The sequence below is a fragment of the Paraburkholderia sp. MM5384-R2 genome, assembly GCF_014201025.1.
Lineage (GTDB): Bacteria > Pseudomonadota > Gammaproteobacteria > Burkholderiales > Burkholderiaceae > Paraburkholderia > Paraburkholderia tuberum.
Map to the genome: position 1 here is coordinate 801,309 of NZ_JACHDI010000001.1, position 45,534 is coordinate 846,842.

At 64.0% G+C, this 45,534-nt stretch carries 43 protein-coding genes, 1 tRNA gene and 4 pseudogenes (1 of these 48 cut by a window edge); 26 read left to right on the top strand and 22 right to left on the bottom strand.

The window, feature by feature from the left end; genetic code table 11:
• Positions 1-881, bottom strand: the 5' portion of a protein-coding gene (locus HDG37_RS03700) for an asparaginase (protein WP_184044366.1). It extends 205 nt beyond the left edge of the window; 881 of the gene's 1,086 nt are visible here — the first part of the coding sequence; the start codon lies at positions 879-881; its stop codon lies beyond the left edge, outside the window.
• Positions 882-937: 56 nt separating this feature from the next.
• Positions 938-2,200 (bottom strand): annotated as a pseudogene (locus HDG37_RS03705) (MFS transporter).
• Between the two features lie 540 nt (positions 2,201-2,740).
• Between HDG37_RS03705 and HDG37_RS03710 the strand changes: the two are divergent.
• The 8 genes from HDG37_RS03710 (at position 2,741) to HDG37_RS03745 (ending at position 9,523) form a co-directional block, all read left to right on the top strand.
• Positions 2,741-5,551 (top strand): monovalent cation/H+ antiporter subunit A, encoded by a 2,811-nt coding sequence (locus HDG37_RS03710; protein WP_184044368.1) that lies wholly within the window; start codon positions 2,741-2,743, stop codon positions 5,549-5,551.
• Positions 5,551-5,883 (top strand): Na+/H+ antiporter subunit C, encoded by a 333-nt coding sequence (locus HDG37_RS03715; protein ID WP_184044370.1) that lies wholly within the window; start codon positions 5,551-5,553, stop codon positions 5,881-5,883. Before HDG37_RS03710 ends, HDG37_RS03715 begins: the two co-directional genes overlap by 1 nt.
• Entirely contained in the window at positions 5,880-7,670 is a 1,791-nt protein-coding gene (locus HDG37_RS03720) for a monovalent cation/H+ antiporter subunit D (RefSeq protein WP_184044372.1), read from the top strand. Before HDG37_RS03715 ends, HDG37_RS03720 begins: the two co-directional genes overlap by 4 nt.
• 2 nt (positions 7,671-7,672) lie before the next feature.
• Entirely contained in the window at positions 7,673-8,167 is a 495-nt protein-coding gene (locus tag HDG37_RS03725; protein ID WP_184044373.1) for a Na+/H+ antiporter subunit E, read from the top strand.
• Complete coding sequence (locus tag HDG37_RS03730; RefSeq protein ID WP_018418609.1) at positions 8,161-8,436, top strand: K+/H+ antiporter subunit F; 276 nt, start codon at positions 8,161-8,163, stop codon at positions 8,434-8,436. Before HDG37_RS03725 ends, HDG37_RS03730 begins: the two co-directional genes overlap by 7 nt.
• Positions 8,437-8,444: 8 nt before the next feature.
• Entirely contained in the window at positions 8,445-8,837 is a 393-nt protein-coding gene (locus HDG37_RS03735; protein ID WP_090803870.1) for a Na+/H+ antiporter subunit G, read from the top strand.
• Positions 8,838-8,942: 105 nt separating this feature from the next.
• Complete coding sequence (locus HDG37_RS03740; RefSeq protein WP_167368631.1) at positions 8,943-9,119, top strand: hypothetical protein; 177 nt, start codon at positions 8,943-8,945, stop codon at positions 9,117-9,119.
• The gene (locus HDG37_RS03745) at positions 9,116-9,523 is read left to right on the top strand and encodes a type II toxin-antitoxin system death-on-curing family toxin (protein ID WP_221311866.1); all 408 of its coding nucleotides are present in this window, start codon (positions 9,116-9,118) and stop codon (positions 9,521-9,523) included. The genes HDG37_RS03740 and HDG37_RS03745 overlap by 4 nt, the downstream gene beginning before the upstream one ends.
• 207 nt (positions 9,524-9,730) lie before the next feature.
• On the opposite strand, the gene HDG37_RS03750 is transcribed toward HDG37_RS03745, so the two are convergent.
• The 4 genes from HDG37_RS03750 to acs form a co-directional block, all read right to left on the bottom strand.
• Positions 9,731-9,821, bottom strand: a tRNA-Ser gene (locus HDG37_RS03750).
• Between the two features lie 70 nt (positions 9,822-9,891).
• Positions 9,892-11,910: a sodium:solute symporter family protein gene (locus HDG37_RS03755; protein ID WP_184044375.1), complete on the bottom strand. Its 2,019-nt coding sequence runs from the start codon at positions 11,908-11,910 to the stop codon at positions 9,892-9,894.
• 4 nt (positions 11,911-11,914) lie between these two features.
• Positions 11,915-12,343: a DUF4212 domain-containing protein gene (locus HDG37_RS03760; RefSeq protein ID WP_184044377.1), complete on the bottom strand. Its 429-nt coding sequence runs from the start codon at positions 12,341-12,343 to the stop codon at positions 11,915-11,917.
• Between the two features lie 157 nt (positions 12,344-12,500).
• Positions 12,501-14,483: an acetate--CoA ligase gene (gene acs, locus HDG37_RS03765; protein WP_184044379.1), complete on the bottom strand. Its 1,983-nt coding sequence runs from the start codon at positions 14,481-14,483 to the stop codon at positions 12,501-12,503.
• A gap of 406 nt (positions 14,484-14,889) precedes the next feature.
• Between acs and HDG37_RS03770 the strand changes: the two genes are divergently transcribed.
• The 9 genes from HDG37_RS03770 (at position 14,890) to HDG37_RS03810 (ending at position 22,313) form a co-directional block, all read left to right on the top strand.
• The gene (locus HDG37_RS03770) at positions 14,890-15,792 is read left to right on the top strand and encodes a DMT family transporter (RefSeq protein ID WP_184044381.1); all 903 of its coding nucleotides are present in this window, start codon (positions 14,890-14,892) and stop codon (positions 15,790-15,792) included.
• A 208-nt stretch (positions 15,793-16,000) separates the two neighbouring features.
• Positions 16,001-16,351: a YqhA family protein gene (locus HDG37_RS03775; protein ID WP_184044383.1), complete on the top strand. Its 351-nt coding sequence runs from the start codon at positions 16,001-16,003 to the stop codon at positions 16,349-16,351.
• A gap of 51 nt (positions 16,352-16,402) precedes the next feature.
• Complete coding sequence (locus HDG37_RS03780) at positions 16,403-17,926, top strand: fumarate hydratase (RefSeq protein ID WP_184044385.1); 1,524 nt, start codon at positions 16,403-16,405, stop codon at positions 17,924-17,926.
• Between the two features lie 202 nt (positions 17,927-18,128).
• Positions 18,129-18,608 carry a bacterioferritin gene (bfr, locus tag HDG37_RS03785; RefSeq protein ID WP_184044387.1) on the top strand — a complete coding sequence of 160 codons (480 nt, stop codon included), beginning with the start codon at positions 18,129-18,131 and terminating at the stop codon, positions 18,606-18,608.
• 164 nt (positions 18,609-18,772) lie between these two features.
• Positions 18,773-19,660, top strand: coding sequence for a glutamate racemase (murI, locus tag HDG37_RS03790; RefSeq protein ID WP_184044389.1), 888 nt, complete (start codon positions 18,773-18,775; stop codon positions 19,658-19,660).
• Positions 19,661-19,809: 149 nt separating this feature from the next.
• Positions 19,810-20,064 carry a bacterioferritin-associated ferredoxin gene (locus HDG37_RS03795; protein WP_090803857.1) on the top strand — a complete coding sequence of 85 codons (255 nt, stop codon included), beginning with the start codon at positions 19,810-19,812 and terminating at the stop codon, positions 20,062-20,064.
• 330 nt (positions 20,065-20,394) lie between these two features.
• On the top strand, positions 20,395-21,117 hold the full coding sequence (locus HDG37_RS03800; RefSeq protein WP_184044391.1) for an energy transducer TonB: 723 nt from the start codon (positions 20,395-20,397) through the stop codon (positions 21,115-21,117).
• Positions 21,118-21,145: 28 nt separating this feature from the next.
• Complete coding sequence (locus tag HDG37_RS03805; RefSeq protein ID WP_184044393.1) at positions 21,146-21,877, top strand: MotA/TolQ/ExbB proton channel family protein; 732 nt, start codon at positions 21,146-21,148, stop codon at positions 21,875-21,877.
• Positions 21,878-21,893: 16 nt separating this feature from the next.
• Positions 21,894-22,313 carry a biopolymer transporter ExbD gene (locus HDG37_RS03810; RefSeq protein WP_090803854.1) on the top strand — a complete coding sequence of 140 codons (420 nt, stop codon included), beginning with the start codon at positions 21,894-21,896 and terminating at the stop codon, positions 22,311-22,313.
• Positions 22,314-22,747: 434 nt separating this feature from the next.
• Here the strand turns inward: HDG37_RS03810 and HDG37_RS03815 are convergent, their stop codons facing one another.
• Positions 22,748-23,758, bottom strand: a complete 1,011-nt coding sequence (locus HDG37_RS03815; RefSeq protein ID WP_184044395.1) for a LysR family transcriptional regulator — start codon at positions 23,756-23,758, stop codon at positions 22,748-22,750.
• A gap of 122 nt (positions 23,759-23,880) precedes the next feature.
• On the opposite strand from HDG37_RS03815, the gene HDG37_RS03820 reads away from it, so the two are divergent.
• The 4 genes from HDG37_RS03820 (at position 23,881) to hemP (ending at position 26,375) form a co-directional block, all read left to right on the top strand.
• On the top strand, positions 23,881-24,759 hold the full coding sequence (locus HDG37_RS03820) for a pirin family protein (RefSeq protein WP_184044397.1): 879 nt from the start codon (positions 23,881-23,883) through the stop codon (positions 24,757-24,759).
• A 203-nt stretch (positions 24,760-24,962) separates the two neighbouring features.
• Entirely contained in the window at positions 24,963-25,361 is a 399-nt protein-coding gene (locus tag HDG37_RS03825; RefSeq protein ID WP_184044399.1) for an OsmC family protein, read from the top strand.
• Between the two features lie 85 nt (positions 25,362-25,446).
• Complete coding sequence (locus tag HDG37_RS03830; RefSeq protein WP_184044401.1) at positions 25,447-25,929, top strand: SRPBCC family protein; 483 nt, start codon at positions 25,447-25,449, stop codon at positions 25,927-25,929.
• A 185-nt stretch (positions 25,930-26,114) separates the two neighbouring features.
• Positions 26,115-26,375 carry a hemin uptake protein HemP gene (gene hemP, locus HDG37_RS03835; RefSeq protein ID WP_090803846.1) on the top strand — a complete coding sequence of 87 codons (261 nt, stop codon included), beginning with the start codon at positions 26,115-26,117 and terminating at the stop codon, positions 26,373-26,375.
• Positions 26,376-26,653: 278 nt separating this feature from the next.
• Here hemP and HDG37_RS03840 read toward each other — a convergent pair whose 3' ends face one another.
• The 5 genes from HDG37_RS03840 to uvrB all read right to left on the bottom strand — a co-directional run bounded on the left by HDG37_RS03840 (position 26,654) and on the right by uvrB (position 32,441).
• A complete protein-coding gene (locus HDG37_RS03840) occupies positions 26,654-28,063 on the bottom strand; it encodes a 4Fe-4S binding protein (protein ID WP_184044403.1) in 1,410 nt (469 codons plus the stop codon).
• Positions 28,060-28,905, bottom strand: a complete 846-nt coding sequence (locus HDG37_RS03845; protein ID WP_184044405.1) for an FTR1 family protein — start codon at positions 28,903-28,905, stop codon at positions 28,060-28,062. Before HDG37_RS03845 ends, HDG37_RS03840 begins: the two co-directional genes overlap by 4 nt.
• 108 nt (positions 28,906-29,013) lie before the next feature.
• On the bottom strand, positions 29,014-29,346 hold the full coding sequence (locus HDG37_RS03850) for a cupredoxin domain-containing protein (RefSeq protein WP_184044407.1): 333 nt from the start codon (positions 29,344-29,346) through the stop codon (positions 29,014-29,016).
• 112 nt (positions 29,347-29,458) lie between these two features.
• Positions 29,459-30,007: an iron transporter gene (locus HDG37_RS03855; protein WP_090803840.1), complete on the bottom strand. Its 549-nt coding sequence runs from the start codon at positions 30,005-30,007 to the stop codon at positions 29,459-29,461.
• A gap of 340 nt (positions 30,008-30,347) precedes the next feature.
• Positions 30,348-32,441 (bottom strand): excinuclease ABC subunit UvrB, encoded by a 2,094-nt coding sequence (uvrB, locus tag HDG37_RS03860; protein WP_184044409.1) that lies wholly within the window; start codon positions 32,439-32,441, stop codon positions 30,348-30,350.
• A 510-nt stretch (positions 32,442-32,951) separates the two neighbouring features.
• Between uvrB and HDG37_RS03865 the strand changes: the two genes are divergently transcribed.
• Positions 32,952-34,151 (top strand): amino acid aminotransferase, encoded by a 1,200-nt coding sequence (locus HDG37_RS03865; RefSeq protein ID WP_184044411.1) that lies wholly within the window; start codon positions 32,952-32,954, stop codon positions 34,149-34,151.
• Between the two features lie 155 nt (positions 34,152-34,306).
• Here HDG37_RS03865 and HDG37_RS03870 read toward each other — a convergent pair whose 3' ends face one another.
• On the bottom strand, positions 34,307-35,539 hold the full coding sequence (locus HDG37_RS03870) for a patatin-like phospholipase family protein (protein WP_184044413.1): 1,233 nt from the start codon (positions 35,537-35,539) through the stop codon (positions 34,307-34,309).
• A gap of 10 nt (positions 35,540-35,549) precedes the next feature.
• A complete protein-coding gene (locus HDG37_RS03875) occupies positions 35,550-36,347 on the bottom strand; it encodes a 3-hydroxybutyrate dehydrogenase (RefSeq protein ID WP_184044415.1) in 798 nt (265 codons plus the stop codon).
• 235 nt (positions 36,348-36,582) lie between these two features.
• Between HDG37_RS03875 and HDG37_RS03880 the strand changes: the two genes are divergently transcribed.
• Both HDG37_RS03880 and HDG37_RS03885 read left to right on the top strand, forming a co-directional pair.
• On the top strand, positions 36,583-37,554 hold the full coding sequence (locus HDG37_RS03880; protein WP_184044417.1) for an aldo/keto reductase: 972 nt from the start codon (positions 36,583-36,585) through the stop codon (positions 37,552-37,554).
• Positions 37,555-37,673: 119 nt separating this feature from the next.
• Complete coding sequence (locus HDG37_RS03885) at positions 37,674-38,519, top strand: 23S rRNA (adenine(2030)-N(6))-methyltransferase RlmJ (RefSeq protein WP_184032566.1); 846 nt, start codon at positions 37,674-37,676, stop codon at positions 38,517-38,519.
• Positions 38,520-38,596: 77 nt separating this feature from the next.
• Here the strand turns inward: HDG37_RS03885 and HDG37_RS03890 are convergent, their stop codons facing one another.
• From HDG37_RS03890 to cueR, 4 genes are all read right to left on the bottom strand, one after another.
• The gene (locus HDG37_RS03890) at positions 38,597-39,637 is read right to left on the bottom strand and encodes an ABC transporter substrate-binding protein (RefSeq protein ID WP_184044419.1); all 1,041 of its coding nucleotides are present in this window, start codon (positions 39,635-39,637) and stop codon (positions 38,597-38,599) included.
• 222 nt (positions 39,638-39,859) lie between these two features.
• Positions 39,860-40,210: a hypothetical protein gene (locus tag HDG37_RS03895; RefSeq protein WP_260332726.1), complete on the bottom strand. Its 351-nt coding sequence runs from the start codon at positions 40,208-40,210 to the stop codon at positions 39,860-39,862.
• A gap of 248 nt (positions 40,211-40,458) precedes the next feature.
• Positions 40,459-40,605: a DUF3563 family protein gene (locus HDG37_RS03900; RefSeq protein ID WP_075643732.1), complete on the bottom strand. Its 147-nt coding sequence runs from the start codon at positions 40,603-40,605 to the stop codon at positions 40,459-40,461.
• Between the two features lie 257 nt (positions 40,606-40,862).
• Positions 40,863-41,324 carry a Cu(I)-responsive transcriptional regulator gene (gene cueR, locus HDG37_RS03905; RefSeq protein ID WP_184044421.1) on the bottom strand — a complete coding sequence of 154 codons (462 nt, stop codon included), beginning with the start codon at positions 41,322-41,324 and terminating at the stop codon, positions 40,863-40,865.
• Positions 41,325-41,458: 134 nt separating this feature from the next.
• Between cueR and HDG37_RS03910 the strand changes: the two genes are divergently transcribed.
• Complete coding sequence (locus tag HDG37_RS03910; protein WP_184044423.1) at positions 41,459-41,662, top strand: heavy-metal-associated domain-containing protein; 204 nt, start codon at positions 41,459-41,461, stop codon at positions 41,660-41,662.
• An 11-nt stretch (positions 41,663-41,673) separates the two neighbouring features.
• Entirely contained in the window at positions 41,674-42,597 is a 924-nt protein-coding gene (locus tag HDG37_RS03915) for an SDR family oxidoreductase (RefSeq protein ID WP_184044425.1), read from the top strand.
• Between the two features lie 59 nt (positions 42,598-42,656).
• On the opposite strand, the pseudogene HDG37_RS03920 reads toward HDG37_RS03915, so the two are convergent.
• The 4 genes and pseudogenes from HDG37_RS03920 to HDG37_RS40240 form a co-directional block, all read right to left on the bottom strand.
• Positions 42,657-42,848: pseudogene (locus HDG37_RS03920) on the bottom strand (transposase domain-containing protein); the annotation flags it as partial.
• Between the two features lie 38 nt (positions 42,849-42,886).
• Positions 42,887-44,215 carry an IS110 family transposase gene (locus tag HDG37_RS03925; RefSeq protein WP_184044427.1) on the bottom strand — a complete coding sequence of 443 codons (1,329 nt, stop codon included), beginning with the start codon at positions 44,213-44,215 and terminating at the stop codon, positions 42,887-42,889.
• Positions 44,216-44,507: 292 nt separating this feature from the next.
• Positions 44,508-44,672, bottom strand: a pseudogene (locus HDG37_RS39005) (IS110 family transposase); the annotation flags it as partial.
• Between the two features lie 493 nt (positions 44,673-45,165).
• Positions 45,166-45,369, bottom strand: a pseudogene (locus tag HDG37_RS40240) (IS3 family transposase); the annotation flags it as partial.
• Between the last annotated feature and the right edge of the window lie 165 nt (positions 45,370-45,534).

Sequence of the window (45,534 nt, forward strand, 5' to 3'; positions counted from 1 at the left end):
CCCTTCGCGCCGAGCCGCGCGGTCTGCCGCGATGCCCGTACGCCGATCGCATAGCTGCCGTCCGCGCCGACCTTGCCGACCAGCGCGCCATCGAAAACCTGCATCAGCAGCGTACAGAAGCGCCCCTCCCCGCCGACCAGTTCCGGGTACGACGTCATCGCGCGATAGATGCGCGCGAGCGCGGCCGCGCGCGGCGTCGTCGCGGCGGCTTCGGTTTCCTGTTGATCCTGCGCCGCCGCGAGCTTCGCGAACAGACGTGCGAGCCGGTCGAGCGCAAACGCCGGCGTCGGCAGATTGCAGCCGTCGATCGCCCATTGCACGCCCTCGTCGGGCAGATCGCAGACGCTCGCGACCGTCTGCTTCACACGCACCTGCAACGGATGCCCGGGCAGCTCATAGCCGGCGAGCGCCGCGCCGATCGAACCCGCGCCGGCCAGCATGCCCGCGTGCTTGCCCGAACAGTTGCTGCATACGCCGGTGGGCGTAAAGCCGCGCCGGATCCAGTCGACGTACACCGCATCCGATAACGGCGGATGGCCGCCGCAACGCAGATCGGCCTCGCTCGCCTGCGCTTTCGCGAGCATGCCGCGCGTGCGTTCGATATGACGCGGCTCGCTGCTGTGCGATGCGCACATCAGCGCGAGATCGGCTTCGTCGAAACCGCAACGCTCGAGCGCGCCGGTTTCGAGCACCGCGAGCGCCTGGGCCGGCTTCGCGGCGGAACGCGCGAGCGTCATGCGCGCGGCGTCGCCGAACGAATACAGCAGACGACCGTCCGCATCGACGACCGCGACGTGCGCGAGATGCGTGTTCTCGACGGATTCACCACGATAGATCGTCGCCGCGACCGGCGCGGCGGGGTGCAGTTCGGACTGGCTCATGCGGTTCGTCTCCTCGTCGTGTCATGGATCGGGCGATGGCGCCCAGGCCCTTGCAATCAGGCGCTCGCCGCGAGCGCCTCTTCGCGCTCGAGCGTGCGCGTGTGCCGCAGTTCGGGAAAGAACCGCATCCACAACAGCGCGATCGCGATCGTCGCGACACCGCCGACCAGCACCGCCGGCTGCGCGCCCCACAATCCCGCGGTCAGGCCCGATTCGAACTCGCCCAATTGATTCGACGTCCCGATGAACAGCGAATTGACCGCGCTGACGCGGCCGAGCATTTCATCGGGCGTGCGCAATTGCACGAGCGACAGCCGCACCACCACGCTGATCGTGTCCGACGCGCCGAGCGCCATCAGCGCGAACAACGACACGAGGAACTGATGCGACAGCCCGAACACGATCGTCGCGATGCCGAACGCGATCACGCCGCCGAACATCGCCGCGCCGGGCCGGTTGCGCAATGGAAAATGCGCGAGCCAGATCGTGCCCGCGAGCGCGCCGATCGCCGTGCCCGAGCGCAACAGGCCGAGACCCAGCGGGCCCGCGTGCAGCACGTCGCGCGCGAAGATCGGCAGCAACGCGGTCGCGCCGCCGAACAGTACCGCGAACAGATCGAGCGACAGCGCGCCGAGAATCACCGGCTCGCGACGAATGAACGCGATGCCCGAAAAGATCGATTCGAGCGTGACGGGCGCGCGGCTCGCCGGCTTCACCTCCAACGGAATGCTCCACACCGACGCGGCCGCCGCCGCGAACGTCAGCGTGCACGCGAGATACGCGGCACCGGGACCGATGCCGTACAGCACACCACCGAGCGCGGGCCCGGCGATCTGCGCGGTCTGATTGGCGGACGTCGCCCACGCGGTCGCCTTCGGCAGATAGCCGCGCGGCACCACGGCCGGCAGCAGCGACGCCACGGCCGGCGATTCGAACGCGCGCGACGCGCCGACTCAGGCAGCCAGCACGTAGATGACCGGCGCGCTGATCCAGCCGCCGAAGGTGCCGATCGCGAACAGCAATGCAGCGACACTTTCGAGGCTCTGGCAGACGGCGGCGATGCGGCGGCGATCGTAACGATCGGCGACATGGCCGACGACGAGCGTCAGCAGGAACATCGGCAGAAACTGCGCGAGGCCGACGAGGCCAAGTGCGAACGCGCTATGCGTGAGCGCGTAGACATGCCAGCCCATCGCGACCGCGAGCATCTGGAACGACAGCGACGACAGGATGCGGGTGCACCAGAAACGCTGGAACGGCGGGTGTTTCGGCAGGCTGAAATGCGGGGAATCGGCGGGATCGATGGAGGCTGGGGGCATCGGTTGTTGCTCGTGACGGGGCGCATCGGGGCGTGGGTTGGGCGGGCGCTAGTTTAGAGCAAGACCGGAGGGCATGCACAAAGGAGGCTGATCTCGAACCAGTGGAGACGCCCATCGTCGAAATGGGGCGCCATACCTAAACCGTAGCCCGGCACATCGGACACCCATGTGCCATCGAAAAGATTGAAAGCCAAATTGTGGCCTGGCTCTTCAGTTGCAGACAGATCCAGTTCAGTTCCTTTCAATTTGGCGCCTCGATTGATCGTCAAGTTTGCCGATTACGGTGCATCAGCGCGCCGCATGTCACGCGACGGGTGTCAAATCGAACGCGCGTCCGCATCAATGGGCATGATTGGGCATCAGTCGGGCTCGCCGCGCGCTTCGCAGTGCGTATATTTATGCTTGATGTATCGATGTGAACTGCCGGCCTGTTTGCGGCTATGATTGTGCCCCGTGGGCAGCCGCCCGGCTGGCGGCACGCCGGCCCAGTCCCACCGGCCAGCCACACCGTCTAACACTCGAACTCCCGGAGGGCATCCAATGGTACTGGGGTGGCTCGTCCTACTTCCGTTCATGGCCGCGGCGCTCATTGCGCTCATTGCGCTCACGAGGCCGCGCGCCGCCGCGCTCTGCACCTGGATCGCGTTCGCGACGGCGCTGTTCGGCTGCGCGCTGCTGCTGAGCGAGCGCGTGGGCATGGGCGACCACGACGTGCTGCAATGGCGCCATGAGTGGATGCCCGACATCGGCCTCGCGCTGTCGCTGCGCCTCGATGGCCTCTCGTTCATGTTCGCGTTGCTCGTACTCGCGATCGGCCTGCTCGTCTTCATCTACGCACGCTACTACCTCGCCGGCAGCGATTCGTTGCCGCGTCTGTACCTGCTGCTACTGCTCTTCATGGGCGCGATGCTCGGCATCGTGCTGTCGAACAACCTGCTGCTGCTCGTCATCTTCTGGGAACTGACGAGCCTCGTCTCGTTCCTGCTGATCGGCTTCTGGCCATCGCGGCCCGACGCAAGGCGCGGCGCACGCATGGCGCTCACCATCACCGGCGCGGGCGGTCTCGCGCTGCTTGCGGCCGTGCTGTTGCTCGGCCACGTATGCGGCAGCTACGAGCTGAACGACGTGCTCGCCCAGCTTGACAAGGTGCAGCACGATCCTCTCTACCCGGCCATTCTGCTGCTCACGCTGTTCGCGGCGTTCACGAAGTCGGCGCAGTTTCCTTTTCACTTCTGGCTACCGCACGCGATGTCGGCGCCCACACCCGTGTCGGCCTATCTGCATTCGGCGACGATGGTGAAGGCCGGCGTGTTCCTGCTCGCGCGTCTCTATCCGCTCTTCGAAGGTACCCACCTGTGGGCTTACACGGCGACAGTGGCCGGGCTCGTCACGCTGGTGGGCGGCGCGGGGATGGCGTTGTTGCAGCGCGATCTGAAGGGCCTGCTCGCCTATTCGACCATCAGCCATCTCGGCCTGATCGTGCTGCTGTTCGGCCTCGACACGCAGCTCTCGACTGTCGCCGCGCTCTTTCACACGATCAACCACGCGGTGTTCAAGGCGTCGCTCTTCATGGCCGCGGGCATCGTCGATCACGAAACCGGCACGCGCGATCTGGGCCGTCTGCGCGGCCTGCGCAGGTACATGCCGCATACGGCCGTGCTCGCGAGCGTCGCGTCGCTGTCGATGGCCGGCGTGCCGCTGCTCAACGGTTTTCTCTCGAAGGAAATGTTCTTCGGCGAAACACTCGCGCAAAGCATGTTCGGGCCGCTGAACCTCGCCGTGCCGGTCATCGCGATCGTGGCGGCGGCGCTCTCCGTGGCGTACTCGCTACGTTTCGTCTGGGGCGTGTTTTTCGACGGCGAGACGCCGCGCGATCTGCCGCACTATCCGCCGCACGAGGCGCCGCGCTTCATGCGGCTGCCGGTCGAGATTCTCGTGGCGCTATGCCTGCTGATCGGCCTGTTCCCGCAGCAAATCATCGGCAGGCTGCTCGAGTCGGCCGCGTGGGTCACGCTCGGCGGCAAGCTGCCCGACTACAGCCTGAGCCTGTGGCACGGCGTCAATACGCCGCTCGTGATGAGCGCGGTGTCGTTCGCGGCGGGTGCGGCGCTCTTTTTCCTGCGCCGCAATGCGTTCCGCCACCGTCGCACGGCGCTCACCGAGTTGAACGCGAGCGAAATCTTCGACCGCTTCGTGCAGCGTCTCGAACAGTGCGCCGGCGTGATCGTGCGCTTGTTCGAGACGCGCTCGCTGCCGGCCTACCTCGCATGGATGATCGCGGCGATGCTGATCGTGCCGGGTGTGCCGCTCGTCGCGCTCGACACCTGGAGCGGCAGCCACACGCGCCTGCCGCCCGATCCGTTCACGCTGGGCGGCCTCGTGCTGATGGCGTTGCTCGCCGTCGGCGTGGTGTGCGTGCGTGCGCGCACCCTTTACGCGCTCGTGATGCTGAGCACCTGCGGCCTGCTCGTGTCGCTCGCCTTCGTGCGCTTCTCCGCGCCCGATCTCGCGCTCACGCAGATCTCCGTCGAACTGGTCACGATCCTGCTGCTCGTGCTGGCCGTCTATTTCCTGCCCGCGCTGCAACGCGCCGTCGAGCCGCTCCCCGTCCGGCTGCGCAACGGCGTGCTCGCGCTCGCGGGCGGCGCGCTGCTCGGCGCCGTGTCGTACAGGATCATGACGAGCGCGCCGCTGCCAGGCATCGCTCCGTACTTCCTCGCCAATGCGCTGCCCGGCAGCGGCGGCCACAACGTCGTCAACGTGATCCTCGTGGATTTCCGCGGCTTCGACACGATGGTCGAAATCAGCGTGCTCGTGGTCGCGGGGCTCGCCGTCAAGGCGCTGCTGCGCGGGCTGCGCCTGAAGTCGCCCGATGCGGGGCCGGATGGCCGGCCATGGTCGTCGCAATCGCATCCGCTGATGCTCGCGATCCTCGCGCGGCTGATGCTGCCGCTCACCGTGCTCGTCGCCGTGTTCGTGTTCCTGCGCGGCCACAACCTGCCGGGCGGCGGCTTCATCGCGTCGCTGATCCTCTCGATCGCGTTGTTGCTGCAGTACGTCGCGAGCGGGGTGCTGTGGACCGAGTCGCGCATCCACCTCAACTACCGCGCGCTCGCGGGCTTCGGCATTCTGATCGCCGCGGCCACGGGGCTCGGCAGTCTCGCGTTCGGCCAGCCGTTTTTGACCAGTGCGTTCGGGCACCTGCACGTGCCGCTGATCGGCGAGATCGAACTGTCCACGGCGATGCTGTTCGATCTCGGCGTAACGGGCGCGGTGGTCGGCACGACGCTCACGATCGTCTCGCACCTCGGCGTGCGCGACAAGGACATGCAGTCCGTGGAGAAAAGCTGATGGAAGCCGCCTTTGCCATCGCGATCGGCGTGCTTTGCGCGTGCGGCATCTACCTGCTGCTGTGCGCACGCGTGTTGCCGGTGATTCTCGGCATCACGCTGTTCTCGTATGCGATCAACCTGTTCCTGCTCGGCATGGGCCGGCTTGCGATCGGCAAGCCAGCGGTCATCGCGGCGGGGGCGCAATACGCCGATCCGGTGCCGCAAGCGCTCGTGCTGACGGCCATCGTGATCGGCTTCGCCATGACGGCCTTCACCGTGGTGCTCGCGCTGCGCTCGTTTTCGATCACGGGCAACGATCACGTCAATGGCGAGGAGGCGCGCGGCGAATGAACCACGTTCTCCTGCTCCCGATCCTGATTCCGCTCTTTGCCGCGGGCGTCATCGTCGCGCTGCCGCTGCGCGCGAAACGCCTGCAACGCGCGCTGAACGCGCTCGCCATCATCGCGCTGCTGCCCGTCGCGTGCCTGCTGATGGCGCGCGCCGCGCAAGGCGAGATCGCCAGCTACGCGCTCGGCGCATGGCCCGCGCCGTTCGGCATCGTGCTGGAACTCGACCGGCTCGGCGCGCTGATGCTGGTGCTCACCGCCGTGCTGGCGGTCTGCTGCCTGCTCGGCACCTCGAGCGAGGACGCGAGGCGCGGCCGCTATTTCCGTGCGCTGTTCCAGTTCGAGCTGATGGGCCTGAACGGCGCCTTCCTCGCGGGCGATCTCTTCAACCTGTTCGTGTTCTTCGAGCTGCTGCTGATCGCGTCGTACGCGCTGCTGCTGCATGGTGGCGGCGCGCGACGGGTGCGCAACGGGCTGCACTATCTGTTGATGAACCTCGTCGGTTCGTCTTTCTTTCTGGTCGCGATCGGCGTGCTCTACGGCGTCACGGGCACGCTCAACATGGCCGACATGGGCGAACGTCTGGCGCGTCTCGGTCCGGAGTCGCTGCCGCTCGCGCAGTTCGCGGGCGCGACGCTGATGCTCGTGTTCGGCCTCAAGGCCGCCGTGTTTCCGATGTCGTTCTGGTTGCCGCAGGCCTACCGCAGCGCCATCGGCCCGGTGGCCGCGCTGTTCGCGATCATGACCAAGGTCGGCATCTATGCGATGCTGCGCTGCGACGCGCTCGTGTTCGGCGCGGCGGGCGGCGTGCTCGATGCGTTCATGCATCAGTGGGCGTGGTGGCTCGCGATCGCGACGATCGTGTTCGGCGCGCTGGGCGCGTTGGCGGTGTCGAGTCTCAAGACCACGACGGGCTATCTCGTGCTGGTTTCGGTGGGTCTGCTGATCGCGGCGATCGCACTACAGACGCCGCTTGCATGGAGCGCGCTGCTCTACTACCTGATCAGCACGACGCTCTGCACAGGCGCGCTGTTCCTGCTCGCCGACACGCTCGAACCCGAGCAAGCCCCGACCCCGCACGCCGCCCATGCCGCCCATGCCGCCGTTTCCGCCGATGCCAATTCGATCGAGCCTGGTTCGCTCGAAGCGCTCGACGACGCAGGCGCGGCGGCCATCTCGCCCGCCCCGGACGGCGAAGCGGTGGCGACGCTGGCGCGGGTGCAGCCGCTGCAGGTCGAGACGGCCGGCGCGCTCGCCGTGCTGGTCGGGGAACCGGCTCGCACCGAAGCCGAAGCCACGGTCGAAGCGGTCCCGCGCACGCATGCACCGTGGCCGTCGAACCTCGCCGCGCTGCTCTATCTGATCGCCGCGGTGGGCGCCGCGGGCCTGCCGCCGCTGTCCGGGTTCCTCGGCAAGGCGATGGTGCTGGCCGCCACGCCGCTCGGCGCGGCAGTCGTGCTGTGGCCGGCCGTACTGCTGTCGAGCCTGCTCTCGATCGTCGCGCTGAGCCGCACGGGCACGCGCCTGATGTGGGCCGCGCCGGCCGCGCGCGCCGCCGCCGGCAAAGAGGAGCGCGCACCGCGTGGCAGTAATGCGAAGCTCGCCGCCTGCGCGGTCCTGCTCGGCTGCGTCGTGGCCATCACGCTCGGCGCGGGCGCGGTGCGGCACTATCTCACCGATACGGCGACACAGCTATTCGATCGCGCCGCCTACGTGCGCGCGATCCTGCCCGCGGCGCGCTCCTCGCCACCAGCGGCCGCCGCGACCACGGCCGACGCACAGGGGAACTGACGATGTTGAAAAGGCTCTTCCCCCACCCGTGGCTCGCGGTCTTGCTGATCATCTGCTGGGTGCTGCTGATGAACGACCTCTCGCCGGGCACCCTGCTGCTCGGCGCCGCGCTCGGCTACGTGATCTCTTTTCGCGTCGCCGAAGGCTTGTGGCTGCGACCGGTGCGCTTCGGCCGACCGTGGCTGCTCATGCTCCTCGCCTGGCATGTGTTGGTCGATATCATCGTGGCCAACGTCGAGGTCGCGCTGCTCGTGCTCGGCCCGACGCAGCGGATGCGCCCGGCGTTCATCGAAGTGCCGCTCGACAGCACCCACGAGATCGCGCTCACGGTGCTCATCAGCGTGGTCTCGCTGAGCCCGGGCACGCTGTGCGCCGAACTTAGCGACGACCGCACGCGCCTCTCCGTACACGTGCTCGATCTCGGCGACGAAGCCGCACTCATCGCGCGCATCAAGTCCCGTTATGAAGCCCCTTTGATGGAGATCTTCGCATGCTAGCCATCGTGATTCCGATCTCGCTCGCGATCCTCGGCATCGCGTTCCTGCTCGCGCTGTGGCGCCTCGTGCGCGGGCCGTCGCTGCCCGATCGCATCGTCGCGCTCGACACGCTCAACATCAATGCGATCGCGTTGATCGTCGTGTACGGCATCAGCTTGCGCTCGACGGTGCTCTTCGAGGTTGCGCTTCTGATTGCCGTGATGGGTTTCGTGGGTACCGTCGCGCTCACCAAGTACCTGCAGCGCGGCGACATCATCGAACTCAACTAGCGTGGGGTATGCCGATGGAAACTTTTGTCGAAGCGATCGTTTGTTTGCTGCTGCTGGCCGGCAGCCTGTTCACGCTGGTCGGGGCGGTCGGGCTCGCTCGGCTGCCCGACTTCTTCATGCGGCTGCACGGTCCGACCAAGTCGACCACGCTCGGTGTAGGCGGCATCGTGCTCGCGTCGGTGGTGTATTTCAGCGCGCATAACAACTTCGCGAGCCTGCATGAGTTGCTGATTCCGGCGTTTCTGTTTCTCACCGCGCCGATTAGCGCACATATGCTGGCGAAGGCTGGGATTCAGCAGGGAGTGACGCTGTCGGAGGCGACGCGGGGGCGGCCGCCTGTTACGGGCGCTTGCGCGGAACGGGGGAATACGGGGGAGTTGCGGGAGGGGGATGAGGGGTGATGTGGTAAACAGCACCGTTCAGGAAATTAAACTTGTGTGTAAAATCGCCATTAACAACGATGTGACAGCCCCTTAAAACCCAACCCCGAAGGAGATTCTATGGTCATGAAAGGAAAGACCGGGAACATCCACGGAGTCGAAGTCAAGGCCCGGGCAGGCGTACAGCTCCCGACAACAAAGGTCAATGCAAGCTCCGCGGATGGTCGTAAGCAGATCCTCAATGCAGCCAAACGCGTGTACGAACAGCATCATGCTGTCATTCAAGCGCTGGCAAAGAGATGATTCTTGATGCGGGTATGGTCGTGATCGTGCACGACTTTATTCTCTCCCGCGAACCAGGACTCGTTGGCACGACGAACAGGGGCACCTTGGAGGGTGCCCTTGGTCGTATTGAGAACCGCATTCACTATGGCGGACTGGAGGATGTCTTTGAGATCGCCGGGCTTTACGCAGAAGCGATCGCGCGCGGACACGCTTTTTCGGATGCCAACAAGAGGACGGCGCTGGTTTCGGCGTTAACCTATTTGCTTATTGAAGGGTACGCAGTCCGTCGTACTCAGGCGCTCGAAGAGATCATGGTTGACGTGGCTGAAGGCAGGCTTGACTACCAGGATCTCGCAAACATATTTTCTTCTCTTGCCACGCCGATCGAACTGCCAGCAAGCCTTAGGCATAGGCCTGAATGAGCCCCGCCCCGAGCGGGGCGTTTCATTTGTTCCCCGGTAAGTCTCTTTGTCGAGCCGAGCCCCGGAAAAACCCGACCTGTGTTGTTCGTAGACGACGCATCGAAATGGCCGCCGGCGGGTGGGAAATTGCACCGCGTGCATGCGTGTGGGTAGCGGTGTTGGTAGAAAAGAAAAACGGGCCGAAAGGCCCGTATTCATTGGATATCCTGGCGGAGAGAGGGGGATTCGAACCCCCGATAGGCTATTAACCTATACACGCTTTCCAGGCGTGCGACTTAAACCGCTCATCCATCTCTCCGGCGGGGAGCCGAATTATAGCAAACTTCGCGCCCTGCGCCACACCCTGGTCAAAGCCCCGCGCAAACCGCCTACGGATGCCGGATATAGTCGACCAGCGCGATCGTGTAAGCGTCCGCCTTTCGATCGAGCAAACTCACCCCGATCGCCACGAGAAAACCCGCCGGCACACCGAACACGCCCGAACTGATCGGCTCGATGCCAAACCAGCGCGCACCTGTGAATCCCGTCATCTGCGTGAAGAACGGATACGTCGACACGATGTAGTAGATGCACACGACGAGCCCCGCGACCATCCCCGCCACCGCGCCGAGCCGCGTCGTGCGTTTCCAGAACACGCCGAGCACGAGCGCCGGAAACAGACTCGACGCCGCCAGCGAAAATGCCGCCCCGACCAGAAACAGAATATTCCCCGTATTCAGCGACGCCACGTACGACGCGAACAATGCGACACCCAGCAGCAGAATCTTCGAGATCGTCACGCGCCGCTGGCTCGACGCGTTCGGATCGACCATGTGGTAGTACACGTCGTGCGATAGCGCGTTCGCGATCGTCAGCAGCAGACCATCCGCGGTCGATAGCGCCGCCGCGAGCGCCCCCGCCGCGATCAAGCCCGACATCACATACGGCAGCCCCGCGATCTCGGGCGCCGCGAGCACGACCATATCGGGCTGCATCTGGATCTCGCTCCAGCGCACGATACCGTCGCCGTTCGTATCGGCGAGGCTGATCAGGCTCGGTTCGACCTTGCGCCATTGCATCAGCCACTGCGGCAGATCGGCGAAATGATGGCCGACCAGATTCGACAGGATCTCGTACTTGATCAGCACCGCCAGCACCGGCACGGTCAGATAGAACAGCGCGACGAAAAAGAGCGTCCAGCCGACCGAGCGCCGCGCCGACGCCACCGAAGTCGTCGTGTTGTAGCGCGTCAGGATATGCGGCAGGCTCGCCGTGCCAAGCGACAGACACAGCAGCAGCGATAGAAAGTTACGCGCGTGCGTGCTCCGGTCTTCCTCACCGACAGCAGGAAACGGTTCCTGCATCGGCACCGGCGCGCTCGCCCGCATCAGCATGTCGTCGCGCTTCTGACTCCAGACGATCTGCGCGGCGGCGGCATCGCGCGGAAACTGTTCGAGCGCGCGCTCGCGCTCCTTGATCTCGCGCAACGGACCGTTACGGCGGCGCAGATCGCCGACCTCCTGCGTGAGCCGCTGCTTTTCCTCGATGAACGATTGCGGCAGCGTATCGAGCCGCAGTTGCATCAACGCGGCGCGGCGTCGATAATCGTCGCGCACGCGCTCCTCGAGCGGCGCGTCGCGCACCTGTTTCTCGAGCCCTTCCATGCGCTGCATCAGGCGCCCATAGCTGAATTGCGGCACCCAGCCGAGGCCGTCCTTGTGCGCGATCATCGATACCGGTATCAGCATCGCGAGGATCAGGATGACGTACTGCGCGACCTGGGTCCACGTAACGGCACGCATGCCGCCCAGAAACGAGCACACCAGAATGCCCGCGAGCCCGCAGAAAATGCCGACCGTGAAATCGACGCCGATAAAGCGCGTCGCGATCAGGCCGACGCCCTGGATCTGCGCGACCAGATAAACGAACGAGCACAGGATCGCGGCGAGCGCCGCAAGGCCGCGCACCGCGTTGCTCGAATAGCGCGTGCCGAGAAAATCGGGAATCGTGTAGCGCGCGAGCTTGCGCACATACGGCGCGAGCAGGAACGCGACGAGGCAATAGCCGCCGGTCCAGCCCATCAGGTACGCGAGGCCGTCGTAGCCGGTCGCGTAGATCGAGCCGGCCAGACCGATGAACGACGCGGCCGACAACCAGTCGGCCGCGGTCGCCATGCCGTTGAACGCCGACGGCACGCGCCGCCCCGCTACGTAGTATTCGACCAGGTCGGACGTGCGCGACAGCACGCCGATCACCGCATACACCGCGATCGGCACGAACAGGAACACATAGCCGATCCACACCCCGGGACCGGTGCTGCGCTCGATGCGCCACATCACGTAGACGAACAGCAGAAAGCCGAGCGTATAGAGCGCGTACGAGCGGATCAGCCGATGCGTGAGCTTCATCGGCTCAGCGCCCGCGCGTGGCCGGCGCGGCCTTGCCGATCGCGACGTCATCGTTCGCGCCGCTGGTGGAATCCGCGGCGGGACCGCTTGCCGCATCGCGCTGCGAATCCGCTTCGAACGCGTGCTGCAACTGACGATCGGCGCGCTGCATCAGCACGATATAGACGACGATCAACGCGAGGTAGATCAGGATCGCGCCTTGTGCGCCAAAGTAGAACGGCAGCCTGAAGCCGCCTGCGCGCACCTGCGCGAGCGCGGGCGCCAGCAATGGCACGACGAAGGAGACGAAGAAGCCAAGCGTCATCAGCACCGCGATCAGCGCGAGGTTGAAACGCCAGTACTTGCGATGCGCGAGCGCCATCGCCGCCGAGACCGGTGGCGGTTCGGGCGGGGGGTTCAACCTGGCGTGGGAGGATAGGTGCGGCGCGGCCATGCGCCTATGTATCAAAAAGGCATCGGCGAGGCAATCGGGATTGTCCGCGCAACGCCGTGGCGCAAACCGTCCGCTCGAACAACGGGTCTGCGCGGCGTGCCCGCAAGCGTGTCGATCGACACACCGCCGCCGGCCGCGCGGACCCGCTTACAACGCATTAAATCGACTCGCCGAGCTGATCGAGAATCGCCGGGTTTTCCAGCGTCGACACGTCCTGGGTGATTTCCTCGCCCTTCGCGAGCGAACGCAACAGGCGACGCATGATCTTGCCCGAACGCGTCTTCGGCAGGTTCTCGCCAAAGCGGATGTCCTTCGGCTTCGCGATCGGACCGATCTCCTTGCCGACCCAGTTGCGCAGGTCGTTTGCGAGCTTCACGGCCTCTTCGCCTTGCGGACGCGCACGCTTGAGCACCACGAACGCGCACACCGCCTCGCCGGTCGTCGCATCGGGACGGCCCACCACGGCGGCTTCCGCGACGAGCGGATTGGCCACCAGCGCCGACTCGATCTCCATGGTGCCGAGACGATGGCCCGACACGTTCAGCACGTCGTCGATGCGGCCCATGATCGTGAAGTAGCCGGTCTCCTTGTCGCGCACCGCGCCGTCGCCGGCGAGGTAGAGCCTGCCGCCGAGCTCGTCGGGGAAGTAGCTCTTCTTGTAGCGGTCCGGATCGCCCCACACGTTGCGCAGCATCGCCGGCCACGGGCGCTTGATCACCAGAATGCCGCCCTGCCCGTTCGGCACGTCCTGCCCGGTTTCGTCGACGACCGCGGCCATGATGCCCGGCAGCGGCAGCGTGCACGAACCCGGCACGAGCGGCGTCGCGCCCGGCATCGGCGCGATCATGTGGCCGCCGGTCTCGGTCTGCCACCACGTATCGACGATCGGACAGCGGCCGCCGCCGACGTTCTCGTAGTACCACACCCACGCTTCCGGATTGATCGGTTCGCCGACCGTGCCGATGATGCGCAACGTCGACAGGTCGTAGCTCTTCGGATGCACTTTAGCGTCGGCCTCGGCGGCCTTGATCAGCGAGCGGATCGCAGTAGGAGCCGTATAGAACAGCGTGACCCTGTGCTTCGCGATCATCTGCCAGAAGCGCCCGGCGTCCGGATAGGTCGGCACGCCCTCGAACACGACCTGGGTGCCGCCAAGCGTGAGCGGCCCGTACGTAATGTAGCTATGGCCGGTGATCCAGCCGATGTCGGCGGTACACCAGAACACGTCGGAGGGGCGCCAGTCGAAGGTCCATTTCAGCGTTTGCGCGGCCCACAGCAGATAGCCGCCGGTGCTGTGCTGCACGCCCTTCGGCTTGCCGGTCGAACCCGACGTATAGAGGATGAAGAGCGGATGCTCGGCGTCGACCCATTCGGGCGCGCACTGGTCCGACTCGCCCTGCGTGAGTTCGTGCAGCCACAGGTCGCGCCCTGCGTCCCACGCGACCTTGCCGCCGGTGCGCTGGTACACGATCACGCTCCCGACCTTCTCGCAGCCGCCGAGCGCGAGCGCTTCGTCGGCGATGTTCTTCAGCGGCAAAGCCTTGCCGCCGCGCATCTGTTCGTCGGACGTGATCAGCGCGACCGCGCCGACGTCGACGAGCCGCTCGTTGAGCGACTTCGACGAGAAGCCGCCGAACACGACCGAGTGCGTCGCGCCGATCCGCGCGCACGCCTGCATCGCGACGATGCCCTCGATCGACATCGGCATATAGATGACGACCGGGTCGCCTTTCTTCACGCCGCGTTTTTTCAGCGCATTCGCGAAGCGCGATACGCGTTGCAGCAGATCCTGATAGGTGACGTTGGTGACGCTACCGTCGTCGGCTTCGAACACGATCGCGACGCGCTCGCCGTTGCCGGCCTCGACGTGACGGTCGATGCTGTTATACGACGCGTTCAGCTGGCCGTCTTCGAACCACGTGTAGAACGGCGCCTTCGATTCGTCGAGCACCTTCGTAAACGGCTTGTGCCAACTCAGCGTCTCCTTCGCGAGACGCCCCCAGAAGCCTTCGTAGTCGCGCTCCGCTTCGGCGGCGAGCGCACGGTACGCGTCCATGCCGGAGATCGTGGCACCCTTCGCAGTGTCAGCGGAGGGGGGGAAAACGCGGCGTTCCTGAAGAACCGATTCAATCGCAGACATCGACAACCCCTTGGTGAAGATGAAACGTAAAACCTGTACCGGCGCGCGGCGCGCGCGGGCCTTATCCTTGTTCGAGCCGCCACGAGCGGCGCTGTCTCCCACCTCGCGATACCGTCGAACGCGCGTGCGTGCGGCATCGCAACATCCGTGCATGCGGGGGCCCTGCGCGATCCTATTCCGCGTCAAGGCATAACCATAAGCGCTGCAACTTACCGGCCACTTACGCGCATCGTGTTGATCTGCAAGCGAAAACCCTTAGATCGCGCCAGCCATCGACGCAGTTACGCGTTGATCAGACGAGATGCCGGTGATGCGAACGCACCGCCAGCGCGCCCGCTTTCGCACCCTTACGCTCTCTCGCACGGCCTTTTACAATGCTAACTGAACTAGCCGTCCGGATTCCAGCTTGAATCGCTACGCCCTGCTTCTCATTACCTCGATGCTGCTGGTCGGCAGCAACGTCGGAATCGGTAAATCGATCGTCGCCTTCGTCCCCGTCCCGCTGTTTGCGCTGCTGCGTTTCGTAATCGCGATGGCCGTGCTTTGGCCGCTGTTGCGCGTGACCAAACTGCGCCGCGTCAAACGCGATGAATGGATCAACCTGTTTTTGCAGGCTCTATTCGGCACCTTCGGCTTCACGCTGCTGATGCTCAACGGCGTCGCGCGTACCAGCGCGGTCGCGGCCGGCGTGATCACGAGCACGATTCCGGCGGTCGTCGCGCTGTTGTCGTGGCTGATCCTGAAGGAGCGGCCCGATGGCCGCGCGCTCGCGTCCATCGCGCTGGCGATCGTCGGCGTCGTCGTCATCAATGTCGCGCACGTCCAGGCGGGCGCGGATGCGACGGCCGGCACCGGCTCGCTCGCGGGCAACTTCATGGTGCTCGGTGCCGTGTGCTGCGAATCGCTGTACATCATTCTGTCCCGCCGCCTCACGCAAACGCTCGCGCCGATCGATATTTGCGCGTACACGCATCTGTTCGGCCTGCTACTGATGCTGCCGCTCGGCGCCGGCGCGCTCGTGCATTTCGACTATCGCGCGGTGCCGTCGAGCGTCTGGATGCTGGTGCTGTGGTACGGGCTGTCGGCCAGCATCTTCTCGTTCTGGCTGTGGATGAAAGGCATCCGTCACGTGCCAGGCAGTCTTGCCGGCGTGTTCAGCGCGGTGCTGCCGGTCGCCGCGGCACTGTACGGCATCGAGTTCCTCGGCGAGCGGCCCACGCTCGCGCACGGCATCGCGCTTGCCTGCGTGGTCGCCGGTATCGGCCTCGCGAGCCTGAAGGCGCGCAGCGTGCCGCCGATCGCATCGTAATTCCGGTGTGGCGGGCGCGCTGCCCGCCGCAAAGCAGCAGATTCGACCGACGCTGTACAATAGCGCGCCTGACGCGAGTCTCGCGCCCCTTCGATGGCCGCGCCCCGCACCGCCGTCTGCGCCTGGCCCCCTGTTCCGTCACCCGCGCTTCATCTGACCGTTGCCTATGTCCGCTTCGCGACCCGCCTGCGCCCGTCCGCGCCGCCCCATGCGCGCGCTGCCCCACCTCGTTGTCATGAGCCGCTGGCTGCAGGTGCCGCTGTACCTCGGGCTGATGCTGATCATGGTGATCATCGGCGGGTATGAAACGTTCGTATCGCGCCTCGGCCTCGACGGTCATCCGGACGAACCGGAATGGCTCGATCACGTGAACGCCGGCGTGCTGAAAGTGAAGCTGTCGATGGCGCTGATCAGCGTTTCGTCGATCCATCTGCTGAAGACCTTCATCAGCCCCGACCAGAACGCCACGCACACGCACCCCAAACATTTCGAAGGACCCGCGGCATTGCACGCCGTGGGCGGCCTCAAGGTTTCCACTCCCATGAAGGCGCAAGACTGACCGCACCGTGCTGCGATCCGACAACAAGCGCCACTCCCCACTGAGCTAGCCATGACCGTCATCAAACAGGAAGACCTGATTCAGAGCATCGCTGATTCGCTGCAGTACATCAGCTACTACCACCCGCTCGACTACATCGAAGCGCTCGGCCGCGCGTACGAGCTCGAACAGAGCCCCGCAGCGAAGGACGCGATCGCGCAGATCCTGACCAACAGCCGCATGTGCGCCGAAGGCAAGCGCCCGATCTGCCAGGACACCGGCATCGTCACGGTGTTCGTGAAGGTCGGTATGGACGTGCGTTGGGACGGCGCGACGATGAGCGTCACCGACATGATCAACGAAGGCGTGCGCCGCGGCTATCTGAATCCGGACAACGTGCTGCGCGCATCGATCGTGAGCCCGCCCGAAGGCGCGCGCAAGAACACCAGGGACAACACGCCGGCCGTGATCCACTACGAGATCGTGCCGGGTAACACCGTCGACGTGCAGGTCGCGGCCAAGGGCGGCGGCTCGGAGAACAAGTCGAAGTTCGCGATGCTGAACCCGTCGGATTCGATCGTCGACTGGATCCTGAAGACCGTGCCGACGATGGGCGCGGGCTGGTGCCCGCCGGGCATGCTCGGCATCGGCATCGGCGGCACCGCTGAGAAAGCGATGGTGATGGCGAAGGAATCGCTGATGGACCCGATCGACATTCAGGACGTGATCGCGCGCGGCCCGAAGGACTGGATCGAAGAGCTGCGCGTGGAGTTGCACGAGAAGGTCAACGCACTCGGTATCGGCGCGCAGGGCCTCGGCGGTCTGTCCACTGTTCTCGACGTGAAGATCATGGCCGCGCCGACGCACGCCGCATCCAAGCCGATCGCGATCATCCCGAACTGCGCGGCGACCCGCCACGCGCACTTCACGCTCGACGGTTCGGGCGTCGCCAAGCTCGAAGCGCCGTCGCTCGACGCATGGCCGAAGGTGCACTGGGAACCGAACACGGAAACCAGCAAGCGCGTCGACCTCAACACGCTGACGCCGGAAGAAGTGGCGGGCTGGAAGCCGGGCCAGACGCTGCTGCTGTCGGGCAAGATGTTGACGGGCCGCGACGCCGCGCACAAGCGCATCGCCGACATGCTCGCGAAGGGCGAGAAGCTGCCGGTCGATTTCACGAACCGCGTGATCTACTACGTCGGCCCGGTCGATCCGGTGCGCGACGAAGCGGTCGGCCCGGCGGGCCCGACCACTGCGACGCGGATGGACAAGTTCACCGAGACGATGCTCGCGCAAACGGGCCTCATTTCGATGATCGGCAAGGCCGAGCGCGGCCCGGTCGCGATCGAGGCGATCAAGAAGCACAAGGCCGCGTATCTGATGGCCGTCGGCGGTGCCGCGTACCTCGTGTCGAAGGCGATCCGCAGCGCGAAGGTGCTCGCGTTCGAAGACCTTGGCATGGAAGCGATCTACGAGTTCGACGTGCAGGACATGCCGGTCACGGTCGCCGTCGATTCGAACGGCACCTCCGTGCACCAGACCGGCCCGAAGGAATGGCAAGCCAAGATCGGCAAGATTCCGGTCGCCACGGCTTGATGAGTCGCGATTAACGCTACTCAGATCAGTCGAAAAGCCGGGGCCGCGATCCCGGCTTTTTCTTTCCGTGCGTCATGCACGCGCAAGGCGCCGCACGCACGAGGCCGCCAACGCCGCCAACAGTTGTATCGGATCTCTTGGCTTTTTTGGACATGGCGTTTATTGTTGTTGGAAATTCAAGGTTCCCGAAAAAGGAAATAACATGCAAGGCGACAAGAAGGTCATCGAATATCTGAACGCGCAGTTGAAGAACGAACTGACCGCGATCAATCAATATTTCCTGCATGCCCGAATGTACGGCCACTGGGGCCTCGACAAGCTCGGCAAGCACGAGTACGACGAGTCGATCGGCGAAATGAAGCATGCCGACATGCTGATCGAACGGATCTTCATGCTCGACGGTCTGCCGAATCTGCAGGACCTGCACAAGCTGCTGATCGGTGAGGAAACCAAAGAGATCCTCGAATGCGATCTGAAGATCGAACAGATTTCGCAAGGCACCTGCAAGGAGGCGATTGCCTACTGCGAATCGGTGCGCGATTTCATCTCGCGCGAAATCTTCACGAAGATTCTCGACGACACCGAAGAGCACATCGACTGGCTCGAAACCCAGCTCGATCTGATCGACAAGGTCGGTATCCAGAACTACCAGCAAAGCGCGATGGGCTCGGTCGAGTCCTGATCGAAGCACGCTGAAGCATCCCGCGCGGTAGCGGCACGACGCCTGCCCAGCAGGCATTCGCGCCGGACCGTGCCGCACGGGCGATATACTTGCGCGCTCGTTCGCGCCTCACCGTGGTTTCACCCTTTTCGCCGACCGCCACTTCACGCTCGTTTTCTTCGCCTATGCCCGCCCCTTCGCCGTCCCCGACTGTCCGCAGTGTTGCCGCAGGCGCCGCGTCGCAGGCGCCGATCGGCATTTTCGATTCGGGGCTCGGCGGCCTGTCCGTGCTGCGCGCGGTGCGCGCGCAACTGCCTGACGAGGCGTTGCTGTATGTCGCCGATTCGCTGTACGCGCCCTACGGCGAGCGCGACGACGACTTCATCACCGACCGCACGCTGGCCATCGGCGAATGGCTCGCCGCACAAGGCGCGAAGGCGCTCGTGGTCGCATGCAATACGGCGACCGCGCAGTCGATCGCGCTGGTGCGCGAAAAGCTGCCGATTCCGCTCGTCGGCGTCGAGCCGGGTGTCAAGCCCGCCGCGCTGCAATCGAAAAGCCGCGTCGCCGGCGTGCTCGCGACCCAGGCGACACTGCGCAGCGCCCGCTTCCAGGGGCTGCTCGAACGCTACGCCGCCGACTGCCGCTTTCTGTGCCAGCCCGGCCACGGGCTCGTGCAGGCGGTCGAGCGTTGCGATGTCGGCTCGGCCGAGTTGCAGGCACTGCTGCGCAGCTACCTGGAACCGATGCTCGACGCGGGCGCCGACACGCTGGTGCTCGGCTGCACCCATTACCCCTTTCTCGACGCGGCGATCCGCGACATCGTCGGCGAGCGGCTCGCGCTGATCGATACGAGCGTGGCGATCGCGCGTCAGCTAGAACGCGTGCTCGAGCAGCACGGCCTGCGCGCCGCGGCGTCGGCCGGGGGCACGCCGCTGCCGCGCTTCTATTCCACCGACGACGGCATCCATCAGCAGCAACTCGCCGCCACGCTGCTGCGGATCGAGGCCGCGGTCGAGCAGGTATCGATACCGTCGGGCCGCACGGCCGCATCGGATTCTCGCGCCGCCTAGCGCCGCCAACCGGCGCGCGCCCCACCCTTCCTGCCGACGAAATCCATTCCAAGAGTCTGGTTTTGTTACAAAAAATCGCATGGGACGCTTGCCAAACGAACCAAACAAAATGATAATAATTCGCATTAACGTTAGCTATGACACCTGCCATGATCGTCTGTGTCTGCAAATCCGTATCCGACCGCACAATCCGCTCCTCGATTGCGGACGGCATCGACTCGTTCGACGAGTTGCAGTTTGAACTCGGCGTCGCCTCGTGCTGCGGCAAATGCGAGGAATCCGTGCGTGACGTGATGCTGCAAAGCGGCGTGTGCGCGAGCCGTTGCGGCGTGGTCGAGCATCGGCAGGTGCAGAGCGTCGCCGAGGTCGTGCAAGTCGCGTTCTACGAGCGCAAGGCAGCCTGAGTTCAATTAGCAGGGCCCGGTCCAGGCCGTGTCGGTGCGTCTAAAAGCCCCTCTGCTTCACGCACGCTTTATGTAGCGCTCCGATGCGACGTTGAATGTGCCGCACGTCTGCAACACAACCGCAGTACTGTCCGCCGTACTGCGTTATCCCACTGCCGTCAGCAAGCCAGTACTCGTACCAGCCAGCTACCCCGCTCCCCCTTCGAAAGGAGTTCGAGATGGAATTGCTGATTGGTTTCGTGACTACTTTGTTCATTTCGCTGCTGATTTTCCGAACATGACGATGCCCTGTTTGACGCGCCGCCCGCACGGTGCGCTGCCACACTGACCATGCAGGCTCCGCATCCCGTTTCCGCCGGCGCCCCGCTGGCGTCGTCCACCCGACCGAATTCCCGCGCGCTGACGGCCACTGCCATAGTCGCCGCGGTTCACGTCGCTCTGCTCGCCGTGATCATGACGCTGCGTCACGAGCCTGCACCGGTCGCGCTCGAATCGCACGTGATGACCGCCGAACTGCTGCCGCCCGCGCCGGTCGCCGCGCCGGTCGCGCTGCAATCGATCGCTCCGCCGCCGTCCCGGCCAACGCCGCCCGTCCATACAAGGCCGAAAGCCCAGCCGAAGCCGGCTCCGACGCCCAAGCCGACGCCAACTCCGTTGCCACAGGCCGCTGCGCCATCGCCGACGCCGGTCGCGGCGCCCGATCCGACGCCGCCAGCGCCCGCCGCGCCGGCGGCAGCGCCCGCGATCGGCAAGCCGACGATGGAAATCAGCGCGCCGAAAAACGTGCCGCACCTCGATTGCAATATCACCCAGCCTGAATACCCGGCTCTATCGCGGCGCCGCGGCGAATCCGGCACCGCGTACGTGCACTTCGTCGTCGGTCTGACCGGCAAGCTCGAGAACATCGAGTTGAAGAAAAGCAGCGGCTTTAGCCGTCTCGACGACGCGGCCTTGGCCGCCGTACGCGCGAGCGCCTGCAAGCCGTATCTCGAGAACGGCGAACCCGTCAGGGCCGCGTACACCCAGCCTTTCAACTTCAATCTGACCGACTGAAGCAAGATTTCAAAAACAAGGAATTGCAATGCAAAACTACGGATTGGCACACGTGTGGGCGCAAGGGGATTTCGTGACGCGCGGTATCGCGCTCGCGCTATTGATCATGTCGGTGATGTCGTGGAGCGTGATCGTCGTCAAAGGCTGGAACGTGATGCGCCTGAAGCGCCTGACGAAGAACGCCGAGCAGGCGTTCTGGCATTCGGACGACCTCGCCGACGGCGTGAAGAAGCTCGGCGGCGGCGCCTCGACGCCGCATGACAACCCGTTCCTCGCGCTCGCGCTGTCGGGCCAGGAAGCGGCCGACCATCATCACCAGACGCAGCCGCATCTGCACGACCGCATGGACGTGTCCGACTGGATCACGCGCTGCCTGAAAGACACGATGGACGAAAGCGTCGCGCGCATGCAGAGCGGTCTCGCGATTCTTGCGTCGATCGGCAGCACCGCGCCGTTCGTCGGCCTGTTCGGGACCGTGTGGGGCATCTATCACGCGCTGCTCGCGATCGGCGCGAGCGGCCAGTCGTCGATTGACCAGGTCGCCGGCCCGGTCGGCGAAGCGCTGATCATGACCGCGTTTGGTCTGTTCGTCGCGATTCCGGCCGTGCTCGGCTACAACGCGCTGACGCGCGCCAACAAGGCGATCGTCGCGAAATTGAGCCGCTTCGCGCACGGGCTGCATGCGTTCTTCGTAACGGGTGCCCGTCTGTCGTCGACCAAGCGCGGCGACGGCCTGCGTCTCGCAACCCGCGCCAACTGATCGACGAGGCATTCCAATGGCAATGAGCCCTTTCGCCGGAGACGATGACGACGGCCTGATGAACGAGATCAACATGACGCCGCTCGTCGACGTGATGCTGGTTCTGCTGATCGTCTTCATGGTGACGATTCCGGTGATCCGTCACGCGGTCAAGATCGATCTGCCGCACGCGAGCAGTCAGAGGGAAGACACGAAGCCCGCGCAGGTGACGGTGTCGATCGACGCGGACGGCAACGTGCTGTGGGACAGCACCAAGGTCGACGATGCGGCGCTCGCCGCGAAGATCGCCGCGGCCGCGCAGGCGAGCCCGCAGCCGGAGTTGCATCTCGATGCGGACCGCAAGGTGCCGTACGAGAAGGTCGCTCAGGTGATGTCGGCCGCGCAGGCTGGCGGACTGACGAAGATCGGTTTCGTCACGCAGCCCAAAGCGAAGTAAACGGTAACGTGGCACGCGGAGCGGCAAGCGGAGTAGCGCGCTCGTCCACGGGAACACCCCTTTAAACAGGGCCAAAAAGTAAAAGGCCTTCATCGTCGGATGAAGGCCTTTTTTTGTGCGCACTCGGCGCCTTCGGGCGGCGGGATCATTTGCCATCGGCCGAAGACTGATAGCTTGTATCACCGCATGCGAGGGCCGTGGTCGACACGGACAACGCGGTCAGCCCTATCAGGCCCGCTATGATAGCGGCCATGAGTTTTCGCATAGGACACTCCTTAGCGAAAGGGATTTCACTATATGCCTGTGTGCGCGCGCATTCAAGCAAACGACCATTGAAAGTAATCATGACAGGCCGCGCTTAAATGCTAAAAACGATTTGCGAAGCGCGCTAGCGGCCCCCGGCGCACCGTGCCCCCTCAAGTTGCCACAGAGCCTCATGAAACCGCCGTCGACGCAGCGGAGGACGCACTCGCCACCGGTGCCTGCGCCGCCGCTTTTTCGGCGCGCTCAGGACACTCGCCGATGATGTGCTTGCCCTCATCCGGATCGAGCATCTCGACCAGATAATCGACAAACGCGCGCACGGCCGGCACCATCCCCTGACGCGACACGAACACCGCGTACAACTGCGGCGTCGGAAAACTCCAGCCCGGCATCACGGGCGACAGTTGCCCCGCTCTCAACGCGGCTCCATACATCATCTCCGGCAATGCGGCGATGCCGACGCCGGCGAGCACCGCCTCGCGAATCGTCATCAGATCGGCGGTCACGAGGCGCGGCTCGTGTTCGTGAGCATGGCGCGTGCCGTCGGGCGAGATCAGGTTGTACACGTGGCGGCCGTCGCTCGTCGGCACGTCGAGTGTTTCGAAGCGGTTCAGGTCGCCCGGCGTCAGCGGCGGCGCATTCTGCTGCAGCAGGCTCGGCGCGCCGACCAGCATCTGCTCGGTGCGCCACAGCGGCCGCACGACGATGTTCGCGTTTTCCGGCGGATCCGAACGCACGCGCAGTGCGACGTCGATCGAATCCTCGAACAGATCGACCACGCGATTCGTCACGCGCATCACGACGCGCACCTCCGGAAAGCGATGCATGAATTCCGGCAGGATCGTCGACAGAATCGTCTGCGAGATCGTAACCGGCACGCTGACGCGCACCGTGCCGCGCGGCGACGAGCGCAGCTGCTGCACGACATTGACCGCCGCCTGCGCTTCGCTGAGCATCGCCTGACAGTGCTGGTAGAACAGCTGCCCCGCTTCGGTCAGTGCGAGCTTGCGAGTGGAACGCTGCAACAGGCGCACGCCGAGCGACGCCTCCAGCTCCGTGAGCCGACGCGACAGGCGCGACTTCGAGATGCCCAGCACCCGCTCGGCGGCCGAAAATCCGCCATGTTCGACGACCTGCGAAAAGTACATGAGGTCGTTCAGATTGTGTGAATCGATCTTCATCTCATCGTTCCATGAATAGAACAATCCATTGCTGAGGGACGGCTGGCACCGCCAAAAACGGTCCCTATAATAGCTCCATGTTTCAGAAATCGCGCTATTCCCCATTTTTCGAGGTGATATTGATGACTACGTCACGCACGATCGAACGCACGTTCCCGTCGGTTCGCACAGTGGAGGGCGGCGGGTTTATCGTTTATCGACCGTTTCCGACGCGTCTGCTGATGGACTTCGATCCGTTCCTGCTGCTCGACGAAATGGGGCCGGTCGACTATGCGCCAGGCGAGGCCATCGGCGCGCCCGATCATCCGCATCGCGGCTTCGAGACGGTCACCTATGTGCTCGAGGGCCAGTTCGGCCACAAGGATTCGGCGGGCCATTCCGGCACGCTGCACGCCGGTGACGTGCAATGGATGACCGCGGGCGCGGGCGTCGTGCATAGCGAAATGCCGGACCCGGAGTTCACGCGCACCGGCGGTCGCGTGCACGGCCTGCAGCTATGGGTGAACCTGCCGCGTCGCGACAAGATGATCGCGCCGCGCTACCAGGAAATTCCGTCGACACGCATTCCGGCCGCGACGTCCGAAGACGGTCAGGTGCGCGTGAAGGTCATCGCGGGCGAAGCGCTCGGCGTCAAGGCCGCGATCGAAACGCGCACGCCGATCCTGTATCAGCATTTCTCGTTGCAGCCGGGCGCGACGATCCGCCAGCCGGTACCGGCCGACTATCGCGTGTTCGCGTATGGGCTGTCCGGCAAGGGCGTGTATGGCGAAGGCGACGCGCGCGCGGACATCGGCGCGCGCACGATGGTGGTGTTCGCCAACGACGGCGACGCGGTGACCATCACGGCCGGCGACGAACCGCTCGAAGTGCTGCTGCTCGGCGGCGTGCCACTGAAGGAACCGGTGGTGCGCTATGGCCCGTTCGTGATGAATACCGAAGACGAGATCCGTCAGGCGGTGATCGACTACCAGGCCGGGCGGATGGGCGCGATCACGCACTGACAGGCGAGCGCGTGCCGCGCGTTTGTCACGCCTGTCGGCGCGAGGCGAAGCTTGCCCCCAGCCACGCGCGCCGCCAAATCATCCGCCACGGGCCGCGAACGCCGGTAAATTCGTTCACAATAACGGCTCATGTCGCGCGGCCCGCGTTGATTTCGACAGTCCGCGGCGCGCGACGCTATTTGATCCCCATCAGAGGAGCGCGCATGGCAGAGCCCACCGTCACCGCCCACATCGGTTCGACGAATTTCCAGGTCGTGTTCGACGACGGCAAGCACACCTGGCTTGCCGACGAACCCGAATCGCTAGGCGGCGGCGACCGCGGCCCGACGCCGGTCTCGCTGCTGCTGTCGAGCCTCGGCGCTTGTACGTCGATCACGCTAAAGATGTACGCGCAGCGCAAAGGCTGGCCGCTCGCGGGCGTACGCGTCAAACTGTCGATGGAAACCGGCGACGCAGGCTCGACGATCGACCGTCAGATCATGCTCGATGGCGAACTCTCCGGCGAGCAGCGGGAACGGCTTTTGCAAATTGCCAATGCGTGCCCAGTGCACAAGATCCTCACGCACACGATCTCGATCCGCTCCGCGCTCGCGGTCGCTTAACAGTCGCAGCAAACGCGCATAGGACGGTCGGACGCCGTCCGTTCGGGTCACGGGTATTGCAATATTTTCATAGGACGCAGTCGTCTTGAATTTCGAACACCTTATTCAGATCAACGATCCGTTGAATCCCCTCGTCGAATCGATGACGCGCGAGCAGCTGTGGGAAGGGCTCGTGCTGCGCGCCGAGCAGCCGCAACTGTTCGTGATTGGTCTCGACAGCTGCACGATCCTGTCGCGCGACGGCAATGTGCTCGAGCGTGAGTTGCACTACGGCCAGGCCACCGTGCGCGATCGCGTCACGCTGCAGGAAAGCGAAAGCGTGCGCTACGACATCCTGCCGACCGCCGAGCACGTCGGCGGCTCACTGACGATGACGATCGAGCAGCCCGATGAGCTGCAGCTGTTCCTACGCTTCGAGTACGCGACCACGCTGCCCGTCTCGAGCGACCAGGACGCGGTGCAGACGCAGGAGATCGTCAAGTCCGCGTATCGCGAGAACGATATCGATACCGTGCGGCTGATCCGCCAGTACGTCGCGGCCGGGCAGGAACCGGGACCGTTGCACTGACATACCGCGCGGGCGCCCTGCCCGCGCTTTCGCGGGACCATGTCCAGGATGGCTTCCAGAGTCGCCGTCCAGACGCACTTTCATTCAGCTATCAAAAGTCGGATTCGATCAATTTCTCGATCTTGTAAATAGGAATAGTTATCATTTAGAATGATCACATCGAATCGACGAACAAGCTAAAACGAATGACCGATATGACTCGCTCCTCCACGCTCAGCCTGCGCCGCTCGGCGGCCGCGCTAACCAGCCGCCCGAAATCGTCGACGACGGCCGCGCCCGCGGCGAAACCCGGCGCGCAACGCACCGCCGGCCAGAGCGAGACGTCGGAACGGGTCGTGCGCAGCGACGCGCTGCTGCAAGGCCATAGTCACATCAGCATCGTGCACAACGGCGACACGTATCAACTGCGTGCGACGCGCCTCGGCAAGCTGATCCTGACGAAGTAGCAAGACACGAGGTAAGTACCGGGTATTGTGGGGACCACCTCCCAGAGAGGTGTTAGGCATTAGCCAGCCACGACGGTTTGCACGTGAGAACTAGACCCCTTCGTGCAGACACCAAGCCAGCCGTCGCAGCAAGCCAGGCCGCTTTTTTGGTTCTCTCTCGAAAGCCGATGCGCGCAACGGCGTACATCGCTGAAAATGATAAAGCCGTGGGGTGTCACCATCCCACGGCTTTTCGTTTGCGCTTGCGCCTGCGTTCGCACCGGACAGAGGCTGAAGACTTACTTCGAGGCCCAGCCCCAGAACATCAGCCACCACGCGCTATTGACGACCGCCAGCGCCGCGACGAACCACAGCATCGCCAGCGCGCGTTGCACGAAGCGCTCGCTGTAGCGGCGCGTGACGAGCCACGCGAGCCATGCGCTCCACGCGCTCGCAATCACGAGAATTGCGATGCGCAGATCCGACGCCCACCACAGCGACACGTGCTCGGCGCGCAGCAGCGACAGCGTCGTCGCCGACAAACCAAGGAATACGCCCGCGCCCGCGATCGGAATCAGCCCCTGCGTCAAGTGATGCAGACGCGTTGCGTCGAAGCGCCCGAGCATGCGCGTCGCGCCCGTCAGCAACAGCAGCAGCACGGTGCCGTAGACAAGCGCCGTCGACAGGATGTAGCCGATCAGCAGCGAGCCGTCGAGCCACGAGAACACGTCGTTCTGGTCGGGGTAATGCGTGAACAGGAACCACGGCGCGTTGGTGTCGAGCGGCCACGTGATGTCGCGATCGACGAGCCACGTCGCGGCGAACATCTTCAGGTCGATGAACCAGCGCGACGCGGTCCAGTGGAACGCGCCGATCGCGATGCCGAGCAGGCCGTACAGGATCAGTGCGGTGTCCCACGGGTTCGCGTTCTTGTCGCCCAACTGCACGACTTCGGTCGACGGCTTGCGCCACGTCAGCGCGATCGCATCGCGGTGTCCGCTGCAGCGGCCGCACATATGGCAGTCCGCCGCACCCTTCATGTTGCGCAACGGCACGAGCGGCGCGCAGTTGATCGGAATCACGCGATGCCCATGCTCGCCGTTCTTGTACGAGCGGCGCCAAGCGTCTTCGTCGACCTTGTAGTGAAACGGCGCGAGGCGTGACAGAAGCGAAAAAACCCCGTTGACCGGGCACAGGTATTTGCACCAGACGCGCTTCTCGCGTCCGTATAGCAGACCGATCACGATTGCCGCGAAGGTCGAGCCGCCGAGCACCAGCAACACCGCTTTCGGATACTGGTAGACGCTCACCATCTGCCCGTAGATCGTCGTGATGCCGAACGCGACGAACGGCCAGCCGCCCCAGCGCATCCAATGCGGAATCGCGCGGCCGCGGCCGAATTTGCTCGCGAATTCGGCGAGCGCGCCCTCCGGACACAGCACGCCGCACCAGACGCGGCCGAGCATCACCATCGACAGCAACACGAACGGCCACCAGATGCCCCAGAACACGAACTGCGCGGCGAGCGTCAGGTTGTTCCACAGATGCGCGGTGTCGTCCGGCAGCGGCATCAGCGCGGGCACGACGATCAGGAACGCATACACCGCGACCACGACCCACTGGATGCCGCGAATCACCGCGCCGTGGCGCTGCATCCACCGGCCGGCCGCCGCGAGGCGGCCCGGCCGGGAAGCCATCACGGCGCTCATGCCGCGCGCCCTGCCGTCTGCTGCGCGGGCTTGCGACTGGCGCGGCGCACGAGCAGATAAACGACCGCCCAATACACGGCATAGGCGAGCAGATTCATCAGCGCCGGATGCGCGCGGTAGCCGGTCAGCGTCGCGACGAGCGAACCGAAGGTGCTCGAGTCATCGAGAATCGCCGACGAATTCCACAGCTGGTCGACGAGCGTCGGCAGGATTTCCTTGTCGATCAGCTTGTCGACGCCGGTCTGGAACAGCCCCGCGCCGAGGAACAGCAGCATGATTTCGGTGACGCGAAAAAAGAGCCGCCACGAGATGATCCTGCCGCCGATCTGCAACACGTAGAAGGTCAGGAACGCAAGCGCGAGACCGATCACGACAGCGAGCATCTGACTGCCGTCGACATGACCCGACTGGCCAAAGCCGAGGCCGTATAGGAAGATCACGGTTTCGCTGCCTTCGCGCGCGATCGCCAGTGCGACCAGCAGCGCCACGCCCCACCAGTTCGAATCGCGCTGGCTCTTTTGCAGCGACTGTTCCATGTCGCGCTTCAGCGTGCGGCCGTGCTGCTTCATCCACAGCACCATCTGCACGATCAGCACGCAGGCGATCAGCACCATCGCGGTCTGGAAGTAATCCTGCGCGTCACCGGAGAGCACCTCGGTGAAGCCGACCAGCGCCGCGCCGAGCGCCACCGCCGCGATCACGCCGGCCACCACGCCGCCCCACAGGTACGGCAAGCCGCGGCGGGCGTCGTCGTCGCCATTTTTCAACCACGCGTACAGGATGCCGACGACCAGCAGCGCCTCGACGCTCTCCCGCCACACGATGAACAGAATCTGACCCATTCAAGCTCTCCCCTCGATCCTTCTACTGCCCGCTTCCGTTGCCTCGCGCGACCGACAGCGCCCGCTTGCCGTGGCGAGTTCGCGTTCGCATTCGATCGAGACCACTGCTTACTTCGCGACGATCACGCCCTGCGCCTGGTGGTGAAAGTCGTCGAAAAACTTGTATTCGCCCGGCTCCAGCGGAGCGATCACGACGAACGAATCGGCGCCCGGCGCCAGAACCTTCTCTTTACGCAACTGCACGCTTTCGAATTCGGCCGCGCCCTTGCCGGTGTTGCGTACTTCGATCTTGATACGCTGGCCTGCCGGCACTTCGATGCGGGCCGGGTTCAGTTTGCCGTCGTTCATTTCGAGCTTGAAGGTCGGCAGGTCGGCTGCATGAGCCGTGGCCGCCAGGCAAAACGTGGCGGCAAGCATCGCGATCTTTCGGTTGATTCTCATTGCCCTTTCCGGAAAACGCGACGCGCCAACGCTGGATATGATTCCGACTGTCCGCGCGCCGTCTGCTGCATTCACTGATATGTTGAGCGACCGCGTTGGCACCGCGCGCCGATCAGTAACCGCCCTTCTTGCCGATGCCAGCGAAGGTGAAGTCGTATTCGAGCGTGATTGGCTTGAACCACGGACCCACGCCGGTTTCCTTGTCGACGTGACGGCCGAACGCCATGTGGCCCATTTGCATCGGCGGTTCGACGATCAGCTTCAGGTGATACTTGCCCGGGCCTTGCAGCTTGACGTTGTCGCCGTAGTGCGGACCATCGTTCGCGACCATCGGCATCAGGTCGCCCTTCAACGGCTGGTTCGAGCCGGCCTTCGTCAGTTCGTAGTGCACCTGCAGATACGGCATCCAGTCGCCTTCGGCGAAACCGGTCGGATTGTTCTTGACCGCGTGGATGTCGGATTCGAGGTGAATGTCCGAATCCGACGCCTTGCGCATCATGCCTTCAGGTTCCATCGTGACCGGCTGCAGGTAGACCGCGCCGATTTCCATGCCGCCCTGGATCTGCTGCTTGCCGATCGGATATTCGGCGGCCGAGACCGACAGCGCCGCGACAGCAGCTACCGCCGCCGCGCCGCCGCGCACAAAGGAAGAAATCCGCATTGAAGCTCCTTGTTTTGATCAGACTGGGAATCGATTTCGTTGAAACACTGCGCTCGCAAGCCAGATGTAAATTTAAATGCGAACGATTCTCAATATTGAACGAGTTTATCATCGATCGCTGATGAGAACAAACCTGTCAGCACGCTCTGCCTGATGTCAGCAGGGTCTTAAGGCTCGCTTAAGAAACGTTCGTGCGGCGGGGAAACAAGGACGGAATTCGTCACGGCCAAGTTGGCCGCGCCGACGGCTGCAGCGGGACCTAAAGCGCCGGCCGATGTGAACAGGCGCGGCGAATGGCCGCGCCCTTTCGTGGTGGACAAAAGCGGTGGAGGGACGCTAGCTATTCGACGCCCGACACGTGGTCGCCGACGTTCGCGCCGAACACGCGCTGACGCAGCAGCGCTAGCTGGTCGCGGGTCTGCGCGGCCTTCTCGAATTCGAGATTCTTCGCGTGCTCCATCATCTGCTTTTCGAGGCGCTTGAGCTCCTTGGCGAGCTGCTTCTCGGACATGTCCTCGAACTTCGCGCGAGTCTGCTGCTCCTTCAACTCGGCACGCGCTTCGTCGATGTTGTACACGCCATCGATGATGTCGCGAATCCGTTTCACGACGCCGCGCGGCGTAATGCCGTGCGCGGCGTTGAACGCGATCTGCTTCGTACGGCGCCGCTCGGTTTCGTCGATCGCGCGACGCATCGAGTCCGTGATGTTGTCTCCGTACAGAATCGCCTTGCCGTTCACGTTACGCGCCGCCCGGCCGATGGTCTGGATCAGCGAACGCTCGGCGCGCAGGAAGCCTTCCTTGTCCGCGTCGAGAATCGCGACGAGCGACACCTCGGGAATATCGAGCCCCTCGCGCAGAAGGTTGATCCCGACCAGCACGTCGAACGCGCCGAGACGCAGATCGCGGATGATCTCGACGCGCTCGACCGTGTCGATGTCGCTGTGCAGATAGCGCACCTTGATGCCGTGGTCGGCCAGGAACTCGGTGAGCTGCTCGGCCATCCGCTTGGTCAGCGTCGTGACCAGCACGCGGTCGCCGGCCTTGATGCGCTCGTTGATCTCGCCAAGCACGTCGTCGACCTGGCTGCGCGCCGGCCGCACCTCGATTTCAGGGTCGACGAGGCCGGTCGGACGCACAAGCTGTTCGGCGACCTGCCCCGCGGTCCTCTTCTCGTAATCGGCGGGCGTCGCCGACACGAACACGACCTGGCGCATCTTGCGCTCGAACTCGTTGAACTTGAGCGGCCGGTTGTCGAGTGCCGACGGCAGCCGGAAGCCGTAGTCGACGAGGTTTTCCTTGCGCGCGCGGTCGCCGTTGTACATGCCGTTCAGCTGGCCGATCAGCACGTGCGATTCGTCGAGCATCATGATCGCGTCGGGCGGCAGGTAATCGACGAGCGTCGGCGGCGGCTCGCCCGGCGCCGCGCCCGAGAAGTGCCGCGAGTAGTTCTCGATGCCCTTGCAGAAACCGAGCTCCTGCAGCATTTCGAGGTCAAAGCGGGTGCGCTGCTCGAGCCGCTGCGCCTCGACGAGCTTGCCTTGGCTATAGAAGAATTCGAGGCGCTCGCGCAGCTCGGCCTTGATCGTTTCGACCGCGCGCAGCACGGTATCGCGCGGCGTCACGTAGTGCGACGACGGATACACGGTAAAGCGCGGAATTTTCTGTCGCACGCGGCCGGTGAGCGGATCGAATAGCTGCAGTGTTTCGATTTCGTCGTCGAACAGTTCGACGCGCACCGCCATCTCGGCGTGCTCGGCCGGGAAGATATCGATCGTGTCACCGCGCACGCGGAACGAGCCGCGCTGGAAGTCGGCTTCGTTGCGGCTGTACTGCATCGCGATCAGCCGCGCGATGACGTCGCGCTGGCCGAGCCGGTCGCCGGTGCGCAGCGTCAGGACCATCTGGTGGTATTCGGACGGATTGCCGATACCGTAAATCGCCGACACCGTCGCGACGATCACCACGTCGCGCCGCTCCATCAGGCTCTTGGTCGCCGACAGCCGCATCTGCTCGATATGCTCGTTGATCGACGAGTCTTTCTCGATGAACAGATCGCGCTGCGGCACATACGCTTCCGGCTGGTAGTAGTCGTAGTACGAAACGAAGTACTCGACCGCGTTGCGCGGAAAGAACTCGCGGAACTCCGAATACAGCTGCGCGGCGAGCGTCTTGTTCGGCGCGAACACGATCGCCGGGCGGCCGAGCCGCGCGATGGTGTTGGCCATCGTGAAAGTCTTGCCGGAGCCGGTCACGCCGAGCAGCGTCTGGAACGCGAGACCGTCGCCGACGCCTTCGACGAGCGTGTCGATGGCCGTGGGCTGGTCGCCGGCGGGCGGATAGGGCTGGTAGAGCTTGAACGGTGAACCTTCGAACGTGATGAATTTTGATTCGTCGAGCGTATCGTCGGCTTCAGTCAGATGGTGTTCGGACATGAGGGGCGGCACCGGGCCTTGGGCAAAGAATCATTTTAACGGGTTGCGGAAAGCGAAGATCGAGCGGGCTTACGTAGGGCGGCCCTGGGCGCCGGTGTGTCATGGCCCTTTGCGGACTTGCGCGCCCTGACGGGGTTTACCGCGAACTCCCATGCCGGGCTGTGTCCTCCACGCCACGCGTCATCGTGGCGCAGTCAGCGCCAATGGGCAGCGCACCTCGGCCTGTTCGCGCCGTCGACATCGCCACGCCCGCTCGAATTCCTTACTGCCACATGGCTCTCCAGTGCCTGTTTTTCAAGCAAATAATCGCCTTTTGCCCGTCTGGTCGTCCGAAAAAAGCGCCCGGATTCGTTACAATGCGAAGTTGCGCTCGCTCGCCGCTGTCCATAGGACGTCCCCGATTTTCGCGTTTCGTCGAACTCACGCCCACCCGCGAAACGCCGCCGACGCCCCAGATGAGGCCGCACGCGCGCGAAGCCGCCCTCTTTTCACTACTGCTGCCCACCCATCATGTCTCTGTTCTCCGCCGTCGAACTTGCTCCCCGCGACCCGATTCTGGGCCTGAACGAAGCTTTCAACGCCGATACGCGCTCCACCAAGGTCAACCTCGGCGTTGGCGTGTACTTCAATGAAGAAGGCAAGATTCCGCTGCTGCGCGCCGTGCGCGAGGCGGAAAAGGCCCGCGTCGAAGCCGCGCTGCCGCGTGGCTATCTGCCGATCGAAGGTATCGCCGCTTACGATGCCGCCGTGCAAAAGCTGCTGCTTGGCAACGACTCGCCGCTGATTGCGGCCGGCCGCGTCGTCACGGCGCAGGCGCTGGGCGGCACGGGCGCGCTGAAGATCGGCGCGGACTTCCTGAAGCGCGTGAATCCGAATAGCAAGGTCGCGATCAGCGATCCGAGCTGGGAAAATCACCGCGCGCTGTTCGAAGGCGCGGGCTTCGTCGTCGAATCGTATCCGTACTATGACGCGCAGACGCACGGCGTGAACTTCGACGGCATGTTGAGCGCGCTGAACAGCTATGAGGCGGGCGCGATCGTCGTGCTGCACGCGTGCTGCCATAACCCGACCGGCGTCGACCTGAGCGTCGAGCAGTGGAAGCAGGTCGTCGAGGTCGTCAAGGCGCGCAACCTCGTGCCGTTCCTCGATATCGCCTACCAGGGCTTCGGCGACAACATCGAAGCGGACGCGGCAGCCGTGCGTCTGTTCGCGGCGCAGGAACTGAACGTGTTCGTGTCTTCGTCGTTCTCGAAGTCGTTCTCGCTGTACGGCGAGCGCGTCGGCGCACTGTCGATCATCACCGCGAGCAAGGAAGAAGCGGCGCGCGTGCTGTCGCAACTGAAACGCGTGATCCGCACCAACTACTCGAACCCGCCGACGCACGGCGGCTCGGTAGTCGCGGCCGTGCTCGCATCGCCGGAACTGCGCGCGACGTGGGAAAGCGAACTGGGCGAAATGCGCGAGCGCATCCGCGCGATGCGCAATGGTCTCGTCGAGCGTCTGAAGGCAAGCGGCGTTGATCGTGACTTCGGCTTCGTGAACGCACAGCGCGGCATGTTCTCGTACTCGGGTCTGACGGCACCGCAAGTGGACCGTCTGCGCGAAGAGTTCGGTATCTATGCGGTCAGCACGGGCCGCATCTGCGTGGCTGCGCTCAATACGCGCAACCTCGACGTCGTCGCCACCGCGATTGCTCACGTGCTGAAGTAAGGCGATTCACAGCGCGGAGCTTTGCCGTGCAAGTGCAGCAGGTTCGCCGCTGCCACCGCCTGTAAAGACGGCGCCCTTTTCTGAAAGGGCGCCGTTTTTTTATTTTCTGACGGTTCGGCCTTGGTTGGCGCAGCGTCGGGGCTCTCCGCGAGGAATCAGCGCGAATCCCGATGAATATCGTGCGTGACGAACCCGGCATCGTTTTCCGGCATATCGAGCCAGTCGGGCTGCTCGAGAGAACGGAGAATATCTTCGAGACCGCTTCGCCAATGCTCGCGCATCGTCGACAGACCGAATTGAAAGTCCTTGTAGTGTCCTTCGTATTCCTTGTGCCGGTAGATCAGGTGAATCACGTTGTAGCGCTTTGAACACGACAGATCTTCGGCCAGCTTGCACCACGGATCGTCGCGCTGGTCTTCTGGCACACGGTCCAGCACCTCGCGCAGTACGTGGCGGAAACGCTGCGAGCGCTGCAGCATGTCGGTCACAAGACGCGTACGGCTCGAATACTGGATGTCTTTCATGCGGCCCTGCACGTCGGTGAGGTTGTCCGGCACCGGCCCGATCGCACTCCATAGGTCGACCTGAAACGCGAGCGTGTCGCGACGCGGCGTGGACTGGAGCACCTCGTAGAGCGGCGTATTCGACATCAGGCCGCCGTCCCAGTAGAACTGACCGTCGATCTCGACGGCCGCGAAGCCCGGCGGCAACGCGCCAGACGCTATGAAATGCTCGGGCCTGAGCATGGTGTGGGTATTGTCGAAGTACGCGAAATTGCCCGTGCCGCAATTCACCGCGCCCACCGACACGCGTATTTCGCCGGAATTAATCCGGTCGAAATCACACAGCGACTCGAGCGTGGCCTTCAGCGGCGTGGTGTCGTAGTAGCTCGCCAATTGCGGCGGACCGGACACCGTGGGCAACGGCGGTGGGAAACGCGGCACGAAAAAGCCCTTTTGCCCTTCGACGATCGCGCTCATTGCCTGCGCGGCCGTAAACGCCTTGCGCACCGCTTCGCTCGAATTGAACAGCAGGTGCTCGATCGGAGCCGGCAAGGGCGCCCCGAACGCCGGCTGGCAGATCGTCTCCCAGAATTGCAGCAGACGCTCGACGCGTCGTTCCGGTGGATTGCCCGCAATGATCGCCGTATTCAGTGCACCGATCGAGATGCCCGCGATCCAGTTCGGTTCGATGCCGGCTTCGTAAAGTCCCTGAAAGACGCCGGCCTGATAGGCGCCGAGCGCGCCGCCGCCTTGCAGCATCAGCGCGACGGTTTCGTAGTTGGGCAACCGGAGATGCCGGCGCGGGCGGGCGGCGACCGACGGACCCGCGCCCTCCCCGTCGCCCGACACGCCCACCCGCGCCCGCTTCAGATTGCGTTGCGCCATGCGCCGCCCCTTAGTGCATGTACCAGCCGTGGCTCACGACGAACGACTGGCCGGTCAGCGCCGCGCTCGGGAATGTCGACAGGAACAGCACGGTCTGCGCGACGTCTTCGACCGTCGTGAAGATACCGTCGACGGTACCGCCCAGCATCACGCGCTTGATCACTTCCTCTTCGCTGATGCCGAATTCTTTCGCCTGCTCGGGAATCTGCTTGTCGACGAGCGGCGTGCGCACGAAGCCCGGACACACGACGTGCGAACGCACGTTATGCGCTGCGCCCTCCTTGGCAAGCACGCGCGACAGGCCCAGCAGAGCGTGCTTCGCGGTCACGTACGCCGACTTCAGCGGCGAGGCGAGATGCGAGTGGACCGAGCCCATGTAAATCACGACGCCGCCGCGATTGTCCTTGTACATGTACTTGAGCGCGGCCTTGGTGGTCAGGAACGCGCCGTCCACGTGAATGGCCTGCATCTTCTTCCAGTCCGAGAACGAATAGTTTTCGATCGGATTGACGATCTGGATGCCGGCGTTGGAAACGAGAATGTCGATCGAACCGAATTCCTCGGCGACCTTGTCGATCCCCTGGTTGACGGCATCTTCGTTCGTCACGTCCATTGCCACGCCGATTGCCTTACCGCCGCCCTTTCTGATTTCTTCAGCCACGGCGTTCGCGCCGTCCTGGTTCAGGTCGGCGATCGCGACCGCAGCACCCGCGGCCGACAGAGTCAACGCGATCTGTTTGCCGATGCCGCTCGCGGCACCAGTGACGACGGCAACTTTGCCGTTCAGATTCGAGTTCAGAGACGACATCCAGAACCTCCATGCAGTTGATGAGCAATAAGACCACGAGACCGCGCGCGGCGAGAAGTCGGCCAAACTGTATAGACCGTTCGGCGGATGCAGCGCGGCGGCCGACTTTGCTATTGTGCATGAACCCTGTGAACGACATAGGTAAAACGCACATCGAACCGTATCTCTTTAAACTGGACGCTTTCGGGCTGAATCCGGGCTCCATTCCCGTGGCATCACCAACCAGGAGACATGCATGAATCATCGACGTCTGGGCCGCTCGGGCCTGCAAGTGAGCGAGTTGTCCATCGGCTCATGGGTCACGTACGGCAACCAGGTGGATCACCGCGCCGCGCGCGAATCGCTTGCCGCCGCGCGCGACGCGGGCGTCAATTTCTTCGACAACGCCGAAGTCTACGCGGGCGGCAAATCCGAGGAGATCATGGGCCATGCGTTGAAGGAGCTCGCGTGGCCGCGCGTGAGCTACGTCGTGTCGACGAAATTCTTCTGGGGACTCAACGAAGCGCCGAACCAGTACCACACGCTGAACCGCAAGTACCTGATGAACGCGATCGACGCGTCGCTGAAGCGCCTGCAGCTCGACTATGTGGATCTCGTGTTCTGTCATCGTCCCGACCCGAACACGCCGGTCGAGGAAACGGTGTGGGCAATGAGCGACATGATCGCGCGCGGCAAGGCGCTGTACTGGGGCACCTCGGAATGGAGCGCCGACGACATTCGCGCCGCCTATGAAATCGCCGAGCGGCATCATCTGCACAAGCCGGTCATGGAGCAGCCGCAATACAACCTGTTTCACCGCAAACGCGTCGAGCAGGAATACAAACGGCTCTACGAGGACATCGGCCTCGGCCTGACCACGTGGAGCCCACTCGCATCGGGTCTGCTCACCGGCAAATATCGTGACGGCGTGCCAGCCGACAGTCGCGCGCAGTTGCAGGGCTATGACTGGCTGCGCCAGCAGCTCACGGACCCGACCCGGAACAACGTGGTCGGCCAGCTCGGCGCGGTCGCCGACGAGCTCGGCTGCACGGTCGGTCAGCTCGCGATCGCGTGGATTCTGAAGAATCCGAATGTCAGCACGGTGATCACGGGCGCCTCGCGGGTCGAACAGATCGGCGAAAACATGCAGTCCGCCGAGGTGGCCGAGCGCATCACACCGGAGATAAAGCAGCGGATCGAGGAGATCATCGGCGACGCGCACGAGTAATCGCACGCGCAGCGCCACGCACCGGGTGGCTAACCGGGCACGCGCGGTCGCGTACAATACGCGACCGCGCGTCGCCGGCTCCTTCGGGCCAGCCTGCGCTCTCTCAGCGTCCTCTCATCATGCTCAGCTACCGCCACGCCTTTCATGCCGGCAATCACGCCGACGTTCTGAAACACGCCGTCGTGTTGCAGCTCCTGCGCTACCTTGGCCAGAAGGACAAGGCCTACTGGTATATCGACACGCACGCGGGCGCCGGCGTTTACTCGCTGAAGGAAGGCTACGCGACGAAGACCGGCGAGTTCGAGACGGGTATTGCGAAACTATGGGGCCGCAACGATCTCCCGCCGCTGTTCGCCGAATACGTCGATGAAGTCAGCGCGCTCAATGCCGATGGCCAGTTGCATTTTTATCCGGGCTCGCCGTATCTTGCGTGGCGACAACTGCGCGCGCAAGATCGTATGCGGCTCTTCGAATTGCACAGCACCGAAATCGACGTGCTGCGCCACAATTTTCGCGACGCGGGCCGACGCGCAATGCTGTATGCGGGCGACGGCTTCGACGGGATTCTCACGCTGTTGCCGCCCGCGCCGCGGCGCGCGCTGATCCTGCTCGACCCGTCGTATGAAGACAAGCGCGATTACGGGCGCACGCTGCGCTGTGTCGAGGAAAGTCTGAAGCGGTTTCCGACCGGCACGTATGCGGTCTGGTATCCGCAGGTCAAGCGCCCTGAGTCGCAGCGCTTTCCCGATCAACTGAAGCAGTTGCAGAAGGACAATTGGCTGCACGTCAGCCTGACCGTCAGCAATCCCCCGGAAGACGGCTATGGGCTGTTCGGTAGCGGCATGTTCATCCTGAATCCGCCGTATACGCTCGCCAAGACGCTGAAGGATCAGATGCCATGGCTCGTCAAAACGCTCGGCGAGGACAAGGCTGCGACGTTCAAGGTCGAATATCGCGGCAATTGAACGTGATGAGCGGCGCGTGAGCGTGCCGCGCGCGGTTCCCCGTCACCTGTCTTGCGCAACCCGATCTCCGCATACGCTCACTTGAACTGCGCCGCCGCCTTGCTCGCGAACTGGTTCGTATAGGTAGCACTCAGATCGATCTTCTTCGGATCGAGCCGGCTATCGAACGACGACAACGCGCGCAGCGCCGTCGCCGGGCCATCAGCGGGCATCAGTCCGTCCGGCGAATACGCGTCGCGCACGTTGTGAAAGGCGTCGAGATAGAGCGTCGGGTCGCCCAATAGATAGGCTTGCGGCACCATCTTCAGCAGATCCGCGTCGCTCGCAGTCTGCAGCCAACGATTCGCACGCACGATCGCGTTGGTCAGCGCCTGCGTTGTCTTCGGATTTTTCTGGATGAAGCTTTCGGCCGCGTAAAGCGTCGCCGCGGGCATCATGCCGCCGAACACCTCCTGCGTACCTTTCACCGTGCGCGTATCGACAAGCACCTTGATGGCGCCGCTACGCGTGAGCTTGGTCATCATTGGATCGACATTGGACAGCGCGTCGATCTGCCCACTGCCCACCGCGGCCAGCACCGTCGCGCCGCTGCCGACACCGATCGCCGAAATGTCGCTGCGCTGCACGCCGGCCTTGCGCAACGCAACGGTGAGCACGAGATCCGTCGACGAACCCGGTGCGCTCACGCCGACCTTCGCGCCTTTGAAGTCCGCGAGCGACTTGATCTGATCGGCCTTCGACTTCACCACGCCGATCACGATCTGCGGTGCGCGGCCCATCAACACGAACGCGCGATAGTGCTGACCCTTCGCCTGCATGAACAACGTGTGCTCGAACGCGCCCGCGCCGACTTCGGCGCTGCCGCCCACCACCGCTTCGAGCGCTTTCGAGCCGCCCGCGAAATCTTCGAGCGTGACGTTCAGGCCTTCGTCCTTGAAGTAGCCGAGCTGCTGTGCGGCGAGGACCGGCAGATAGTACAGGCCAGGTAAGCCGCCGACGGCCATCGTCAGTGTCGGCATTTCCGGCGTGTCCTTCGCGAACCCAGCGCCGGGCAACGCACCCAGTGCGAGCAGCATCACGCAGGTGCGCGTCGCACGCTGCATCCATTGATTGAGCATGGTGACGTCTCCTTGTTGTGTTTTCCGTTCGAAGCAGTGACGCAGGCGCACTCGCCGAGATCGAAGCTCACGGCGGCGAGGCGTGCAACGATTGTCGTCGGACGGTTTCACGGACGCCATGCGCCCAAACCCGAATGAGATTGTCGGGTGCGAGGCAAGCTGGCGTATGGGGAGAAACGGGACCGCAGAAGCACCGCCGACGATCTTTCCCGCCGTCGGTACCTATTGCGGAAGGGGCACCGCTCGAGGCATCGGCCGCGGCGGCACGCCACGACCCGCCGGCAATTGGATATACGGCGCGACCACGAACGGCGGCGACAATTCCGGAGGCAGCTCGACCGGTGCCGCGATCGGCGGCGCGGCGACGATCGGCTCCGGCGCAGGCGGCGAGCTCAGCAGTACGGTACCGCTCTGGCCATTATTGACGCCGCCAAGCGTGTCGAGGATCACGGGGGGACGCCCGTTATCGGACACCGCGAATGCGTCCGACGCGGCGCAGAGGGCCGCGAGCGTCGCCATGGCGGCCGCGGCCATCACGGCTCGGAAAGTTTGCAGCGAACGGACGGAGGACATGGACAGCCCGATTGGTTATGAATGCCGTCTTGCGCGAAAAACGCCATACATTACCGCGGGCCGCGTTACGAAGCTAGTCGATATTCGCCATCAGCAGCTTTCTTGCGCCGTTCACTCGAAAAAACGTCGAAGGCACACGCGGATTTCGATGTCCAGATACGACAAAGCCCCGCTTTGACGGGGCTCGACATTGGTACGGCAATGGCCGCGCAAAAGCAGCCCCGCCAGGTCAAACTCAAAGCGGAAACTTACAGCGAATAGCCGTTGGTTTCGAGCGAACGGATGCGCTGTTCGAGCTGAACGATATCCGACGACGAGGCGAGATATGCCTCACGACGGCTGCGTTCCGCGGTTTCGAACCAGGTGCTGAGCTTCTCAAGAAGGAATGCAAACATGATGTTCTCCAAGGATCAGATCGAATCCCCGGTGATTTGACATCAGGGATTTCCCCTAAAAGGGTTAACCCGCATTATAGCCCTAAGGTACAACCTGAACAGTGAAATGCCCGCATGGTGTGCATTCCGTTTTGGAATAGCGCACTGTAAAGGTGCAATGCAGTTCCTGATTTTATTGGGATTCATCCAGGCATCCTTTAAGTGGACGTCATTTTCGCAATTTTTATGCGCACTTTCGGTGCATGAATCGCTCGACCTTAAGAATCGGCAGGCTCGGTTGCACTTCGATCAGCCGCTAAAAGCGGACGGCAACCTTGTCCCGATACAAGATCGGTGTCCGCCAGTCGCTCGATAATCGGACAATCTGGCCGGTCATCACCATGGCAATGATCGGCCAGATGCGCGAGAGTGTCGCGCATGTCCGTCAGTTCGGCGATGCGGCGATCGAGTTCGGCGACATGTTCGAGCGCGATCCGCTTTACTTCGGCACTTGCACGCGAGCGGTCGTGCCATAGAGCAAGCAGCCGCCGGATATCCTCGACCAGAAATCCGAGCCGGCGAGCCTGGCGAATAAAGCGCAAGGAATGCACTTCCTGCGGGCCATACACGCGATAACCGGCACTCGTGCGCGCCTTCGCAGTCAATAGGCCGACACTTTCGTAGTAGCGGATCATTTTTGCCGTAACGCCCGACACGCGGGCCGCTTCGCCTATGTTCATGACTGTTTCCTCAAGGTTGCGGCTGAACTCCAATCGATCCTACACCTTCCCATGGTGGGAAGGTCAGCTACCCAAACAAGGTACGGCAGGCATAATTCGACTATCCGCAATCTGATTCCGCCGAGGTCTTTGCAATGACAATCGAACTCCATGTAGAAGGCATGAACTGCCAGCACTGCGTTGCCGCTGTCACGAGCGCGATTCGCGAGCACGACGCCGCCGCGCAGGTTAAGGTGGATCTCGCGACCGGCCGCGTGCTCGTGGAGTCGGCGCAACCCGTCGATGCGCTGAAGGCCGCGATTGACGAAGCCGGATACACGGTCACGTCTGTGCGCTGAGGGTGCCGCGCATGTTCAAGGTTGCCGTAATAGGTGGTTCCGGATTGCTCGGCCGCGCGCTCAACGACGAACTCGCGCGCCAGACCGGCTGGCAGACCGTCTCCACCGCATATAGCCGAACGTCTCCACGAATGGTCGCGTTGGATGTTCGCGATAGCGTCGCGGTCGAGCGTTTCATCGACCGCGTAGCGCCGGATGCCGTCGTGATTGCCGCGGCGGAGCGCCGTCCCGATGTATGCGAGCGCGATCCGGCGCTTGCTCGCGCGCTGAACGTCGATGCCGTGCGAATGATCGCCGGGGCGGCGAACCGACACGGCGCGTGGACACTGTCGATCTCGACCGACTACGTGTTCGACGGCGCGCACCCGCCCTATCGTCACGACAGCACACCTGCGCCACTTAACGCGTACGGACAGAGCAAGCTCGAAGGCGAGCGAGCGCTGACCCACACGGCCGAGGGCGGATGCGTGCTGCGTCTGCCGCTGCTATATGGTCCGATCGTCAGTTGGTCGGAATCGGCCGTGACTAGCCTCGTGCCGGCGATTGCAGCGGCGGCGGCGCCGGGGGCCCAGGCTGCCAGGATGGACGCTTGGGCGATCCGCTATCCTACGTTCACGCCCGATGTCGCTGTCGTGATCCGACAGATGCTCGAGCGGCACGCGCGCGGCGAAACGGTCTCTGGCATCGTGCAATGGTCGGGCGACGAACCGATGAACAAGTACGAGATCGCCGTGCGCCTGGCAGAAGCGTTGCAACTCGACGCGCGTCTGACGCCCCAGCGCACGCCCACCGACGCGACGCCGCGCCCGCACAACTGTCATCTGGCATCGAGCCGTTTAGAGGTACTCGGAATCGGCCGACGCACGCTCTTCGATATGGCGATCCGGGAGGTGCTGGCCGCGTTTCCGTGGCAGGGACAGGCAACTTCCGTATGATCCGGCGCCTTGCGTGCGTACGGTAAGCGGCCGGCAAACCCACGTTGACGAACGGTGAATCAGGCGACAGCGGTAAGAGGTTGCCAGTTATGTGGCAGCAATGCGGCGATGTCGCTTGCCCTGTGGGTGGGCGGCCGTGTCCCGAGGTCTTTCAGATATGCGTGGGGCTCGTGACCGTTGAGTTGCGCTGAGCGGATGAGGCTCATGATTGCGGCCGCACGTCGGCCAGCGCGCAGCGACCCGGCGAACAATCAGATCCTCGTGAGAAACATTAAAGTCGCGCTGGTTTTCAGAGGGTTTGCGCGCTTGGGGTAATCTGGAAGCCAAGCGCCGTGGCGCGGCGCCTGAGTGCCTCGATACTGCGCTGGCGCTGCTGCTCTTCGTAGCGTTGCTGCCCCTGGTCAACGAAGGCCTCACCCCGCGTGAGCATGAAGTACACCATTCGGGCGAGCTTGTGGGCGACCGCCGTATTCGCGCGCGGCTTGTCCATACGCGCGCACAACCGCCTGTAGAACGCACCAATCGCCGAGTCGTTGCGCGACAGGCTCATGGCGGCGAGCTTCAGCGCCTGCCGAACCCGGTTCGCCGAGCGGCGCGTGCGCGCGCTCAGAACCTTGCCGCCGCTGATCTTGGTGCCTGGACACAGCCCCAGCCACGAGCAGAAGTGTTTCACGCTGGCAAAGCGGCTCAGGTCCGGACCGATCTCGGAGAGAATCGTCATCACCGTTGTCACGGACAGCCCGTTGATACGCGTGAGGTCGACGCCCGCCCAGCGCGCAAGGGCCGTGCGCGCATCAAACTGCGGCGTGTTCTTGCCGCAGCGCTTGCCGGGACCTGACAGTTTGACTTCGTGAACCCCAAGTGGCCTGAGCAGGGCCTCGATTTTCGCATCGCATTCGACGACGCGTTGAGCCAGACTGTCGAACATTGCAAGCGCCTGCTGCAGCACGAACAGGTGCTCGTCACGCCAGTTGCCGGTCAGCGCCCGTTCGATTTCGGCCGCACTGGCCTTGACGCGGCCGTGGCGATGGCGGGCCAGTACTTTCGGATCGTGCTCGCCGGCGACAATCGCGCGCACAATCGCCTGCCCGGTCAGGCCCATCACATCGGTGAGCACCTCGGTGAGCTGCAAGTTCATCTGCACCAGCGCCTTCTGCATGCGCAGCACCCAGCTGGCCTGCTCGGTGAGCAGGACCTCGCGCTGACGCGCCACTGCGCGCACTACGCAGACCTCGTCGCACGGGCGAAAGGCCGCCCTCAGCAGTCCCAGGCTCATCAGCTTCTGCAGCCACTGGCAGTCCATCACGTCACTCTTGCGCCCCGGCACGTACTTCATCTGCCGTGCGTCAACCAGCCAGACCGTCAGCCCGCGTTGCTCCAGCACCTCATGCACAGGGATCCAGAATACGCCCGTCGATTCAAGCGCCACCGTGTCGACACCGCACGCGAGCAGCCAGTCCGCCATCTGGTGCAGATCGTCGGTCATCGTGCCGAACTCGCGTACCGGCTCTTCAGCCGCCCCTTTGGGCAACGCGACCCAGTGACTCGAGCCGCCAATATCGATCCCCGCCGCATTCGGAAATACCTCGGGGCTGTCTTCGCGCTTGCGCATCGCCATGGTTCACCTCACTATGGTGGATGAACGGCAGCGCCATGGGATGCGTCGAAATTGACTCGATCTCGTGAACGGGATGCAGCTCGCGCTGCTCACCACTGTCGCCGACGAATCCCGGACCATGCTCTCAAGCGGGCTCACTTCGCGGCGGGCAGGCCGCCAGTGCGCACCATTGGTCTGTCGGTCATCGCGGCGCCGCCGTTCACCTGTATACCTCATCCCTGTTTCTCCGCATACGCCGGCCCCGGCACGGGGTTGAACTGCTCTCAAGAAACCCAATGGAAAAGGTTGGTTTTCATGGAGTCGGCGCGTTTGGCTGGAGCTGGAATCCGAGGGCGGAAGCACGTCGCCTGAGGGCTGCGATGCTGCGCTGGCGTTGCTGTTCCTCATAGCGCTGCTGCCCCTGGTCGACGAAGGCTTCGCCGCGCGTGACCATGAAGTACCACGGTCTAGCTGCGCGCTCCCCGTGATTCCTTGCAGACGGGCTACATATCCAGTCAGCATTCGTGCCGCCGGGCCATACGTGTGACCAGCGGCAGTTCGCGTCCTGCCCATAAAGCGGTGTGGGCAGGGGTGACACTTCAACCCTCAGATGCGGTTTAACAGGTTCGTGTTCCTCAACCGTCCCATGCTCAGCCTGGAGGCTCATCTTGGCGTAACCGCTTCGCCGCAAGCCCCGTTTCCCACGGACTACGTCACCTTGCCAGTGTCAGCAAGTCACCGCCGCTTCGGCTCACTTTCTCCCGCAGCAGAGAAAAGGCATGCCCCGGTACTGCAACGTCAACTCCTCCGGAGTCCTGCATTCCAAACATGCTCAAGCAGCTTCACCCCCATACGGGCGGGCTACGCTGGCTGGGCGTACCATAGGTCGCATCTGCGACCCACAGCACGTTTGTCGCGTCGGCACTGAAGTGCCGGCGCACCAGATCAGGCGCACGCCGGGCGCCTGCGCGTGGCCGTGTGGTGCGCGGCCAGCGCCGCCGGCTTGCCCCGCACAGACCCGCCATACGCATGAGGCGCGCCACCCGCTTGCGCCCCACGTGTACGCCTTCGCGCGCGAGTTGCGCATGAATACGCGGTGCCCCATACGTGCCGCGCGAGCTCCCATGGAGCGTGCGGATGCGCGAGAGCAGTTGCGCATCGCTACGCGTGCGCATCGCCGGCTCCCGCACCAGCCACATGTAATAGCCGCTCGTCGAGACGCCGAGCAGCCGTGCCATCATCGCGATGGGCCAGCGGGCCCGGTTCAATGGAATGGACGCCTCCCGCTCGGCCTCTTGCGGACCGAAATATCATGTGTATGTTTCCCACCCGAACCGGGA

What these genes read in the sequence shown, in the direction of transcription:
- HDG37_RS03710 (WP_184044368.1), top strand. Translation starts at nt 2,741, where the DNA reads ATGGTACTGGGGTGGCTCGTCCTACTTCCGTTCATGGCCGCGGCGCTC.
- HDG37_RS03715 (WP_184044370.1), top strand. Translation starts at nt 5,551, where the DNA reads ATGGAAGCCGCCTTTGCCATCGCGATCGGCGTGCTTTGCGCGTGCGGC.
- HDG37_RS03720 (WP_184044372.1), top strand. Translation starts at nt 5,880, where the DNA reads ATGAACCACGTTCTCCTGCTCCCGATCCTGATTCCGCTCTTTGCCGCG.
- HDG37_RS03725 (WP_184044373.1), top strand. Translation starts at nt 7,673, where the DNA reads ATGTTGAAAAGGCTCTTCCCCCACCCGTGGCTCGCGGTCTTGCTGATC.
- HDG37_RS03730 (WP_018418609.1), top strand. Translation starts at nt 8,161, where the DNA reads ATGCTAGCCATCGTGATTCCGATCTCGCTCGCGATCCTCGGCATCGCG.
- HDG37_RS03735 (WP_090803870.1), top strand. Translation starts at nt 8,445, where the DNA reads ATGCCGATGGAAACTTTTGTCGAAGCGATCGTTTGTTTGCTGCTGCTG.
- HDG37_RS03740 (WP_167368631.1), top strand. Translation starts at nt 8,943, where the DNA reads ATGAAAGGAAAGACCGGGAACATCCACGGAGTCGAAGTCAAGGCCCGG.
- HDG37_RS03745 (WP_221311866.1), top strand. Translation starts at nt 9,116, where the DNA reads ATGATTCTTGATGCGGGTATGGTCGTGATCGTGCACGACTTTATTCTC.
- HDG37_RS03755 (WP_184044375.1), bottom strand. Translation starts at nt 11,910, where the DNA reads ATGAAGCTCACGCATCGGCTGATCCGCTCGTACGCGCTCTATACGCTC.
- HDG37_RS03760 (WP_184044377.1), bottom strand. Translation starts at nt 12,343, where the DNA reads ATGGCCGCGCCGCACCTATCCTCCCACGCCAGGTTGAACCCCCCGCCC.
- acs (WP_184044379.1), bottom strand. Translation starts at nt 14,483, where the DNA reads ATGTCTGCGATTGAATCGGTTCTTCAGGAACGCCGCGTTTTCCCCCCC.
- HDG37_RS03775 (WP_184044383.1), top strand. Translation starts at nt 16,001, where the DNA reads ATGCGCGCGCTGCCCCACCTCGTTGTCATGAGCCGCTGGCTGCAGGTG.
- HDG37_RS03780 (WP_184044385.1), top strand. Translation starts at nt 16,403, where the DNA reads ATGACCGTCATCAAACAGGAAGACCTGATTCAGAGCATCGCTGATTCG.
- bfr (WP_184044387.1), top strand. Translation starts at nt 18,129, where the DNA reads ATGCAAGGCGACAAGAAGGTCATCGAATATCTGAACGCGCAGTTGAAG.
- murI (WP_184044389.1), top strand. Translation starts at nt 18,773, where the DNA reads ATGCCCGCCCCTTCGCCGTCCCCGACTGTCCGCAGTGTTGCCGCAGGC.
- HDG37_RS03795 (WP_090803857.1), top strand. Translation starts at nt 19,810, where the DNA reads ATGATCGTCTGTGTCTGCAAATCCGTATCCGACCGCACAATCCGCTCC.
- HDG37_RS03800 (WP_184044391.1), top strand. Translation starts at nt 20,395, where the DNA reads ATGCAGGCTCCGCATCCCGTTTCCGCCGGCGCCCCGCTGGCGTCGTCC.
- HDG37_RS03805 (WP_184044393.1), top strand. Translation starts at nt 21,146, where the DNA reads ATGCAAAACTACGGATTGGCACACGTGTGGGCGCAAGGGGATTTCGTG.
- HDG37_RS03810 (WP_090803854.1), top strand. Translation starts at nt 21,894, where the DNA reads ATGGCAATGAGCCCTTTCGCCGGAGACGATGACGACGGCCTGATGAAC.
- HDG37_RS03815 (WP_184044395.1), bottom strand. Translation starts at nt 23,758, where the DNA reads ATGAAGATCGATTCACACAATCTGAACGACCTCATGTACTTTTCGCAG.
- HDG37_RS03820 (WP_184044397.1), top strand. Translation starts at nt 23,881, where the DNA reads ATGACTACGTCACGCACGATCGAACGCACGTTCCCGTCGGTTCGCACA.
- HDG37_RS03825 (WP_184044399.1), top strand. Translation starts at nt 24,963, where the DNA reads ATGGCAGAGCCCACCGTCACCGCCCACATCGGTTCGACGAATTTCCAG.
- hemP (WP_090803846.1), top strand. Translation starts at nt 26,115, where the DNA reads ATGACCGATATGACTCGCTCCTCCACGCTCAGCCTGCGCCGCTCGGCG.
- HDG37_RS03840 (WP_184044403.1), bottom strand. Translation starts at nt 28,063, where the DNA reads ATGAGCGCCGTGATGGCTTCCCGGCCGGGCCGCCTCGCGGCGGCCGGC.
- HDG37_RS03845 (WP_184044405.1), bottom strand. Translation starts at nt 28,905, where the DNA reads ATGGGTCAGATTCTGTTCATCGTGTGGCGGGAGAGCGTCGAGGCGCTG.
- HDG37_RS03850 (WP_184044407.1), bottom strand. Translation starts at nt 29,346, where the DNA reads ATGAGAATCAACCGAAAGATCGCGATGCTTGCCGCCACGTTTTGCCTG.
- HDG37_RS03855 (WP_090803840.1), bottom strand. Translation starts at nt 30,007, where the DNA reads ATGCGGATTTCTTCCTTTGTGCGCGGCGGCGCGGCGGCGGTAGCTGCT.
- uvrB (WP_184044409.1), bottom strand. Translation starts at nt 32,441, where the DNA reads ATGTCCGAACACCATCTGACTGAAGCCGACGATACGCTCGACGAATCA.
- HDG37_RS03865 (WP_184044411.1), top strand. Translation starts at nt 32,952, where the DNA reads ATGTCTCTGTTCTCCGCCGTCGAACTTGCTCCCCGCGACCCGATTCTG.
- HDG37_RS03870 (WP_184044413.1), bottom strand. Translation starts at nt 35,539, where the DNA reads ATGGCGCAACGCAATCTGAAGCGGGCGCGGGTGGGCGTGTCGGGCGAC.
- HDG37_RS03875 (WP_184044415.1), bottom strand. Translation starts at nt 36,347, where the DNA reads ATGTCGTCTCTGAACTCGAATCTGAACGGCAAAGTTGCCGTCGTCACT.
- HDG37_RS03880 (WP_184044417.1), top strand. Translation starts at nt 36,583, where the DNA reads ATGAATCATCGACGTCTGGGCCGCTCGGGCCTGCAAGTGAGCGAGTTG.
- HDG37_RS03885 (WP_184032566.1), top strand. Translation starts at nt 37,674, where the DNA reads ATGCTCAGCTACCGCCACGCCTTTCATGCCGGCAATCACGCCGACGTT.
- HDG37_RS03890 (WP_184044419.1), bottom strand. Translation starts at nt 39,637, where the DNA reads ATGCTCAATCAATGGATGCAGCGTGCGACGCGCACCTGCGTGATGCTG.
- HDG37_RS03895 (WP_260332726.1), bottom strand. Translation starts at nt 40,210, where the DNA reads ATGTCCTCCGTCCGTTCGCTGCAAACTTTCCGAGCCGTGATGGCCGCG.
- HDG37_RS03900 (WP_075643732.1), bottom strand. Translation starts at nt 40,605, where the DNA reads ATGTTTGCATTCCTTCTTGAGAAGCTCAGCACCTGGTTCGAAACCGCG.
- cueR (WP_184044421.1), bottom strand. Translation starts at nt 41,324, where the DNA reads ATGAACATAGGCGAAGCGGCCCGCGTGTCGGGCGTTACGGCAAAAATG.
- HDG37_RS03910 (WP_184044423.1), top strand. Translation starts at nt 41,459, where the DNA reads ATGACAATCGAACTCCATGTAGAAGGCATGAACTGCCAGCACTGCGTT.
- HDG37_RS03915 (WP_184044425.1), top strand. Translation starts at nt 41,674, where the DNA reads ATGTTCAAGGTTGCCGTAATAGGTGGTTCCGGATTGCTCGGCCGCGCG.
- HDG37_RS03925 (WP_184044427.1), bottom strand. Translation starts at nt 44,215, where the DNA reads ATGGCGATGCGCAAGCGCGAAGACAGCCCCGAGGTATTTCCGAATGCG.